We start from the raw sequence: 57,671 nt of genomic DNA on the forward strand, positions 1-57,671 counted from the left end.
CAAGAAACACAGAATCATCACCATCGATTTATTAGGTCACGGCGAAACAGAATGTTTGGGTTATGTTCATTCTATGGAAGATCAAGCTGATATGGTTCACGCCATTTTACACGACTTGAAAATCAGAAAAGCCGTGTTTGTTGGTCATTCTATGGGCGGTTATGTGGCTTTGGCTTTCGCCGAATTATATCCGGATAACGTTAAAGGAATTGTGTTGCTAAACTCAACTTCTCGCGCTGATAGTGATGAACGAAAGAAAAATAGAGACAGAGCGATTAAAGCTGTGAAACAAAACTACACCAACTTTGTACGCTTGTCTATTGCGAATTTGTTTAGCGAAGACAATCGCGAAAAATTGGAAACTGAAATTGAAAAAGTAAAACTAGAAGCGTTGAAAACGCCGTTGCAAGGTATTGTTGCCGCACTCGAAGGTATGAAAATCAGAAAAGATCGTGAAGTGTTGTTGCATTTTGCGCCTTATCCTATTCAGCTGGTTTTGGGTAAAAAAGATGGCGTTTTGATTTATGATGAAAACGTTGACCAGATTGAAAAAACCAAAGTTGAGCTCACCACTTTTCCTGACGGACATATGTCACACATTGAAAACGAAACGGAATTGAAGAAAGTATTGGTGGATTTTTTAAAGAAGGTTAAATAACTTTCTCCTCAAAAGGAATTTCCATATTAAGTATTTCCTGCAGTAGAACAACAATCTGCTCCAAATAGTTTTCCATGATTTCGGTTGAAATTATTTCTACAACATCTTTGTCCTGCTTAAACTGAAATGGTAAAAATCCTGTTTTTAAGTTTTTAAAAGATACTATTCCGGCTTCGATTTCCTGACCGTTTGCTTTAGTTTCATACATAAAAGCATACGCTAAAACCTGAATTATTTTGTCGTTTTTGATATCTTCGGTTAAACCGCTCCAACTTTTTAAAATAACATTGTTCTTATCTACTTTTCCTGTTTTATAATCGATGATTCTAATCTTTCCGTTGCGGAGTTCGATTCGGTCCACATTTCCTTTTATCAGCACAGGAAAAGGCAAGCGGGTATCGGATAATATTCTTTCATAAGTAGTTTCTAAAGCTATGATTTGAATTTCATCGCCTTTATTGATAGCTTCTAATTCTGTTTTTAGAAAGTTCAGCACGTTTCGCTTGGCAACTTCAAAGGCTAACAGATTTCTTCCTTTTTTGATTTCGCCTTCTTTATAAACATTTTTGAATTGGTTTAAAACTTCTTCATCAATTTTTGAAATGCAGCTTTTGATATCTTGACTAGTTAAAAGTCGCCCAATAGTTGGTTTATATAATTCTTCTAAAGTGCCATGAATAATAGTTCCTAGTGTATTAACCGCAATGTTTTCTTCAACCTCATCCGTTTCAGAAATGCGTAAAACCCTTTGAAAATAAAACTGAATTGGGTTGCGAATGTATGTCGTCAACGATGACGGTGAAAATCCCTTATCCGCAATTTCGCGCAAGCGAGTCATGACGCTTTCTGTTTTTGGAACAACAATCGGTTGATGCGCAATAGTAGGCACATCCGGATTATAATATTGAAATGTCAGGTTGTGATTGGGTTGTTTCTCGATTTCTAATTGTGTGATGAAACGGCTCTTTTCGCCAGCATCAAAACCCTGACTATCGGAATTATAAATTAAATAAACGTTTTTGGCCCGTTGCAGTAAATGATAGAAATGATAGGTATAAATAGCATCTTTTTCTTTATACGTTGGCAAACCATATTGCAATTTCACATCATATGGAATGAAAGAATTGATAGATTTTCCTGCTGGAAATTTGCCTTCGTTCACCGATGTAATGATTACGGTTTCGAAATCCAACACACGACTTTCTAAAACACCCATTATCTGTAAACCGCTCAAAGGCTCGCCTTCAAAAGAAACTTCAGCTACATCAATGACTTGTTTGTAAATGGCTTGTAAGGTCTTAAGGTCGTTTATGGATTTATGTACCGAAAAATAGGAAATCATTTTATTGATGACTTTAAAAATCGAATACACAAAAGCATTTGTTATTTTTTCTTCTTCGTTTTCATAACTCAAATTTCCTTTTATTTTCAGCAGAATTTGAGCAATATTTTCTAAAACAGTTACAGAATCTGCATCCCATTTTTGGAACAATAACGAAAACAGTGCATTGTCTTTGGCGTAAAGCTCTTCTAGCTTTTTATGGGTAATAAACGAATAGTTGTTTTTATTAATTATGAAAACCAATTCGTTAGCATTTACATAAGGCTCTATAAGTGGATGCGTTAAAACATCGAGCACGTCTTTGTAGTACATCACATAACTTGACGGATTTCTGGTCAAAGCGTTGGTGTGCAGTTTGAATAATTTGGCAATCAGCAATTGCGCCGGATTGTTTTTGCTCGAAAATCCCATAGTGATATTCAACGCATCAACATTCGATGGCAGCGAATACAACATTGGCAACAACAAACTTTCTTCTCCGAGAACTAATGCAACATGTTGAAGGCTTTCATTTTCTGCTTGTTTTTGGATGATGCTTCCCGCTATTTTAGCTTGTCCGATAGCTTTTGAAGTAGCAATGACATGAATGTTCTTTTCGGTCTTAAAATCGTTTGAAATCCATTCATAAGGATGTGTTTTATAATAAGTCCATTCCGATTTAAACTTTCGTTGAAAATGTCCGGCATCATGAAATGTATCGTGAAGCAAAGTCTCGTCAATATCCCAATAAATTTTGGCGACATCAAGTGCTAAAAGATGCTGAATTATTTTCTCTTCGGCTTGATTGAGTGCATTGAAACCTGCAAAAACAAATTGTTCCCCGTTATTATTTTCAGAAAAGTGATTTAAGTTTTCAACGGCTTCGCGATAAATTAACCCTTGATAGCCAATTCCTTTATTTTCTAAATGCTGATATAGTGAATGATAATATTGTGGTAGTTTTTTCCAGAAAAGCAGGTGCTTTTCTATCAAATCCGTTCTTTTATCTACATCAACAGACCAATGTTCTATTTCCTTGATGTCTTCGATATATTTTAAAATTTTGTCTGCTTCTAAAAGATAGCGGTCGATTTCATTAAAATCCTGAAGCAATGTTTTTGCCCAATTCGCAAAGTTTTCAAAGGATTCCTGTTTCGCTTTTTCTGTTAGTGAAAGGTAAACTTCATAAAATTCAAAAAGCAACTCTACACTATCAACCGAGCGAATACCGGCAATATCCTGAATAAACTCTTCGATGCTGATTATCTCGGGTGCAAAAACATTGTTTGAAACTAACTTTTTTAATTCTTCGAGCAAAAAGACTTTGGCTCTTTTGTTTGGTAAAACAATAGTTAATTCGGATAAGTTAACGGTCCCGAGGTTTCGGGATTTTAAAATTTCTTGGGCAAGTTGTTGAAGAAAAGTTGGTTTAGACATTCTATAAAAATAAAAAAACGCTCCGAATATCGGAGCGTTTTCTTGAAAATATTTTGGAAGAAATTATTTTACTAATTTCACTTCAACTCTTCTATTGTTAGCTTTACCAGCTTTAGTTTTGTTAGTGTCAATTGGTTTAGATTCACCAAAACCAGCTGAAGCTAATCTTGAACTAGCAATACCACTTTCAATTAAGTAATTTTTAACTGCAGCAGCTCTGTCTTCAGATAATTTTTGGTTAGCAGCATCTTTACCATCGCTATCTGTGTGACCTTCTATAGAGAAGTTAGAGTTTGGATACTCTTTCAAGATAGCTGTAATAGCTTGTAATACTGGATAAGTTTGTTGTTTGAATGAAGCTTTACCACTATCGAATAAGATAGTTTTAGCATAGTCGTTTAATCTTTTGATAGCTTCTTCTGTAACTTCTGGACAACCATTGTTAGCTACTGTTCCTGCTACATCCGGACATTTATCATCTTTATCTAAAACTTTATCTCCGTCTCTATCCGGCCAAGGACAACCACCGTTTTCTTTTGGACCTTTAACATCTGGACATTTGTCTGATTTATCAGTGATACCATCACCGTCAGCATCTGGGCAACCACCTAAAGATTTTAAACCGGCAACATCTGGACAAGCATCATCTTTATCAGCAATTCCGTCACCATCAGTATCAGGACATCCATTAAATTCAGCTGGACCAGCAACTTCAGGACAAGCATCAGAAGCATCTGTAATTCCGTCAGCATCTGTATCAGGACATCCGTTAAATTGTTTTAAACCAGCAACTTCAGGACAAGCATCATCTTTATCGTAGATTCCGTCACCGTCAGTATCTTTTCCTCCAAATTTGAAAGTAAGACCAGCGAAGTGCTGCATGTGAGATGGCATATCTTCACGAACATCCTCGAAAGATTGTTTGTATGTCGAACGCCAAGACAAACCTACCATTTCAGTAAACCAATAAGTTAAACCTAAACCTCCGTTTAATGTACCTGCATGTGACTCATCACCAATCCAAGTGTAACCTCCACCAATATGGATAGATGGTTCAATTGTTTTAGATTTTATTAAGTTCATCAAGCTGTAGTTAATTACCGCATCAGCTGCATAATAATTTTTATCTCCTGGGTTAACTACGGTATATGGTCCTTCACCAACTCTTGGTAATACATATCTAGTTAGTCTGTTAATAGATCCTGTAACTCCAAAAGAGAAATTACTTCCTACGTATTTAGTTACGTTTAAATAAGACACCGAATTAATAATGTTCCAGTTATCTTTAGCATTAAAGAATTGGGAAAATTGGTCTTCCAATTTAGAAGCAGCACTTACTCTTGTATCTACTGCATTAGCCCCAAACGAAATCGCCCAAGGGTTGTTACTGTCTTGAGCTTGTGAGCTGATAGAAGCTAACATTACCAGAGCAACGAATAATTTGTTAAGATGTTTCATACTTAATTTGATTAGATTATAAAAATTATAATGAGACAAAAGTAATACGTTATATTATAATATCAAAATCAAAATGTTAAAATGTGTGAATTATATAAGGATTCTACACTAATTATGAAAGTTTTACAGTTTCTTTTCAATCTTTAGCATTTTTCCAACCTCTATAAAGGCTGCAATTGCTTTGTCTAAGTGCTCTTTAGTATGAGCCGCTGATAATTGAACCCGAATCCTAGCCTTATCTCTCGGAACTACAGGAAAAAAGAAACCAATAACATAAATTCCTTTCTTTAAAAGCTCATCTGCCATTATTTGAGATAACTTTGCATCATATAACATTACCGGAACGATTGCAGAATCGCCATCAATGAAATCTATTCCTGCTTTACGCAAACCATCTTTGAAATAGTTGGTATTCCATTCTACTTTATCGCGCAGCGTTGTGTCTTTTTCTAATAGTTCGAAAACTTTGATTGATGCGCCAACAATAGCCGGTGCCAATGAATTGGAAAACAAATAAGGGCGCGACCGTTGACGCAGAATTTCAATCACTTCTCTTTTGGCTGTAGTATAACCGCCCATTGCACCGCCTAATGCTTTTCCTAAAGTTCCTGTGATGATGTCAACTCTTCCCATAACACCTTTGGCTTCGAGCGTTCCTTTTCCTGTTGCTCCTATAAAACCTGCTGCATGACATTCATCAACCATTACTAAAGCATCATATTTATCTGCCAAGTCGCAAATTTTATCTAATGGCGCCACTAATCCGTCCATCGAAAAAACACCATCTGTAACTATAAGTTTAAAACGATGTCCGGCTTCGACCGCTTTCTTTAACTGATTTTCCAAATCTTCCATATTGGAATTTTCATAACGATAGCGCGCCGCTTTACACAAACGAACGCCATCAATAATAGAAGCGTGGTTCAAACTATCCGAAATAATACAATCTTCTTCACCAAGCAAAGGTTCAAAAACGCCTCCATTGGCATCAAAAGCCGCCGCATATAATATAGTGTCTTCTGTACCGTAAAAATCGGCTATCTTTTTTTCCAAAGTTTTGTGAATATCCTGTGTTCCACAAATGAAACGCACCGATGACATCCCGAAACCATGCGTATCCAAAGCGTCTTTGGCTGCCTGAATTACTTCAGGATGCGATGACAATCCCAAATAGTTATTGGCACAAAAGTTTAAAACCGTTTCTCCGTTTACTGTAATTTCTGCGCCTTGTGGCGATGTGATAATGCGTTCTTTTTTGAAAATTCCATTTTGTTCAATGGTGTTTAGTTCGTTTTGTAGGTGTTGTTGAATTTTTCCGTACATGTTGTTTAGTTTGTTGTTTTGAGATTACAAATTTACCACTTCCAAAGTTTCTCCGATATAAACCAGGGCTTTTTTAGTCACTTTATAACCCATTTTTTCAATGGCGTTTTGATAATTTTCTAACTGTAATTGGTATTTGGTTTGGTGTGAACCAGTTTTATAATCCAATAGGTAGATTTCATTATTCTTGTTAAGCACCATTCTGTCTGGCTTTACAAGGTTTCCTTCTTTTTGGATAATGGTTTTTTCGTTTAAGATTTTATGCTCGTTCGAGAAAAATAATTGCAAATCATGATGATTTACAATTTCATGAATGGTTTTTAATACTTCCTCTTTTTGCGAAGAAACAATCAATCCGTTTTCGATGGCTTTGGTTGGTGCCAAATCAATATCTTCTTTTGTTTTGATGAATGACAGAATCTCATGCAGAATGTTTCCGTATTCTATAGCTTTTTGCTGTTTGGTATTCCACATCAAACTTTCACGCTGTGCAATTTTGATGTTTTTCGGATTTAATGTTGCCGAAAGTTGTGGAATCGTTTCGGTTTCATCTTTATTTACTTTAGGTGCTGATAGTTTTTCGGCTGAACCAAATTCGTATTCCAATTTACTTTCATCAAAGCCTTTGTCTTCCAAAAATTTGATAAAAAACGACGCCATATTATTTGGATAACTGCCTTCTTTATTTTGAGTTTGCATCCCTGAAATGACATGCAATTGCTCTTCAGCACGGGTCATTGCTACATATAAAACATTGATATCGTCTAATAATTCTTCCTGCTTTTTCTGATTGTAAATCAGTGCCGATTCTTCACCATAAGTGGAAACATTGTTGTTTTTATCGACTAAAACCTTAGACAACCCAACTTGTTCTTCATCAGCGTTCAGCCAAATTTTTTCTTTTGGACCAGCACTGTAATTTTCTTCGGCAAACGGAAAAATAACTACCGGAAACTCCAATCCTTTGGATGTGTGAATGGTCATTATGCGCACTGCTTCTTTGCCTTCGGGCGATGGAATGCTCAACTTGCCCGAATTAATTTCCCAATACGAAAGAAAATCCGAAATTCCGACCTGCTTTTTTAAATCCTGTTCGAGTACAATGTCCAGAAAGTACTGCACATAAGCATTTCGTTTTTCAATAGGAATAATTTTCGAAATGATACTTTCTGTCGCTTCGTACAATGATTTTTTTCTGGTGTTTTTAAATGAAAAATGAATCTCAAAACCGGCTAACCATTGCTCAAAATCAGCTTCAGTATTTTGTTCCATTCCAAGTGCGATAAAATCGTGAATTGCCATTTCTTGTTGATTGTTTGATGCAATGTAATACAAGAAATTTGCTTTGGATTCGCGGTCATTATTGTTTTTCAAATAATATAAAACAGCAACTATACACTGAACTTCCGAAGAAGAACCAATAAGCAAACTCTCCGAAGACAAAATCGGAATGCCTTGTTGGGTTAAATAATTGGCAATCGCAAATCCGTTGTCTTTTTTTCGGGTTAAAATGACGATGTCTTTATAACTGAAACCTTTGCTTTTTACTTTTTGGATGGTGTTTAAGGTTGCCAATAAATACAATTCCTCTTTTGCCGGATTTTCTTCTTCGCCTAAGTCAAGTTTTTCAGCTTTCGGTACAAAAGAAATATTCACATATCCGCCTTTTTTAGAATTTAATAATTGATGACTGTGATTTTGATACAAATCTTTATAATCTTCGTGTGTAAATTCATTCGCTATGAATCCAAAGAAATTGTTATTAAAATCGATGACTTCTGAATAACTTCGATAATTAGTTTCTAATGATTTTACTTCTTTCGTATGATGCAAAAAAGAATTTTCTTCTTTGCTCAACTCAATAAATTGCTCGGCTTTCCCGCCACGCCAGCGATAAATTGATTGTTTCGGATCGCCAACAATCATCAGCGAACCTCTTTCTCCCAGTAAATCTTCGCTCGAAAGCGAATTGTCAATTAACGGAATCAGGTTTTGCCATTGCATTTCGGATGTGTCCTGAAACTCATCAATAAAAAAGTGTTTGTATTTTTCACCTAATCGCTCATAAATAAAAGGTGCAGGTTGATTTTGGATTTGGTCGTGAATTAATTTGTTGAATTCGGTTATGGATAAAATTCCCTGCTCTTTTTGAATTTCGGTTAGTTTATTACTCAACGTATTTAACAACGAAAGCGGCGTGATGTTTTTTAGAAACGCAGCATAGAAATTTTTCTTTTCGAATTTTTTATAAATCGACCCCAGGATTTCGATCAGTTGTGGAATTATTGCTTCAATAATAGCTTTGTTTTTATCGTCTTTTTTTATTTTAACATCATCAAATTCTCTGAATCTGTGGTTGTTTGCTCTGCTATCTTTTTCTTTGAAGAAATTCAAATGTTTTGGAAAAGTGCCATAGGGAAAAGAATCTGTTTCAATTCCGTTTTTTTCAATCAGTAGTAATGCTTCACTTGCCAAATCAACTGTTTCAGATTCTAATTGCTCGCAAAGTTCTACGAGCTTATTTTTGATAACAATAAAATCCTCTATTTTCTTTTTGTCAAAATGCCCAATTTCCTCGCGATTGTTTTCGTTTAAAATCAGCTTTCCGGTTTCCATAATTTCACGTGAAATGTCCCAGGATTTATCATCATCGGTTTTTTCCATGGTAAAATCGACCAAAAGTTTTGTCAATTCGTCATCGTTTCCGGCTTCGGCAATAATGGCATCAACGGCTTCGGTCAACAAACTTTCGGTATCCAAAGAGACTTCAAAAGTTATTGGCAGATTCAAATCGTGTGCAAAAGCGCGAATGACTTTATGGGTGAATTTATCAATAGTCGAAATATCAAATGCGGCATAATTGTGAATTAAGTTTTTGATAATGTTTTTGGCTTTTTCAGTAATAGCATTCAAACTCAAACCTGTGTCCGAACTGATAACCTGCATTAATTGCAGTGCTTTCTCCGATGGATTTTCTTTGCTGAATTCAGAAAGGTTTTCCAACACGCGGCTTTTCATTTCGTGTACCGCTTTATTTGTAAACGTAATGGCGAGAATATTTCTATAAGCATCCGGCTTTTTAGACAGCAGAATTATTTTCAGATATTCCTTTACCAAAGTATAGGTTTTACCCGAACCTGCCGATGCGTCGTATATGGAAAAAGCTGGTTTTTGCATTAGTTTTTAGTAATCAGATAAACAAAATTCAACTTGCTTGGTTCGCCATAATACTCGACTTCAAATTCGTCTACTTTTACAGCACCTATTTTTGTGATAGCTTTTTGCGAACGAATATTAAATGCTCCTATATGAAAATAGACTTTATCCACAAACTGAAACGCATAATCGAGCATTAGTTTTTTCAAGGCTTTGTTGTAACCATTGCCCCAAAATTTTGTTCCGATAAAAGTATAACCAATCAAAACGGAATTATCTTCTTCATTGAAATCATAATAACGACTACAGCCAACTGTTTCATTGGTGGCGTCATCCAGAATTAAAAAAGCGCCTTTTGATTCTATTGCACCTTTGAAATAATTGGTAAAATCTTCTAATTTGTATCGGTTTGGATTTGGATGTTGTTCCCAAACTTTAGGATTGGAAGCTACTTCAAACAATCGGTCAAAATCAGATTCCTCAAGCGGAACTAATTTTATCAAATCATCATGAAGAAATGTTGGCTGTAAATCGAACGGCATTATAGTTCTATATTAAATATTTATAAAGTCACTTCCTTTTCCGAAGTTAAATGTATAAATTTGAATTCAATTATTTTTAATAACTTTTAAATACAATAGTCATGGCTTTCGATTTACCGCAGTTACCTTATGCTTACGATGCATTAGAACCACATATTGATGCTAGAACGATGGAAATTCACCATTCAAAACATCACAATGCTTATACAACTAATCTAAATGCTGCTGTAACAGGCACCGATTTAGAAGGAAAAACAATAGAAAATATTTTAATCAATTTGGATATGAAAAATGCAGCCGTCAGAAATAACGGTGGCGGATTTTATAATCACAATTTGTTTTGGAGAGTAATGTCGCCAACTGGCGGCGGTAAACCAACAGGAGATTTAGCAGATGCTATTGATGCTGCATTTGGTTCGTTTGATGAATTTAAAGCACAATTTGCAAAAGCCGGAGCGACACGTTTTGGTTCAGGTTGGGCATGGCTTTGTGTTCACAAAGGAGGAAAAGTTGAAGTTTGTTCAACACCTAATCAAGATAATCCTTTAATGCCGGAAACTGGTTGTGGTGGATTTCCAATCTTAGGAATGGACGTTTGGGAACATGCATATTATTTAAATTATCAAAACCGCCGTCCTGATTATATTGAAGCATTCTTTAATGTGATTAACTGGACAGAAGTGGCAAGATTATACGCTACAGAAAAATAAAAAGAAATCATTTTATCCATAAAACCGATTGTGAAAGCAGTCGGTTTTTTTATTTTGAAAACATCAAAAAAATAAACAGGCGGAATTGCTTCCACCTGTTTGCCCCAAATCTACCATAACTTACTTAACCTACTAAATACTATGGTAAAGCAAAGCTAATAACTTGAACTAAATAAATGTACTTTTTGTTAAAATATATTTGGATGATAGGCAAATGAGAGGTTAAATACCTTTTTTTAAATGATTTTCAGACAATTATAAAATAAAAAAGGTGAAAATTTCTTTTCACCCTTTTTGCCCCAAATCTACCATAAACTTAACCTACTAATGCTATGGTAGACCAAATATAAACTGATTATAAATGTTAAAACAAAAAATATAGATGAAATGCACCAATAATCGTTTAACTTCAGAAAATGTTAAAATTTTAGTAGGCACGTGCATTTTTTCCCTCATAAAAATTCATAAATGCCTTATTAGCAACACGGTTACCACCTGGAGTTGGATAGTCCCCTGTAAAGTACCAATCACCTAAATTTTTTGGACAGGCGAGGTGTAAATTTTCTACGGTTTGGAAAATGATTTTTACTTCTGCATTTATGTCTTCCGAGGTTAGTAATTCTGCTATTTTATTCGAGATTTCCTGGTCTGTGAAGGGTTTATATATTTCGGTTACGTAATTGATAACATCGTTATCTTTATAATTAATCTGTGCTTTACATTTATCATAAACCTCATCTACTATGTGATATAAATTACGCTCTTTTAATAACTCCAATGTCGCTTGAAAAGCAACTAATCCTTCCAATTTTGCCATGTCAATACCATAACAATCCGGAAAACGTATTTGTGGCGCTGATGAAACTACAACAATTCGTTTTGGATGCAATCGGTCCATCATTTTGATTATCGACATTTTTAAGGTGGTTCCTCTAACGATACTATCATCAATAATAACCAAATTATCTTTTGGCTGAATTACGCCATAGGTAACATCATAAACGTGTGCAACTAAATCATCCCGGCTACTGTCTTCTGTAATGAATGTTCTTAGTTTGGCGTCTTTGATGGCAATCTTTTCGGTTCTGATTTTTACCGAAAGGATTTCTTCAAGCTTTTCTTTTGTTAATGTCTTTCTGTTATCTAAAATAAATTGATTCTTTCTTTGATTCAGAAAATCGTTCGCCGCCTCTACCATTCCGTAAAAAGACGTTTCTGCCGTGTTTGGAATGTATGAGAAAACTGTGTTGTCGGTATCATTATCAATAGCGTCCAAAACTGCCGGAAGAATTAGTTTTCCTAATTCTTTTCGTTCCTGATAAATTTCTGCATCACTTCCGCGTGAAAAATAAATACGCTCAAAAGAACAAGCTTTCTTTATAGTTGGCTCAATAATTTCTTCTTCGGTTATGAATCCGTTTTTCTTGATGATTACAGCATGTCCCGGTTGCAACTCCTGTACTTTTTCAAACGGAACATTAAAAACCGTTTGAATAACCGGTCTTTCAGAAGCTACAACGGCAATTTCATCATCCTGATAAAAATAAGCGGGGCGAATTCCCGCAGGATCACGGAAAACAAATGCATCGCCATGACCTAATAGTCCGGCCATTGCATAACCGCCATCCCAACCTTTGGAAGCGCGTTTTAAAATTTTGGTGATATCTAATTTCTCAGCAATAACAGGGGAAGCTTCCCTTTTAGAAAGCCCGTTATTTTTACATTCCTGATACAAATCGGTAACAGCATCATCAAGGAAATGACCAATTTTTTCCATAACGGTAACGGTATCTGTCATTTCTTTTGGATGCTGGCCCAATTCTACCAAACTATTAAAAAGTTCAGTAACATTGGTCATGTTAAAGTTTCCTGCCAAAATCAGATTACGATGCATCCAATTATTTTGTCTCAAAAACGGATGAACGCTTTCTATGCTGTTTTTTCCAAAAGTTCCGTAGCGAACATGTCCTAAAAACAATTCACCGATGTATGGGATATTTTCTTTCTGTAACGCCACATTATCCTGATATTCCGGATGCGAAGTTAGTTCGTCATTAATTCTTTCATTGATTTGAGCAAAAACATCCTGAATCGCCTGAGATTTATTAGAGCGAACTCGGCTTATGTATCTTTCGCCAGGTTCAACATCTAATTTTATCGAGGCAAATCCGGCCCCGTCTTGTCCGCGGTTGTGCTGCTTTTCCATCAGCAGATACATTTTTTGTATGCCGTAAAAAGCCGAACCATACTTTTCTTTGTAGAATTCTAATGGTTTTTTTAATCGTAAAAGTGCAATTCCACATTCGTGTTTTATCGCGTCGCTCATTGTAGTTGTTGTGTTGTAGTTAGTTGTATTGTAAAACAAAAATGCCCCGAAAATTCGAGGCATAAATTTATGATAATTCTATTTCAAATTGTGTTAATGCTTTGAATTGTTTTAGTCGCTCGTTAACTTCGTGTTTTGTCAAACTCAACATTCTTTCGGTTCCAAATTTCTCAACGCAGAAAGAAGCCAAATTAGAACCTTGTATGATTGCCGTTTTCATGGTATCAAATGAAATATCTCCTTGTTGCGTAATGAATCCTGCAAAACCACCTGCGAACGTATCACCAGCACCAGTCGGATCGAATACATCAGCTAAAGGCAATGCCGGAGCAAAGAAAATTTCATGATCATGGAAAATCAATGCGCCGTGTTCTCCTTTTTTAATCACTACATATTTTGGCCCCATAGTGTGGATTTTCTTAGCAGCTTTTACCAAAGAATATTCTCCTGATAACTGACGCGCTTCTTCATCATTGATTGTAATTACATCAACGCGTTTGATTACGTCTAATAATTCAGGTAATGCACAATCCATCCAAAAGTTCATTGTATCCAATACAACTAGTTTTGGTTTTTGTGCCATTTGATTCAAAACTCCTGTTTGCACAATTGGATGTAAGTTTCCTAACATCACCACATCAGCATCTTTAAAATTTTCAGGAACAATCGGATTGAAATCAGCCAACACATTTAATTCGGTAGCCAAAGTATCTCTCGAGTTCATATCGTTGTGGTAACGACCACTCCAAAAGAAAGTCTTTCCGCCTTTAACAACTTCTAATCCCGAAATATCAATATTTCTTGACGTTAATAAATCTAAATATTCTTGTGGAAAATCATCTCCAACAACCGAAACAATAGCCGATTGCAAGTTAAAATGCGAAGCCGAAAGTCCAATAAAAGTTCCTGCTCCACCTAAAATTTTGTCTGTTTTCCCAAAAGGAGTTTCGATAGCGTCAAAAGCAACCGTTCCCACTATTAAAAGTTTGTTCATTGTCTGGTTTTCAAATTAAAGGCGCAAAGATAAGCCTAAAGTTTGATAGTTGCAAAGGTTATTGGAAAGCAATTTTTAGAGTAGTTTTTGCTCTTCTTTTTCATAAAAAGCATCGACAGATAAATTGGGCAAACCCGAAGCCATTACGGCCAACTCATCACAGCGTTCATTTTGCGGATGATTATTATGCCCTTTTATCCATTTAAAATCGACTTGGTGCTGACGGTAAATTTTTAGAAAACGCATCCACAAGTCCGGATTCTTTTTGTCTTTGAAGCCTTTTTTCTCCCAACCAAAAACCCATTTTTTTTCGACAGCATCGACTACATATTTCGAATCGGAAATAACTAAGACTTTCATGTTGGGTTTTGTTATTTTTTCCAAACCAACGATTACTGCTAGCAATTCCATTCGGTTATTGGTTGTATGACGAAAACCTTCGTAGAATTCTTTTTTATAATTTGTGCCAACCAATTCCATTACAACGCCATAACCACCGTTTCCGGGATTTCCTTTGGCTGCGCCGTCGGTGTATATGTGGACTTGGTGTGACATTTGGATTATTAGATTGTTGGATTATTGGAATTGTAAATATAGAAGTTCTTCTAAGAAGTCTAATAATCTAACCTTCTAACAATCTCTCAATTACTTCAGGAAAATGCTCGTGTTCTAGTTCGTGAATTTTGCAGGCGATTTCATCTGCGGAAGCGCAATCTTCGATATTTACTTTTTGCTGAAAAATAAATTCGCCTTCGTCATAATGTTCGTTGACATAATGAATGGTGATTCCGGTTTCTTTTTCTCTATTATCCAAAACTGTTTGATGTACTTTCATGCCATACATTCCTTTTCCTCCGTATTTTGGGAGCAGTGCGGGATGTATATTGATGATTTTTTTCGGATAAGCTGCTACAATTTCTTCGGGCATTTTCCAAAGAAAACCTGCCAGAACTATTAAATCGGGTTGGAATTCCACAATTTTATCCAAAACAAAACCTTCTGAGAGCTGTTCTTTGTTGAAGATTAGTGCTGGAACATTATGTATTTTTGCCTTTTCTAAAACTTTGGCATTTGGATTGTTCGTGAAGACACCAACCACGATAATATCATGGCGATTTTTGAAGTATTGAATAATATTTTCCACATTGGAACCAGTGCCTGAAGCAAAAAGCAAAACCTTTTTCATGCGAAGATTATATTTGTTTTTTATTTGAACATGGAATCGCCAAGGCGATTTCATAGAAAATAAATTACAGCACAAAAAAAAGAATAAATACTCGAATTAAAGCCATGATATTACAAGATTCTGAAATATATTTTTTATTTTCGTGGTACATTTACTAACAAAAATGTTGTTTTAAGATAAAGTTTTTTATTTTTGCCAACAAATTAAAATTAAAAATTAGAAATTATGTCAGACATTGCATCAAGAGTTAAAGCGATTATTGTAGACAAATTAGGCGTTGATGAAAACGAAGTTGTAACAGAAGCAAGCTTCACAAATGATTTAGGAGCTGATTCATTAGACACTGTTGAGTTGATTATGGAGTTCGAAAAAGAATTTGATATTCAAATTCCGGACGATCAAGCTGAAAACATTGCTACTGTAGGTCAAGCTATTTCTTACATCGAAGAAGCAAAAAAATAATAAACACTAATCCGTGAGACTTGAACTAGTTTCACGGATTTTTATTATTTTTACTGAAAAGAGTAAAACTGATTGACATCCAATCCCAAAAATATTGAAATACCCTTGTCTCTTTAATGATTATATTTGAAGAAAACATGGGTATTATTTGTTTAAATACAATTGTAAAAAATAAATTATGACATTAAAACGAGTTGTAGTAACCGGTTTGGGCGCAATAACACCAATTGGAAATTCCATCGAAGAATACTGGAAAGCCTTGATAAATGGCGTTAGTGGTGCTGCTCCAATTACTTATTACGATACCGAAAAGCATAAGACAAAGTTTGCCTGCGAAGTCAAAAACTTCAACATTGAAGATTATATGGATCGCAAAGAGGCAAGAAGAATGGACAAATTTGCCCAATATGCTGTTGCAGCAAGTCAGGAAGCCATTGCTGATGCAGGAATTACTGATACCAATGTTGACAAACAAAGAGTTGGTGTAATTTGGGGCGCAGGAATTGGCGGATTAGAAACTTTCCAGGAAGAAGTAATCAGCTATGCACAAGGCGACGGAACACCTCGTTTCAATCCTTTCTTTATTCCAAAAATGATTGCCGATATTGCTCCAGCTCACATCTCGATGCGAAATGGTTTTATGGGTCCAAATTATACTACCGTTTCTGCTTGTGCTTCTTCTGCCAATGCCATGATTGATGCTTTTAATTACATTCGATTAGGAATGTGTGATGTTATTATTTCAGGTGGTTCAGAGGCTGCGGTAACTATTGCAGGAATGGGCGGATTTAATTCGATGCAGGCTCTGTCAACAAGAAATGACAGTCCGGAAACTGCCTCAAGACCTTTTGATGCAACGCGTGACGGATTTGTTCTTGGCGAAGGTGCCGGTGCATTAGTCCTTGAAGAATACGAACATGCAAAAGCCCGTGGTGCTAAAATATATTGTGAAATTGGTGGTGGCGGAATGTCATCTGATGCCTATCACTTAACCGCTCCACATCCTGAAGGAATTGGTGTAATTGCTGTAATGGAAAACACCTTGCGTGATGCCGGTATGAAACCGGAACAAGTTGACCACATCAATACTCACGGAACTTCGACGCCACTTGGTGATGTTGCCGAACTAAAAGCGATAAGTGCTGTTTTTGGTGATCATGCCAAAACAATCAATATCAATTCTACCAAATCGATGACAGGTCATTTACTTGGTGCAGCTGGTGCGATTGAAGCTATTGCAGTGATTTTGGCAATGAAAAACGGCATCGTTCCTCCGACGATTAATCACACTGTTGTGGATGAAAATATTGACCCAAGTTTGAACTTAACATTGAATAAAGCTCAAAAAAGAGAAATCAATGTGGCAATGAGTAACACTTTTGGATTTGGTGGTCACAACGCTTGCGTTTTATTCAAAAAACTTGAAGCTTAATCCCTAGATGAAAATTCTAAAAAATATATTTCAAAAATCCCGTTCAAAAGAGGACGGGTTTTTTTTTAATGAAATTCAAACTATAATAGGTTTCAAACCCCAATCTATTATTTATTACCAAAAAGCATTCACTCACCGCTCTACAAATCAAACGGATTTAAAGGGAAATCCTATGAATTATGAACGTTTGGAATTTTTGGGTGATGCCATGTTAAGTGCCGTAATTGCTGCGCATCTTTACAACAAAGCTCCTGCCGGCGATGAAGGTTATTTGACCAAAATGCGCTCCAAAATTGTGAGTCGGGAACATTTAAATGAATTGGGAAGAGACTTAAATTTAATCCGATTTGTGGAAAGTAAAGTGCCCACACAACACTTTGGCGAAAACATACACGGAAATATTTTTGAAGCATTGGTTGGCGCTATTTTTCTTGATAAAGGTTATGATTATTGTGAAAAATTTATCCAAAAAAGCGTTATCATACCGTATGTTGACATAGCCAAATTGGAAGGAAAAGTTATCAGTTACAAAAGCCTGCTGATTGAATGGTGTCAAAAGGAAAAAAAATCATTCTTTTTTGATGTATTTGATGACAATGGAAATGATGGGCAAAAATATTTTGGCGTTAAACTTAGCATCGATAATAAAGTAATTGCCAAAGCCAGAGCAACATCAAAAAAGAAAGCAGAAGAAAAAGCAGCACAACGCGCTTATTTTGCATTTCAGGAAAAAATTGACAATAAATAATGCGGATTCTCCAAAAACTATAACGTTTGAGTTCATAAAATATCGTTAAGCTAAACTATTGTATGTGGAAATCTGTTACAGATAAACTATATTTACATCTAATTTTGCGAATTTATGGCTGTTCACAAATTGCATCTTGAAGAGTTTGACGAAATAGATTATCAGTTAATTGCGATACATTCGACTTTAGAAGACTATCGATTGGCTTATTATATCAACCAAAATCTACCAGTTAATCTCAAAAAAGGCAATTGTAATATACAGATTAGCAATAAAGAAGGTGAAACACAGTTTACGCGATTTGTTTTTGAAGATTCAAAAGATATTGTGTGGAATTTAGTTCAAAATCAAAATGATGTTTTTGTTCCTTCACCAAGTGGCAATCAAGGGTTATTTGCCGAAAGCAATAATAAATTTTCAACAAAAATTTATTTGATTCCCGAGTTTAAAAAAGTAGATTATTTTTTAAAAATTGAAAATGGGGAAGTCAAAATTGATATGACAAAAATTACAAACAGTATTAAAAAAATAGATAGAGTAAGCACTGTTTACGCTGTAGAAGTAGAAAAAATAAAATCAAAAAATAATTTAATTTTTTAAATATAATGCCAACTAGAAAAAAAACCAAAATCGTTGCCACACTTGGTCCTGCATGTAGTTCGAAGGAAGTAATTAAGAAGATGATCGACGCTGGAGTAAATGTGTTTCGTGTTAATTTTTCCCACGCCGATTACACCGATGTAAAAGAAAGAATTGATATCATTAGAGGTTTGAATGATGAATTTGGATACAGCACCGCAATTTTAGCCGATTTACAAGGTCCAAAACTTCGCGTTGGTGTGATGAAAGAAGATGTGGTTGTGAACCCCGGAGATATCATCACTTTTCAAACTGCCGAAGATGTTCCGGGAACAAAGGAACGTGTTTACATGAATTATATCGAATTTCCAAGAGATGTAAATCCGGGTGAACAAATTCTTTTAGATGACGGAAAGCTAATTTTTGAAGCTATCGAAACAAATGGCACCACCGAAGTAGTCTGTAAAGTAATTCAAGGCGGCCCTTTAAAATCTAAAAAAGGAGTCAATCTCCCTCAAACCAAAGTTTCTTTACCAGCTTTGACAAAAAAAGACATCAAAGATGCAATGTTTGCTATCGAACAACAAGTAGATTGGATTGCGCTTTCCTTTGTTAGAACGCCAAAAGATTTAGAAGAATTGCAGGATTTGATTGCCAAACATTCGTCTTATAAAATTCCGATTGTTGCAAAAATTGAAAAACCCGAAGCTGTAGAAAACATTGATAAAATAGTAGCTTTTTGCGATGGATTAATGGTTGCCCGTGGTGATTTGGGTGTGGAAATTCCGGCGCATGAAGTTCCGTTGATTCAGAAGAAATTAATTCACAGAGCCAAAACAGCCCGTATCCCGGTAATTGTGGCAACACAAATGATGGAAACGATGATTACGAGTTTAACGCCAACTCGTGCCGAAGTAAATGACGTAGCAAATTCTGTTATGGATGGTGCTGACGCAGTAATGCTTTCGGGAGAAACATCGGTTGGAAATTATCCTGTGGAAGTAATCGAAAAAATGACGCAAATCATTGAAGCTGTTGAAGATTCTCCACTGATAATTGTACCACAAAATCCGCCTCACGTTAGAACCAAACGTTTTATTACTAAATCGATTTGTTATCACGCGGCGATTATGGCCAACGAGATTAAGGCAAAAGCCATTTCAACTTTAACCAATAGCGGTTATACAGCTTTTCAGATTTCGGCTTGGAGACCAAAATCGCATATTTTAGTTTACACATCTAACAAAAGAATTTTAACGCAGTTAAGTTTGCTTTGGGGTGTTAATGCCTTCTTTTATGACAAATTCGTAAGCACCGACGATACTGTTGGTGATGTGAATGAAATTGCCAAAGAAAAAGGATACGTAAAAAAAGGCGATATGCTTATCAACCTGGCAGCCATGCCGGTTGCTGATAAAGGAATGGTGAATACTTTACGTGTTTCTGAAATAGAATAATTACATTTACTTTAATAAATAAAATAATTATGAACTCAAATAATCCTTTTTTTAAAACAAAATCGTTTAAAGAAAATAACGATGGTGTTACGCATGATGCTGTTATTATTGATCGTAATGAAACAATGACTGTTTCGGGAACGATTAATAAAAGTTTCCTAATGTTGATTTTATTGGTTGCCAGTGCCGCAATAACCTGGTCAATGACGAATCCAATTGTTTTTGCTATTGGTGGAGCAATTGTTGGTTTTATTTTGGTACTAATTGCCACATTCAAACCGCAACTTTCCGGATATTTAGCACCGGGTTATGCCATTTTTGAAGGCTTATTTATTGGTGGGATTTCAGCAATTTTTGAAGTTGCTTATCCTGGAATTGTAGTTCAGGCTGTAAGTTGCACTTTTGTAACGTTTATGGTTTGTTTCGGATTATATAAATATGAAATTGTAAAAGTTACCGAAACATTTAAATCAGTTGTCGTAGCTTCTACTTTAGCTATCGCTACTTATTATTTGATTTCATGGATTGCAACATTGATTTTCCCAAGTTTCCAACCGGTGCATTACGGAAATTCTATGATGAGTATCGGTATCAGTGTTTTTGTGATTGTAATTGCTGCCTTGAATTTGTTTTTGGATTTTGACCAAATTGAAAAAGGCGTACAACAAAAAATGCCAAAATACATGGAATGGTATGGCGCTATGGGATTAATGATTACGTTAGTTTGGTTATATATCGAATTCTTACGATTGCTTTCTAAACTTAACAGAAAATAATCTCATTTAATAAACGAAAAAGCTGCCAATCGGCAGCTTTTTTTATGCTTAAAACTCAAACCGCAATTGCACCACAACAGTTTTCTTGATTTCGGTATTTAAATTGTTTAATGAAATGCCGAGCAATCGAACGGATTCTTTCATTCGTTCCTGATATAACAGCTCTTTTGCCGTCTCCAGAATCAATCCTTTATCCGAAATAAAGTAAGGCAGTGTTTTGCTTCGCGTTTGTGTCGTAAAATCGCTGTATTTAATTTTTAACGTTACCGTTTTCCCTGAAATGTTGTACTTCTTCAAACGGTTTTCGAGTTCAGATGCTATGCGCTCCAGCTTTTCTATCATAAATATTTCTGACGTCAGGTTTTCGTTAAACGTATGTTCAGCGGCGACCGATTTTGTAATTCGGTTAGGCTTTACCTGACTGTTGTGAATTCCGCGTACGATGTTATAATAATACAAACCACTTTTATTGAAGTGTTCTTCTAAAAACTCAGCCGATTTTGACTTTAAATCTTTACCGGTAAAAATCCCCAAATGATACATTCTGTCAGCTGTTACCTTACCAACGCCATAGAATTTTTTGATGTCTAAGTTTTCCAAAAAAGGTTCTACTTCTTCGGGGTTTACTGTTTTTTGTCCGTTGGGTTTGTTGTAATCGCTGGCTACTTTTGCCACAAATTTGTTGACTGATATTCCGGCAGAAGCTGTTAGTCCAACTTCTTCGAAAATTCTTTTTCTGATTTCCTGTGCGATTAATGTCGCACTTGGATTTCCTTTTTTGTTTTGCGTAACATCCAGATATGCTTCATCTAAAGATAAGGGTTCGACCAAATCGGTGTATTCGTGAAATATCTTTCGGATTTGTTTTGAAATTTCTTTATAACGGTCAAATCTTGGTCGGACGAAAATCAAATCGGGACAATTTCTTTTGGCCTGAACGCCACTCATCGCGCTTCTTACTCCAAACTTTCTGGCTTCATAACTTGCTGCCGAAACTACGCCTCGTGTTTCGCTTCCGCCAACGGCTAACGGTTTCCCTTTTAGTTCCGGATTATCCATTTGCTCAACAGAAGCATAGAATGCATCCATGTCGATATGAATAATTTTTCTGTATGGAATTGGTTCAGCCATATCACAAATTTATAATATATTTACCTCACCAAGTGTTTATTTGTTATAAGTGTTCGGTGAATCTTTCGATTTAAGACACCGAGTATTTATTTGTTATAGGTGTTTGGTGAATGCTTTGTATTTGAAGAAATAGCCCAGATTGCAACGGTATCCTTTTTTGTTTTTTTAAACAAAAAAGATATAGTGGAAAGCTGGAAATAGCTCCTAAAAAATGGTAGAAATAGAACGTAAATTTTTAGTGCTTTCGAATGATTTTATAAATGAGGCTTTCGCCAAAAAAAGAATCGTTCAGGCGTATTTGAACTCTAATCCGGAGCGAACAGTTCGCATCAGAATTAAGGAAGACAAGGGGTTTTTGACCATCAAAGGAAAAGGAAACGAAACAGGCACAACGCGTTTGGAATGGGAAACTGAGATTCCGTTACAGGATGCAGAAAAGCTTTTGACTATTTGCGAAAGTGGCACTATTGATAAGATTCGCCACGAGGTAAAAGTGGGAAATCATATTTATGAAGTTGATGTTTTCGTCGGCGAAAATGAAGGTTTGGTTGTTGCCGAAATCGAACTGCAATCTGAAGACGAAACTTTTGAAAAACCGAATTGGCTTGGTAAAGAAGTCACTAATGACGAACGGTTTTATAATGCTTATTTGAGTGTTAAACCTTTTAAAAATTGGTAATTATTTTGGTTGAATCACTTCTTCTATTGTCACTATTACGACGCCTGAATTTTTGTTAGAAGTTATTTCCATAAATGCTCTTCTGCTTAAATCTATTTCACGTGCTTTTGAAAATGGCCCGCGGTCAGTAACCTCAACTATTACGAATTTTCCATTGGCTTCGTTGGTTACTTTTACCTTTGTACCAAAAGGCAGTTTTTTGTGGGCTGCTGTGTATCCGTTATTGTCAAATTTTTTACCGCTGGCAGTTCGTCTTCCGTGAAATCGGTTATGATAATAAGATGCATGTGCATTTTTCTTGATCAACTTTAACTTTGAATTAGCAAGATAAAAGTCTAAAGAATCGATTTCTAAGATTGTTTTAATTTTAGAAGTGTCAACTTTGAAAGCAGCGGCAACTTTTTCGGGCTCTTTAGCTTCAGTAACTTTGGCTGTTTTCGCTTTGCTTTTAGCTTTTTTGTGATACTTACTTTGGGCTGAAACACCTGTAAATAAAGAGGTAAACAGTACAAAAAACAGTATAAATATCTTATTATTCATAAGTGGTATTTTAATTTGAGGGCTTCATTACAAAAAGTGTACCTTGATAAAAAAAGTCCTTTTCAGGACTTTAAGTTTTGCTTTTTAAAACCACAACTTCCATGGAATTCGGCTTAAAATTAACAGCAATCCCAACCCGTAGAATATAAAAATGCTATTAAATTTTGCTTCACTGGTGGCTGCTTTTTTATGTTTTGACCAACCAATAGTTATTAAAACAATCGCCAAAATATTTATTAGTGGATGTTCCAACCATGTCAATCTTACATCCGATTCTGCCATTTGTCCAATTGAAGCGGAGCCAAGCGGAGAAACAAAATATAGAATCAAACCGACTACTAATTGTATGTGTGTAGCAATAAGTCCAAACAACGCAATTTTTCGGTCTTTGGCAGTGAATTCTTTTTTAGAGGTTTTTCCAAGAAATGAATTTACCACTGCAAAAACTAATAATAATAAAGCTAAATAAGCCCATCCAGAATGGAATTTTTGAACAAAAGTGTACATCGTTTTATTTTTTAGAGTAACAAATATAACGAAAAAGGCATAAAAAAACGGTCTCGTTTTAAATAACGAGACCGTTTTTTTGATAATTATTTGTTTTTCAGGAAATGCTTGAGTAAAAATTCTGTTGAACTATCGTGCTGTTTCACTTTTGAATCGTGTATTTCATCCAAAATAGAATTGGCTAATTGTTTTCCTAATTCAACGCCCCATTGATCATAACTAAAAATATTCCAAATAATTCCCTGAACAAATATTTTATGCTCATACAGCGCGATTAAAGAACCCAAAGTTTTTGGCGTGAGTTTTTCTATTAAAAAAGTATTCGTTGGTTTATTGCCCTTAAAAACCTTGAATGGAAGTAAGAATGCCGCTTTTTCTCCTGATATATTTTGTTTTTCAAATTCAGCTTTAACCTGTGCTTCGGTTTTACCGTTTAATAAGGCTTCGGTTTGTGCAAAAAAGTTAGACATCAACTTGTCGTGATGATCCTGGTTTCCGTAAAGTGGTTTTACAAATCCAATAAAATCAGTTGGAATTAATTTTGTCCCTTGGTGAATTAATTGGAAGAAAGCGTGTTGTGAATTGGTTCCCGGTTCACCCCAAATGATTGTTCCCGTTTGGTAATTTACCGGTTTGCCATCACGTCCAACACTTTTACCATTGCTTTCCATAATGCCTTGTTGCAAATATGGCGCAAGTTTTTGTAAATATTGAGTGTATGGAATTAATGCTTCGCTTTCAGCTCCAAAAAAATTGTTATACCAAATGCTAAGCAGTGCCAAAACAACCGGAATATTTTCTTCGAAATCAGTCGTTTTAAAATGCTCGTCCATTTCGTTTGCGCCTTTAAGCAAGTCATCGAAATTGTCAAATCCGACTGCTAAACTGATAGATAAACCAACAGCGCTCCAAAGTGAAAATCGTCCGCCAACCCAATCCCACATTGGGAAAATATTGTTTGGATTAATTCCGAAATCGGTAACTTTTTGAATATTGGTTGAAACCGCCACAAAGTGTTTGGCAACATCTTCCTGCTTGGCTGATTTTAAAAACCAAGTTCTGATCGTTTCTGAATTGGTTAAGGTTTCCTGCGTTGTAAATGTTTTAGAAACGATTACAAAAAGTGTGGTTTCGGGATTTAATTTTTTGATGATTTCATTCACATGATCACCATCAACATTCGAAACAAAATGAACATTCAGATGGTTTTTATAGAATTGCAACGCTTCAACAACCATTGCCGGGCCAAGATCTGAACCGCCAATTCCAATGTTTACAACATCTGTAAAAGCTTTTCCGGTATATCCTTTTCTTGTCCCTGAAATAACTTCGTTACTGAAGTCTTTTATTTTATTTTTTACCTGATAAACTTCAGGCAATACATTTTCTCCATCAACTAAAACCGTTGCATTTTGTGGAGCACGTAATGCTGTGTGAAGCACGGCTCTGTTTTCGGTTTGATTGATATTTTCTCCTGAAAAATAGCTGTCGATTGCTACTTTTAAGTTTACTTCTTTGGCTAAATCCTGAAGTAAAGTCAGCGTTTCATGATTGATTATATTTTTAGAATAATCAACTAGGAAATCATTCCATTGGATGTGAAATTTTTCCGCTCTTGATTTATCATTTGCAAACATTTCCGTCATGGAAATATGCTTCATTTGAGCGTAATGCTGATTGAGTTTTTCCCAAGCCTTTGTGGTGGTCGGATTTATATTTGGTAAAGCCATTTTATTGATTTTGAATGACAAATTTACAAATATGATTGGTATAAAATTTAGGAATCTTTTACGCTAACGTTGTAGTTGAGAAAATTATTTTTTGGAAGCCTCAGAAATACTATCCAATTCTCTTTTTAGCGGATTCATGTATTCCATATATTTTTGTTTATACTTTGAATCCATTGCTGTAGATGTTGGCAATTTCAATCGTAAAGCGTCAACCTGCACACCATTTTTCCAAAAACGATAGCAAACGTGTGGTCCGGTTGCTAAACCTGTGCTTCCAACTTTACCTATAACCTGACCTTGTGTTACTCTTTGACCGCGTCTGACCAATATTTTTGACATGTGTAAATATTGCGTTGAATAGGTTCTGTCGTGTTTTACCTTGACAAAATTTCCGTTACCAGTAGTATAACCTGCCTGCTCAACAAACCCTGCAGCTGTTGACATAATCGGCGTTCCTGTTGGTGCTGCATAATCTGTTCCGTTGTGCGCTTTCCATCTTTTTTGAACAGGATGAAATCTGTTTTTAGTATATCTTGAAGTGATATTTATGAATTTTAATGGTGCTTTTAGGAAAAAGTTTTTCAATGTTTTTCCTTCTTCATCGAAGTATTGCTGCTTTTTGGTATTGGCATCCGGAGCAAAAGGGAAAGCATATACTTTCTTTCCTTTGTATTCAAAAAAGGATGCTTTTAAACTATCAACGCCGTCATAAATTGTATCATTGATGTATCGTTCGGTAAACTTTAAGGCAAACTTATCTCCTTTTTTTAATTTGAAAAAGTCAATCGACCAGGCATAAATTTTAGCTATTCTTGTGGCCAGTGCGGGATCAACTTTTAGATTTTGAAGTGTTTCAGAAAGCGAACCATTTAATGCTCCTGCAATGGTTCGGGTTTTAAACATTAATGGCTTTGCTTTTTTATGAACGACTATTGAATCTCTGAAATCAATCACATAGAAATTCAATTTGTCCGGTTGGTATATAAAAACCTGAATTTTGTTGGTTCTGTCTTTACTTCTTAAAATAGTAAATGGTTTTCCTTTTCGGATGCTTCTAACGTCGAAAGTGTCTTTTACTTTGGCGACAATATCGTAAACTTCTCTTCCGTTAAGGTTTTGTTTTTCTAATAGACTCCCAAAAGTATCACCTGATTTTATAGTATCGTTAACGATATTAAAATCATGAATATTGAATCCGAACTCGACCAATTTTGGTTTGGCTTTCGGAACAATAACTTCTTCTTCTTTGGCTTGATTACATGAGATTATGACTGTTGAGAGAAGAAAAACGACAACTACTTTTTGGAAAACTTTTAACATATGCTTTTATACTCCTTCGCCCCAGTTTTTTAATTCTTCTTCGCTCCACAATTCAGGGAAAAATATTCTGCGTTGGTATTTTGGATGCATGTATTTTTTCCAATCGCTTCCTCCTGTTGCTTCGCCAGAACCTTTTCCGCTGTCGATATATTTTTTGGCAGCATTCAAATGCCCCATTACCCATGTAACATTAGTTGTGTAGTCATAATGGCGCATCGCTTTTACTAGTTCTGCATTTTTTTGATCCGCTTCGGGCAATTGTTTGAATTTTTGCCAGATGTTAATCGTGTTGTATTCCTCCATGAAGCGAAGAAACTCTTCACGATATTTCCTTTCGAATTCTAAAATTAGATATGATTTTTCTCCAGTTGCATGGTCTTTGCCTGCAGCTTGCCAATACAAATGTTCGAGTGCGTGCGAATAAGGTGTATTGCGGTCTATGTTGGCTCTGAATCGATAGTCAATCAGGTTAATTAAATCGGTTGAAGCGAATTCTATAAATCGGTATTGTGCGCTTTGGAATCCGCTTGCCGGAGTTAGTGTGTTTCTGAATTTCATGTATTGTTCTACTTCCATTCCGTCTCCCATGATGTCGAAAGAAGTCGTCAACATATCAAAATAGCGGCTGATTCGTCTAAGTTTTTCAGTAAAGAAATCGGTTTTTGGTTTATCGGTATGACACAGTTGATTGATTTCCCAAAGTATCATTTTGAACAATAATTCATTGACCTGATGATACATAATAAAAACCATTTCGTCAGGAAGAACGGTTCTTTGTATTTGCAAATTCAGTAACGCATCCGTTTGGATATAATCCCAATAAGTTATTGGTTTTGACCAAAGCAAACCTTCAAGATGGGTTTCGGTTTTTTGATTTATAGCATCAAATTTTTGTTCTAATGCTTCTAATAGTGCTTCTGAATTTGTTTTAGTGTTCATCAATTATTTTAATTTAACCATAAATGGATTTTTTAATCCTTTATAACTGTCCAAATCGGCTTTTATGGATCCAACTGCTAAGCTGGCTTTTATTCTCAACGGAATTTTGTTTTCATCATCTGAAATCCAAACCGTAAGACTTTCTTCCTCTTTGAAGACTCTTCCCGACTGCACAATTGGTCTAAACATCATTGTTGAGGCGGTTCCAAATTTAGTTTTTAAATTTTCCCTGCCTATAAATTTTAACTTAAACTTAAATATTTCATCATCAAAAAACATATCTACTACAATCGATTCTCCAACTTTGAGTTTATCAATGTTTGGATGGTTTCTTAAAAAATAAAAAGTTGAAATTATATCCTGAACATTCTCGGTAACAGAAATCGTTTTTTCTGTTTTGTTTTTATAATCTTTTACTAAGACCTTATTGGCATCTTGATTAAAAAATCCTTCCTGATTTTTAGTGTAACCTCCCTCGTCAATTTTTCTAACAAATTGAAAAGGTTTGTTTGTAACTTTATCAAAATAACTTTCATAGTTATCATCTACCTTAAAGAAAAAACGTGACATTCCGACTGTATATCCTTTGCCTATGGCATGATATATTTTTTTATTCCCTTTGAGAGCTTCTTTTACTTCGAGAGTAGCATAGCCTGCATTTACAAATCCGTAATGGATTCTAAACTTAAACCATTCCCCTGAATCATAGGCGTCGGGTTTTTGAGTATCGAAACTTACAGTTATAAAAACCAATAATAATAGAAAATACTTTTTCATGTTTGGGGTTATTTTTATACTGCAATTGCAATTTCTGTTCCAAATGTATTAAAACAAAAAAACCCAATCAAATTAATGACTGAGTTTTTATGCTATTAACCAACCAAAAAACTATAAATTATGAAAATTTATCCAAAAATTAGAGGAAACCACTCCCCGTTTTTTTGATGGTGCAAATGTAATTAAAACTATTGCATAATTACAAGTGTTTTTTTAACTTTAACAATTAATTAATAAAGAATAGTCTTTTTTGTGGTTATTTTTTAAATAATATTCAAAGAAAATAATCTTTTACAAAGTCCCTCTCAACATTTGTTCTCTTTCGATAGATTCGAATAACGCTTTGAAGTTTCCGGCACCGAAACCTCTGGCTCCCATTCTTTGAATGATTTCGAAAAACAATGTTGGTCTGTCTTCTATAGGTTTGGTAAATATTTGTAACAGATAACCTTCTTCATCGGCGTCAATCATGATTCCCAATTTTTGAAGTTCATTGATGTCTTCTTTGAATTTATCCATATGGTCTTTTAATCTTTCGGGAATGGCATCATAATATGCTTGTGGCGGTGTGCTTAAGAATTCGATACCTCTTGAACGCATATCGGCTACGGTTTTTAAGATATCATCAGTAGCAACAGCAATGTGTTGAACACCTTCATCCTCATAGAAATCTAAATATTCTTCTATTTGAGAACGTTTTTTACCGTTTGCAGGCTCATTGATAGGAAATTTAATTCTTCCATTTCCATTCGACATTACTTTAGACATTAGAGCAGAATACTCTGTCGTGATTTGTTTGTCATCAAAAGAAAGAAAGTTTACGAATCCCATGACATCTTCAAACCATTTTACCGCTTCATTCATTCTGTTCCAACCTGTATTTCCAACCATATGGTCGATAAATTTCAATCCAACAGGCGCCGGATTGTAGTCAGATTTCCATTCGCTGTATCCGGGTAAAAAGATTCCGTTATAATTTTTACGTTCAACAAAAACAAAAACGGTTTCCCCATAAGCACCATAGATACCTGCGCGAACTACTTCTCCATTTTCATCTTTTTCAACAACAGGTTCAAAATAAGGTTTAGCTCCGCGGTTTGTAGTTTCTTCAAAAGATTTGCGCGCGTCTTCTACCCAAAGAGCAATAACTTTAACGCCATCACCATGTTTTTTAACGTGTTCACCTATTGGAGAGTTGCTGTTTAAAGCTGTTGTCAATACCAAACGAATTTTATCTTGTTTTAATACATAAGACGCTCTGTCTTTTATTCCTGTTTCTAATCCGGCATACGCCAATGATTGAAATCCGAAAGCTGTTTTGTAAAAGTGTGCTGCCTGTTTTGCGTTGCCAACGTAAAATTCGACATAATCTGTTCCTAAAAGCGGAAGGAAATCCTGTGCGCCTTCGAATATTTTTTCCAGTCCGTATTCTACGGATTTTATTTCTTTACTCATTGTGTTAATTTGTTAATTCGGTTATTTGGTTATTTGATAATCCGAATGTTGTTGTTAGTTTTAACTTCTAGCCCTGATGGTAGCGGCATCCTTTTTTGTTTTTCAAAAACAAAAAAGATATAGCGGACAGCAGGAAATAGCTCCTTCCTTCGACAAGCTTAGGATGACATTTACTCTACCCAGGATTTATAATATTCTCCATCGTCTAATCCCATAGCTTCTTCGGTTACCATCAATGGACGGAACGTGTCCACCATCACGGCTAATTCTTGTGTTACGGTTTGGCCAATGCTTCTTTCCATTGCGCCTGGTGCCGGACCGTGTGGAATTCCTTTTGGATGCAACGTAATATGTCCTTGTTCGATATTATTTCGTGACATAAAATCACCATCAACGTAGTACAAAACCTCATCGCTGTCAATATTGCTGTGATTGTATGGTGCCGGAATTGCTTTTGGATGGTAATCATAAACCCTTGGACAGAACGAGCAAACCACAAAAGTTGCCGTTTCAAATGTTTGATGAACCGGTGGCGGTTGATGCACACGACCTGTTATTGGCTCAAAATTATGGATACTGAAACCGTATGGGAAATTATATCCGTCCCAACCAATCACATCAAAAGGATGAGTAGCATATACCATTTCGTGTATCATACCTTCTTTTTTGATTTTGATTGTGAAATCTCCTTTTTCATCGTGCGTCTCCAACTCGGTTGGCAGTTTAAAATCTCGTTCGCAAAAAGGGGAATGTTCTAAATGTTGTCCGGATGCGTTTTTATATCTTTTCGGTGTATAAAATGGCGTATATGATTCTACATAAAACAATCGGTTATCGGAACTTTCGAATTCGATTTGATAAATCATTCCGCGTGGAATGATAAGATAATCTCCGTATTCGAATGAAATATTACCCATCATCGTGCGCAATTTTCCTTTTCCTTTGTGAATGAAAATCATTTCATCTGCATCGGCGTTTTTGTAGAAATAAGTTGTGAGTGACTTTCTTGGAGCCGCAAGTCCAATAATGCAATCGCGGTTAACGAGCATGGCTTTCCGGCTATCGAGGAAATCATCTTCGGGTTTTAATTCGAAACCTTTCAGCAGCAATGACTTTATATTTTTGCCTATGGCAATTTTGGGTTCTACTGAATATGATTTGGTTATTTCCTTGACTTGTGTTGGTCTGTGAACGTGATACAGCAGAGAAGCATGACCGTGAAATCCTTCGGTGCCAAAAAGCTGTTCGTAATAGAAACCTCCGTTGGGTTTTTCAAACTGCACGTGTCTTTTTTGTGGGAAATCGCCAAGTTTATGATATAGTGGCATAATAATAATGATTAAATTAAACAATGTGAAAATGTAGCAATTGGTATATTGTTACATTGAATAATTGATCCATTGATTAACTCATTCCGGATTTCTCTTAATCAGAAATTTTAAATGTGCTAGCAAATTATTCCAAGTAGTTTTCATGTACACAAATATCGGAAAAATATAAATGCTGAAAATGATATTTATCAATTTTTAATAAAACAAAAAAGGATTGAAGAGCGAACCCTTTAATCCTTTTGTGATTTATATTTTCAGAAAATTATTCTTTATCATTATTCAGTCTGCTATTTTTCTTGCTGTAGCCAAAATAAACAACAAAACCGATAGCTAACCAACCGATAAGTCTTAACCAGTTTGTCCAGCCTAATCCATAAATCATAGCAAGACAAACAATTATCCCTAAAATTGGTACTAATGGCACCAATGGTGTTTTAAATTCGCGTTTCATATCAGGCTCTGTTTTTCTTAAAACAATAACCGAAATACAAACCAATATAAAGGCAAAAAGTGTTCCTATACTTGTCATATCACCAACAATATCCCCCGGAATAAATGCGGCAAATAATCCAACAATTACCAAAATTACCAAGTTAGCTTTGTATGGTGTTTTGAATTTTGGATGTACATCACTGAATGACTTTGGCAACAAACCATCTTTACCCATTGAGTAAAATACTCTTGACTGACCTAATAGCATTACTAAAATTACAGATGAGAATCCGGCTAATATTGCCACAGTTACGAACTGAGCCAACCATTCAAATCCCGGCATTGCCGAAGTTATCGCATTAGCAACAGATGCTTCTTTTCCGCCTGTTCTAAAAAACTCAACCGATTCAAGACCTGTCAATACATGAGCAAAAAGAATATACAAAACAGTACAAACTGCCAAAGATCCGAGGATTCCAATTGGCATATCGCGTTTTGGGTTTTTGGTTTCCTGAGCTGCTGTGCTCACCGCATCAAATCCGATGAAAGCGAAGAAGACCGTTCCTGCCGCGCCTAGAATTCCCATAATTCCTCCAAAACTATGACCAACACCGTGTTCGTCTGTAAAGATTCCCGGTTCAGGTATATAAGGCGTATGATTTTCAGGTTTTACAAAATGCCATCCAAAAATTATAATCATAACAACAATCGCCACCTTAACTACTACAATAATTCCGTTTACAAAAGCAGATTCTTGTGTTCCTTTGATTAAAAGCAAACTGATGGCAGCTACGATAAACAGTGCAGGCAGGTTAATTATTCCGCTTATACCATCGGCTGAAGTTTGAAAAGGAGAATGACACCACTCATACGGAATTGGGCTCACATGGAGCACATTGACCAGAAGGTTATTGAGGTATTCACTCCATGCGATACCAACAGTAGCTGCTCCAACGGCATATTCTAATATTAAATCCCAACCGATAATCCATGCTAGGAATTCACCCATAGTAGCATAAGTGTAAGTATAAGCACTTCCGGCAATAGGAATAGAAGAGGACAATTCGGCATAACACAAACCTGCCAAAGCACAACCAATGGCTGCAACGATGAAACCAATGGTAACTGATGGCCCGGCATTTTGAGCTGCGGCTGTTGCTGTTCTAACAAAAAGTCCGGCACCGATGATTGCTCCAATTCCAAGAGCGACCAGTGACCAAGCGGTCAGTGTTCTTTTTAATCCTTTTTCAGATTCAGACGCTTCAGCAAGTAACAGCGCCATAGGTTTTCTTTTCCAAATAGACATATTGTGGTTTTTTAGTTAAAAAATAGTATTCAAATATAGTTTTTTATGTGTGAAATATATAAAAATGTTTTTCGGTTTTTTTAAAACCAAAAGCCAATGCTAAAATAAGTAAATCCTTTAGTCAGTTCGGGCGACCAGGAATATTTGATTTCGATTGGTCCAACAACTGATTCTAAAGCATATCCGATAGCATAGCCTGTATATTTTGGTTTTGATAACCAATCCCCGTTCTCGAATAAATCATCTTCGGCATTGGCATAGTTTGCAGCAAAATTTATGTGATTCTTTTTGTAAATCTCATAATCCAAAGTGAAGCATGATTTAATATAACTATCTGCCGATATACTCAAAAAATCGTATCCATAAAAATGTTTGAAATTATTAATTGTATTAAAACCGTAACCTCCTAAAACAAAGTCGAAAAAGTGAACACTATCTTCACCAATAATAAAACCGGCTTCTGACTGTACTTTTAATGTTATCTTGTTATAAAAAGTTTTGACAATTCCGATTTCCCCTTTTGCAATTGAATAGCGATTGAATTCTTTTGTGTAATCGGAAGAAAATAAATAGGATTGAATATCTCCGGAAAACAACCATCCTTTTTTTGGAAATAGTTTATTGTCAAAAGAATCGTATTTCATATAACCAAAAACACTTGCATAAGTACTTTTCTCAAACGTTGGATTAATTTGTCCCAAATTCTCTGATTCTATTTTTAAATATTTATGCTCTATTCCGGCTCCAATTAAAAACTTTTGAATGAAAACAGTTTGCAGGTACGCTTGATTCGTTAAATCTGAAAAATCAATATTGATTGTGCTTAATCCTAATTGCGTTAACAATTCCCCGTTTCTAAAATCGGTACTAACGTTTTTGTTAAAAGTATTGTAGCGTGATTTGAAACCAAAACTCCAATAGAAACCATTGTCTATATAGTAATCAAAATTGTATCGGATGTTATCCCCAAGTCCAATATCGAGTGATGCTACATCATTTTTAAACAGTGATTTTTTTTGGGTAATATTCGCCAAAACTGCACTTTTGTACAAGCCGTCATAATGAAGCCCGAACTTCAAAAAGGTTTTCGTCGTATTCTCAGTCAAACTCAATTTTAATTCATCTTCGTCTTGATTTTTCTCAATGGTGTAGCTAATTCTGCTAAAATTTTGAGTTGCATTTAAGTTGTTAATTCCCGTTTTCAAATCTTCATAACTTATTTTACTCCCGCTTTTAAAATGCAGTTTTCCCAGCATATAAGCTCTGGTATAATTATCCAATTTGTTTATGGAAATACTTTTTATTTGTAAAAAATCCTTTTCAACCTTCATTTTATTAGGTTGATATGTTCCTGTTGTATCACCAAGTTTTTTAATTTGTTCATAAACCCCAAAAGCAGCAGCTTCGCCTTTCTTGATAATTTCTCTTCCTTCATCAAAAGAAATTACACCATAATCAGAAACATCGGGTTTAATATAAATATCGGTTAGTTTAACCTTATCTTTCATCATCTTTATCATGTCCAAATTTGTTATTTGAACCAAAATTCGAGTAGCATCTTTCAGCGAAGTTCTATCTTTCAAATCGTCCTGAACATCTACTCCAATGATGATATCTGCTCCCATTTTCCGGATTTCTTCTACAGGATAATTATTAACAACGCCACCATCAATCAAAAGTTTACCGTCAATTTCTACCGGGGAAAATAACGATGGAAAAGCCGAACTGGCTAACATCGCTTGCGCCAAATAACCATTTTGCAAAACCACTTGCTCGCCTTTTTCGATATCCGTAGCGACACATAAAAACGGAATGGGAAGTTTATTAAAATCGGTAACGTTCCTTACATTATGCGTAAGTTTTGATAACAAATTATAATTATACATTCCTTTAGAAAGCGCTATTGGAATGCCTATTTTGAGTTTATTAAAAGGAAGTGTGATTGCATACATTTCATCGTTGCGCTTTTCATAAAAGTTTTTGGATGAACGTGGAATGTAATCCTGAAGCAACTGATCAAAGTCGGTATTATAAAAAATTGAATCTATTTGAGTCGCATTATAACCCGAAGCGTACAAACCGCCAACAACAGCGCCCATACTTGTACCGCCAATATAATCGATTTTTACGCCTGCCTGTTCTAATACTTTTAAGACGCCAATATGTGCAAATCCTTTGGCACCACCACCACTAAGCACCAAACCAATTTTTGGCCGGTTTTTTTTAATAGTGTCTTGAGCAACAATAGTCTGAAGGAAAAAAATACCAATAAAAACAAGTATTATTTTTTTCATAAAACGGGTTAGGGTTTACTTATGTTGTAAAATTCGGAAATTTTTTTGGCTTTTGATACTCCGACAACATCAGAAATTTCTTTTTCTGTGGCTAATTTCAATCTTTTAACACTTTTGAAATGTTTTAATAACGTGAGCATGGTCTTTTCGCCAATTCCAGGAATCAGTTCTATGGTCGAATTTAATGCCGATTTACTTCGCTTATCGCGATGATGTGTAATTCCGAAACGATGTGCTTCGTTACGCAACTGCTGAATAATTTTTAAGGTTTCCGATTTTTTATCCAGATACAGTGGAACTGAATCACCCGGATAAAACAATTCTTCCAGTCGTTTGGCAATTCCGATGATGGCAATTTTTCCTCGTAAGCCTAAATCATCAATGCTTTTCAATGCCGATGACAATTGCCCTTTCCCACCATCAATAATGATTAATTGCGGCAACGATTGTTTTTCGTCCAAAAGACGTTTGTATCTTCTGTAAACCACTTCTTCCATTGATGCAAAATCATTTGGTCCTTCAACGGTTTTGATATTGAAATGACGATAGTCTTTTTTACTTGGTTTACCATCTTTAAAAACCACACAAGCCGAAACCGGATTCGTCCCCTGAATATTCGAGTTATCAAAACATTCAATATGTCTAGGCTCAACCGAAAGTCGTAAATCCTTCTGCATTTGTGCCATAATTCTATTGGTATGGCGTTCCGGATCTGTAATCTGAATTTGTTTCAGTTGCTCCAATCGTTGGTATTTTGCATTTCTTTCGGAAAGGTCAAGAATTTGTTTTTTGTCTCCGAGTTGTGGCACAGTAACTTTTATTTTATCGCCAAAATCTAAAGCAAACGGCAAAATAATCTCTTTGGATGTCAGGTTAAAGCGTTCCCGAAGTTCAACAACTGCAAGTTCTAATAACTCTTCATCGGTTTCATCTAATTTCTTTTTGAGTTCCAATGTGAATGAGCGAATGATGGCGCCATGCGAAATCTGTAAAAAATTGACGTAAGCCATTGCTTCATCCGAAACAATCGAGAACACATCTATGTTGGAAATCTTTGGATTAAGAACAGTAGAATATGACTGATAATTTTCTAAAACAGCTATCTTTTCTTTGATTTTTTGAGCGGCTTCAAATTTCATTTCTGCTGCAAAATCATTCATCTGCTTTTTGAAATCACGCATGCTGTCTTTGAAGTTTCCTTTCAGAATCTGACGAATCGCTTCAACTTGTTTCTGATAGTTTTCTATAGTTTCCAATCCTTCACATGGGCCTTTGCAATTCCCTATGTGATATTCCAAACACACTTTAAATTTGCCCGATTTGATGTTGCTTTCGCTCAAATCATAGTTACAGGTCCGCAACGGGTACAACTCTTTAATCAAATCTAAAATAGTATTTACCGTTTTAAAATTAGTGTACGGACCAAAATATTCTGAGCCGTCTTTAATCATTCTTCGCGTTGGAAATATTCGGGAAAAAGGTTCTTTTTTGATGCAAATCCACGGATAGGTTTTGTCATCGCGCAGCAAGACATTATAACGTGGCTGTAGTTTTTTTATCAGATTGTTTTCCAACAAAAGTGCATCCTGTTCCGATGAAACTACGATGTGTTTAATGGTAACAATCTTCCTGACCAACACGTTGGTTTTGGCGTTGTCATGAACTTTATTGAAATAGGAAGTAACTCTTTTTTTGAGATTTTTGGCTTTGCCAACATACAGTATTTTGCCTTCTTTATCATAATACTGATACACGCCGGGATTATCCGGAAGGGTTTGTATTTGAAGTTCGATAGAAGGAATTTCCATGAAAGATTTAGGATTTGCGAATCAGGATTTAGGATTTTGAAACAATTTCAAAGTTATAAAAATTAAAGTACTTTTGAAGTATGAATAAAAAAGAACTCCGAGCAAAATACAAAGCCTTGCGTCAGGAATTATCACCTGACAAAATTGAAGACAAGAGTTTGGCGATAGCCAATAAAATGTTGCAGCTAGACATTTGGGAGAAAACTTATTTTCATTTGTTTCTGACCATCGACGAACAAAAAGAAGTAGAAACCGAATTTATTCTTCAAATATTAGCAGGTAAAGACAAAGAAATTGTAGTGGCGAAAAGCAATTTTGAAACGCTTGAAATGACCAATTATTTATTGACCGACAATACTAAATTTCAAAAAAATAAATACAATATCTACGAACCTGCTGACGGAATTGAAGTCCCAAACGCTAAAATTGAAGTAGTTTTTGTTCCGCTTTTAGCTTATGATAAACTTGGAAACAGAGTAGGCTATGGCAAAGGATTTTACGACAACTTTCTCTCGAAATGTCCTGAAGATGTGATAAAAATTGGATTGTCCTTTTTTGGACCCGAAGAAACTATTGATGATGTTTCTCCAACTGATATTCGGTTAGATTATTGCGTAACGCCAACAACTAACTATTCGTTCCGATAGAAGTCTTTTTAGCAAATGCTCTTTTGTTAAACACTATCAGAATTCCAACTCCAGTTGAAATCGCCATATCGGCAATGTTAAAAATAGCATTGAAAAATTTGAATGGATGTCCACCCCAAATTGGCAGCCATTCCGGGAAATTCCCTTCTATAATTGGGAAATATAACATGTCGACTACTTTACCATGAAACCAAGTACCGTAAGGGTTCTCAGCGAATAAAGTTGCTAAGTTATTGTAGCTGTTATCGAAAATAACACCATAAAAAACAGAATCTATAATATTCCCAACTGCACCGGCAAAAATTAAAGAAATGGCAACCATTAAATAATTAGAACTGTGTTTTGTGCTTGCATCATACAGCCAATAACCTATTCCAAAAACGGCTAAAATTCTAAAAACGGTTAGTATTAATTTGCCATTAGCTCCCGGAATTTTTGCTCCCCAAGCCATTCCTTCGTTTTCTATCAGTAATATTTTAAACCAACTGGCAACGTCAATTTGTCCGGCTTCACCATAAACGAAATTGGTTTTGATATAAATTTTGACGAATTGGTCAACCAATAAAATAATGGCAATGATTAAAATGGAATTTCTTAAGGACATTTCTTGGATTTTATTGGCGCAAAAATAACAATATTATTATACAAAAGGCAGAATATTTTTTAGTTATAAATCTCATTCTATACATTTTATGGATGTTAGCAAAAGAATTGTTAACTTCACCATCAAAAGCAACCAAATTAGTTTTTTTTCATCCAAAAGAAACTAACCAATAAAAGACTGATTATGAAAAAAATTTATTTATTCGCGGTTTGTATTTTTTCGATTTTCATTTCTTCATGTGATTCCGATGATTCTCAAAAAGAACAAGCAAAATTTGCGGTTCCGACTTTAAAATCATTAGGTGCAATTAGAGCAAATATCTCTGTAAGCTCCGCAAGACAAACCAATTCTGACGGTAAAATTTATGTTGCCGAAAATTATCTTTTCTACATTGCAAAAGAACAAGGCGTTCATGTTTTTAACAACACTAATCCTGCTGCACCTGTAAATATTGCGTTTATAAATATTGAAGGCGTTCATGATATTTCGGTGAAAGGAAATTATCTTTTTGCTGACAACTTTGTCGATTTATTGGTTTTTGATATAAGCAATATTCAAAATATCACTTTGGTAAGAACGGTAGAAAACACTATTGGTTTTAGCCCTGTTTATCCTGATGATGCTGAATTTTATGATTACACCGTTCATCCAACCGGAGACGAAATAATTACAGGTTTTGCTATTGAAATGAGAGACAGACCCGATGCTCAGGAAGTAATATGGGCAGAAGATGCTTTGGCATCATTTAATAGTGCTGTTGGAAATGCTATTGGAACTGGCGGTTCGTATGCCCGTTTTCAGATAAGAAACAATGCGCTCTATACAATTGACTCTTATAAATTGAATGTTTTCAATATCACCAACCCGCTTACCACCTTTTTTGACAAAGAAGTATATATGACGCAATGGTTTGGTGGCGGAGAATTTGAAACCTTATTTATCCAGAAAAATATATTATTTGTAGGTTCAACTACCGGAATGTATACGGTTGATGCCAGTGACGAGTTCAACCCTTATTTTGTTTCCGGATTTTCTCATGCAACAGCCTGCGATCCTGTAGTTGTTAATGAACATACTGCCTATATTACTGTTCGAGGCGGTTCATTCTGCGGTGCCATCGAAGATCAGATTAATGTTATCGATGTTACCGATATTGCTAATCCGACCTTACTATCAACGTATCTTATTGCTGAGCCTTATGGATTAGGAATTAAAAATGGTACGCTGTATGTTGGTTGCGGGAATAACGGATTGAAAGTATTTAATGCTGCTAATAGCGCTGGTCTTACTTTAGAAAATACTTATGAAGGAAATGTAAAAGACATCATTCCTTTAGACAACCATTTAATTGTTATTGGTGATAATAAAATAACGCAATACAGTTATGGTCCTAATTTTACTCTGACACAGTTAAGTCAAATCAATTTATAAATAAAAAAGCTCCGAAATTCGGAGCTTTTTTATGTTTAGTAAAATTGTTATCGTTGCAAATTTTTAGCTTCAATACTCATCGTAGCGTGAGGAACAACGCGCAATCTTTCTTTCGAAATTAGCTTTCCTGTAACTTTACAAACGCCGTATGTCTTATTTTCTACACGGAAAAGGGCATTTTTCAAATCGCGGATAAACTTCTCCTGACGGATTGCTAACTGCGAATTAGCTTCTTTAGACATTGTTTCGCTTCCTTCTTCGAATGCTTTAAACGTTGGCGATGTATCATCGGTTCCGTTATTTAAATCATTCATATAGGCGCTTTTTATCAACTCTAAATCAATTTTTGCCTTTTCTATTTTTTGTAAAATAATTTCTTTGAACTCTGCTAAATCTGCATCCGAGTATCTCATTTTTTCTTCTACCATCTTTTTGCTATTTTGAGATTAATATTTTTGTTTTTATGTCGTCAAACTCAATTTCTGTACCGTTGTTCAAATCATCTACAAAAACTAAGGTTTCTGTTAGTGTTTCCGATTTGATGTAATTTTCATTGGCTGTAACTGCTTTTTCTAAACCGTTGTTTGTTTGCAAATGAACCTTGATTTTATCTGTTACTTCAAATCCTGAATCTTTTCTAAGGTTTTGAATTCTGTTTACTAATTCTCTGGCAATTCCTTCTTTTACCAATTCTTCTGTTAAGGTAATGTCTAATGCTACTGTAATTCCGTTTGCATTTGCCACTAACCAACCCGGAATGTCCTGAGAGGAAATCTCAACATCATCGGATGTTAAAATTATACTATTTCCTGAAATAACAAGCGATAACTCTCCTTTGCTGTCTAATTCGTTAATTTGTTCGGCCGATAAATTTTGTATCTCTTTGGCAATCAATCCCATGTCCTTACCAAAACGTGGTCCAAGTGCTTTGAAATTTGGCTTAATCTGCTTCACCAAAACGCCCGATGCATCGTCTAAAAGTTCGATTTCTTTAACGTTTACTTCGGCTTTTATCAGGTCGGAAACCGCCTCAATTTCAACACGCTGATTATCGTCAAGTACAGGAATCATAACCTTTTGCAACGGTTGACGCACTTTTATCATTTCCTTTTTTCGAAGTGATAAAACCAGTGACGAAACCGTTTGTGCTTTCATCATTTTGCTCTCGAGTGATTTATCAACAAAGTTTTCAACCGAAACAGGAAATTTCGCCAAGTGAATACTGGTAAATTCCTCACTATTAGTGGCATTAACTAAATCACGGTACAATTTGTCCATAAAGAACGGAGCGATAGGTGCCGATAATTTTGCTACGTTTATCAAACAAGTGTACAAAGTTTGATAAGCCGCAATTTTATCTTTTTCGTATTCTCCTTTCCAGAATCTTCTACGGCACAAACGAACATACCAGTTACTCAAATTCTCCTGAACGAAGTCAGAAATCGCTCGAGCTGCTTTTGTTGGTTCGTAATCGGCGTAAGCTTCATCAACCACTTTTATCAAAGTATGCAATTCTGATAAAATCCATCGGTCAATTTCCGGTCTTTCTTCTAATGGGATTTCCACTTCAGCGTATTTAAAACCATCTATATTAGCATATAACGAGAAAAACGAATAGGTATTATATAAAGTTCCGAAGAATTTACGACGCACTTCAGCAACACCTTCGATATCAAATTTCAAGTTGTCCCACGGATTGGCATTTGAAATCATGTACCAACGCGTGGCATCCGGACCATACTCCGCCAATGTTGTAAACGGATCAACAGCATTTCCTAAACGTTTGGACATTTTTTGTCCGTTTTTGTCCAGAACCAAACCGTTTGACACTACATTTTTATAAGCAATTTTATCAAAAACCAACGTTCCGATAGCATGTAATGTATAGAACCAACCTCGTGTTTGGTCAACGCCTTCGGCTATAAAATCGGCCGGGAAATCTTTGTTCTGGTCAATTTTATCTTTGTTTTCAAATGGATAATGCCATTGTGCATAAGGCATTGCGCCCGAATCAAACCAAACGTCAATCAAATCAGCTTCGCGTTTCATAGGTTTTCCCGATGGAGAAACTAACGTAATGGCATCAACAACATTTTTGTGTAAATCAACCAGATCATAATTGGCTTCGCTCATGTTTCCGATTTCAAAACCTTTAAACGGATTCTCTTTTTGAAAACCAGCAGCAATTGATTTCTCGATAGCATTATAAAGTTCTTCAACCGAACCGATTATCACTTCTTCTGTTCCGTCTTCCGTTCTCCAGATTGGCAATGGAATTCCCCAATAACGTGAACGCGATAAGTTCCAGTCGTTGGCATTCTTTAACCAGTTTCCGAAACGCCCTTCACCGGTTGCTTTTGGTTTCCAGTTGATGGTTTCGTTTAGGTCGAACATTCTGTCTTTGATTTCGGTTACTTTGATAAACCAGGAATCTAACGGATAATATAATAATGGTTCGTCTGTTCTCCAGCTGTGTGGATAACTGTGAACGTATTTTTCAACTTTGAACGCTTTATTTTCTTCTTTTAATTGGATGGCGATTTCAACATCGGCGGAACGTTCCGGTGCAGTTCCTGCATCGTAATATTCGTTCTTCACATACTTACCTGACAAATCACCTAAGCCTTCAATAAACTTCCCTTGTAAATCTACCAAAGGCACCAGATTTCCATTGGCATCCAAAACCAACATTGGCGGTACTTCGGGTTTTGCTTCTTTGGCTACTTTGGCGTCATCGGCACCAAAAGTCGGCGCAGTATGTACAATTCCGGTTCCGTCCTCAGTAGTAACAAAGTCTCCCGAAATAACCCTGAAGGCATTTTCCGGAGTTTGGTATGGCAATGCCAATGGCATTAATTGCTCGTATCTAATTCCGACTAAATCTTTCCCTTTAAATTCAGTTAAAACTTTGAACGGAATGTTCTTATCGCCAGCTTTGAAATTTTCAAAATCTGACGCTTCTTCACTTGCAAAAAATCCTTTTCCGAATTGTTTCCCGACTAAGTTTTTAGCCAAAACCACATTGACAGCTTCGAATGTATATTGATTGAAAGTTTTTACTAAAACATAATCTATTTTTGGCCCAACGGTCAATGCAGTGTTACTTGGCAATGTCCAAGGTGTGGTTGTCCAGGCTAAAATATGAACCGTTCCAAAACCTTGTAAAAAGCCTGGTAAGGTTTCTGCTAGAGTCTTGAATTGCGCTACAACCGTTGTATCCGTAACATCTCTATAACTTCCAGGTTGGTTTACTTCGTGTGAAGATAATCCAGTTCCGGCTTTTGGAGAATACGGCTGAATTGTGTAGCCTTTGTATAATAAATCTTTATCGTAAATCTGTTTTAGCAACCACCAAACGCTTTCCATGTATTTGGATTTATAGGTTACGTATGGATCTTCCATATCTACCCAATAGCCCATTTTTTCGGTAAGGTCATTCCACACATCGGTATAACGCATTACGGTTCTTTTGCACGCTTCGTTGTATTCTTCTATGGAAATGGTTTTCCCGATGTCTTCTTTGGTGATGCCTAATTCTTTTTCGGTGCCTAATTCAACCGGTAAACCGTGAGTGTCCCAGCCTGCTTTACGCTTAACCTGGAAACCTTTTTGCGTTTTATAACGACAGAAAATATCTTTAATCGCACGCGCCATTACGTGGTGAATTCCGGGCAAACCATTTGCAGATGGCGGTCCTTCAAAAAACACATAAGGTGTAGCGCCTTCGCGAGACGTTACGCTTTGTTCGAAGATGTTGTTTTCTTTCCAAAAATCAAGAACTTCTGAGGCCACTTTTGGCAAATCAAGTCCTTTATATTCAGTAAACTTAGTACTCATTTTTGTCGTTTTCTTTAATCAAGTCTGCGAAAGTAGTGATTATTAGTAAATAGGCAAAAGGCAAGAGGCAAAAGTTATCGTTTTGCTGTAAAAACAAGAATAATTTAATATTGTAAAGTGAATTGCGTTAGCGATTGGAGAGGAAATCCTTTTTTTAAATTGCCATGGGTTTTAACCCGTGGTAATTTAAAAAAAGATTGGAACGGAAAGCACGGCCCGAAGGGAAACGCCCTAATTAAATCAGGCAAAAACCTCTTTTAAAACCTCGAGTGATTTTGGTTTTTTGAAGCCATCGAGGTGAATGGCGTAATAGTCGAGGAGGATTTTTAACAGGATTTGACGCTCGACACCGGCGAAAACTTTTTGGTCGGAGTCAAATTTTAAATCGATAAGTTTTTTGAACAGAAACGTTTCGTGTTCGGATAGGCAATTAGTTCTCTGAAAGGTTGTAAAATTTCCTTCTTTGCAGTCAAAAAACTTGAAGACAGCTTCAGAATTGTCCGGATAAAAGCCAAAAAACTTGGTCATTTCCAACATCAGAATCAGATGAAAATTAGCCATTTCGTTGTGCGCATCGAGCCAAAGCAAAGCCGATTCGAGAAAATCGAACAGGTTTTCGTTTTGCTCTTCCTCGTGTATACTGTGATGGATGATTTCGGAAAGAAAGATGGCGATCGTGCTTTTGACAATATCAGTTGAAATCGTTTGGTAAGCGTGAGCCAATTTGATTTCTTTGAAATGCTCCAAAGTGCCTTTGTTCTTGTGATTGGCTTCTATTTCCAGTAACGACAATGGTTGGAAATAGGCAATTTTTTGATTGGATTTCTTTGCCGAAAAAGCATTGGGAACAAAATAGCTTTTTAAACCATCAGACTGTGTAAAACATTTTACTATCAGGCTTTTTTCCTGATATTTTAGCGAAGAAATGACGATGGCTTTGGTTTTGACAAGCAAAAGAAGGTACGATTTACGAAGTTAGAAGTACGAAGTTACCGAATTATCATCACTTTTTTAACAGCAGTTTCGGAAGCATCTTCGGCGGCGATGAAAATCATATAAACTCCGGAAGCCACGTTGTATTTACCAAAGGCTGTGGTGTCCCATTCTACTGTTCCTCCCTCGGAAGTGGTTTCGTAGACTAAATTTCCTTCGATGTCGGTGATTTTGATGTTGGCTTTGGAGATTAATCCGGCGATTTTTACTGTTCCTACAAATTCGGGGCGAACCGGATTTGGATACACATAAACCGATTCTAAATTATCGGCTGGTTTTGTTGCTATGCCTTGAAAAGAAACCATTCCTCTATCGGTAGCAAAGAAAATTTCACCGGTAACCGAATTAATATCGATGTCATTTATCACATTGCTAGGCAAGGGTGAATTGTCTTTTGTAAAATGATAAATGGTTTCCTGACCATTAGATGAAAATAGAAAAACCCCCGAATCGGCAGTGCCAATCCATTTTTGGTTGGAACCATTTACGGCAATGTCGGTAATAAACTGTTCGTATAAAAGTTCCTGCGCCAAGCCGTCTTCTAAAATAATTATGGCATTGGCTTTCATTTGTTCTTCGCTGGTGTAGCTTCCTGCGCTTGGCAATACGCGTAATCCTTTGGTTGTTCCAATCCAAACCTGATTTCGGTTATCTACCGCAATTGCTCTAACATCCTGCGATGGCAGATTTCCTGAATCGACTCCTTCGGTTAATTTTTTAAAAATGTTATTGGTTTCGTTAAAGGCAATCACTCCATTTGTATAGGAGGCTATCCATTTTGTACCGTTTCTATCGATGGCAATTTTGCTGTAATCATTACTTGCATAACCTGTTAAAATCGTTTCCATATCAAAAGTCTGCCATTGTCCGCCTGACTTTAAAACGCTTAAGCCGTTTTTTACACGGCTGTTGGTTACCCATAAATTTCCGGATTTATCAAAAACCGAAGGTCCAATTCTTATGCCTATTGTTGATGGCGAACTCAATGATTTCAACGTACTGTTGCTTTCGTTAAAAAGTGTCGTTGGCACATCTGAGTCTACTTGCAGTAATCCTCTATTATAAGAGCTGAAAAACGTCTGATTTTCATCATTTGGATTTACTGTAATTCTGGTCAACGCCTCTGTGCTTGGGAGTGCGCTATAAGGAATATAAGACCATGTTTTTGTTGCGTCATATTTACTTATCCCAAATGTTGAAAGTGAAAAACCTATATATGCGTAGGGGTTGTACAAAATGTCATATCCACCATAAACTGCCCATAAATTGGAAGACGAACTATTGATTGAAAAGATATTATTTCGAAATGGTCCGTTGGGCATAATGAATTCGAAATTAGTTGGTGAACTTATTGGTGAAGAAACAATGCCGTTTTCATTTGTTCCGATGTAAATCGTTTCGTTGGCAACAGTCGCACAGGTAAAGGTTACCGGAATTGCAGTTATTTGTGTGTTTTGAATATGAATTATTTGACTTAATGAGGTGTTGTATATAAAAACATGACCCGAAGAAGTTACTACTAAATAATTTGAGGTAGCGCGAATATCAAGTCCGGGCTGTCCGATTGTGCCAAATTCCTCGAAGTAAAACCCATTGTGTCTGTAGACTTTATTATTGGTGTTCATGGCAATCAACTGATTGTTGAAGGTCACGATTCCGTTCCAATAGCCACCGTCAAAAACCTGCCATTGGGCAAAATCAATAAGGTTTGGATTTGTTATTGCGGCTTTTCTAATTCCGTAAAATTGTGTTACTGCATAGATATCACCATTGAAAATTGTGGTTTGATAGACTTTTATTTCCTGTCCGGCCGGACCGATAAAATAAGTGTCGCCAAATTCTAAGGTTGCCAATTTATATTGTACAATTCCAAAATCGCAGGAAACATATACGATGCCGTCATGTTCCATGAAATGGTTTACCCTTTTGATATTGGCCGGAATGTTTTTATTGATGATGTCTACAACATTAAGCATACTTCCGTCGGCATCATTTATGACAATCATCAATCCGTCTTCATAGCCTACAATTGTTTTATTGAAAGTATTGCTGTGATAAATCGCAGAAATGGTTTGCCCCGAAAGCCCATCAACGGTATTTATAGTTTTTATATCGTTGGAAGCAAGGTTTTTGGTAAACAGCGCATTTTCGGCTGCTGCATAAATTTTAGTGGTTGATTCCGAGATATCTTTAATTTGATTGTATGAAAAATAACCCTTCCAATTTTGAAATGGTTGTGATAACCCTATTTGAAAAAAAAGAAATAAAACTGCGAAAATGCACTTTTTCATCTGAAAATAATTAGCATACAAATATAGTATAAACGCAAAAAATATCTAATTGTTGTATTTGAAACAAAAAATGCCATCAGGAATGATGGCATTTCAAGGGTTTAAATTGGTTGGTTTATTAATTATACTATCCCTTGTGCTAACATGGCATCGGCTACTTTTACGAAACCAGCAATGTTTGCTCCTTTTACATAGTCTGTATATCCTGATGCATCTGTACCGTATTTTACACAAGCTTCGTGGATGTTTGCCATGATATTTTTCAATCGTTGGTCAACTTCTTCCGATGTCCAACTTAAACGCAGAGAGTTTTGCGACATTTCAAGACCTGAAGTAGCTACTCCACCGGCATTTGAAGCTTTACCCGGAGCGAAAAGAATTTTTGCATTTAAGAATTCAGTAACTGCTTCCGGAGTTGATGGCATGTTAGCACCTTCGGCAACACATATACATCCATTGGCGATTAGTGTTTTTGCTTCGTCACCGTTTAATTCGTTTTGCGTTGCACATGGCAATGCGATATCACATTTCACTTCCCATGGACGTTTTCCGGCTACGAATTTTGCAGAAGGATATTTAGCCACATAATCAGAAATTCTTCCGTAGTTTACGTTTTTGATTTCCATGATGTAAGCTAATTTCTCAGCATTGATTCCGTCAGCATCGTAAATATATCCTGAAGAGTCAGAAGCTGTAACTACTTTTCCCCCAAGTTCAGTTGCTTTTTGGATAGCGTATTGTGCTACGTTTCCAGAACCGGAAACCACAACAGTTTTCCCGTCAAAGCTTTGTCCTTTGGTTGCTAACATGTTTTGGGCGAAATAAACATCACCGTAACCTGTAGCTTCGGGACGGATTAATGAGCCCCCGAAAGTGATTCCTTTTCCGGTTAAAACTCCGGTAAATTCGTTTCTTAACCTTTTATATTGACCGAACATATAACCAACTTCTCTTCCTCCAACACCAATATCTCCGGCAGGAACGTCAGTATCAGCACCGATATGTTTAGCTAATTCCGTCATGAATGCCTGGCAGAATTTCATGATTTCGATATCTGATTTTCCTTTAGGGTCAAAATCAGAACCACCTTTTCCGCCACCCATTGGTAATGTTGTCAAACTGTTTTTGAATGTTTGTTCGAAAGCAAGGAATTTTAAGATACTTAGATTTACTGAAGGGTGAAAACGAATTCCGCCTTTGTATGGTCCGATTGCTGAGTTCATTTGGATTCTGTAACCGCGGTTTACTTGAGTGTTTCCGGCATCGTCAATCCAGGTTACGCGGAACATGATTACTCTTTCCGGCTCCACCATTCTTTCCAAAAGCATTTTGTTTTGGTATTTTTTATTTTGTTCGATAAACGGAATTACTGTTTCAGCAACTTCCATAACTGCCTGCATAAATTCTGGTTCATGACCATTTCTTTTTGCAACCAATTCCATAAATGCGTTAATACTTTGTGACATAAATTATACTGTTATATTTTTTAAGAAATCGATTTCGTAAAATCGGACAAATATACATTTTATTCAAATAATGCTGTTATTTTTTTTAAATTCTCATTGTTTTTATACTTATGTCAAGAAAACTTGAATAAACCTATTAAAGTAATGGCATTTAAAACTTTTTACTTATTTTTTCGTATATAAATCAAGTATTTTTTATTTTTTTTTATAACTGATTGATGTTTTTATATATTTGTCGAGATTTGAACTAATTAGTATGCAAAAGCCCAAAAATTTTATCATAACCTTACTACTGTTATTTGGTTTGTCAAATAGCGTAAATGCTCAATTTGGATTTTCCCACGAAATTGGTGCCATACTTGGTCCAGTTGCTTTTCAGTCGGATTATGGTGAGCGTCATGATTTTGCTACCAATGCCGGGAATACCGGTTATGGTATTGGGATAATTCATTATTTGAATTTTTCTTATAAAGCTGAGTGTAATTGTTATACTCCGGAAACTTATTTTAATGATCACTTTAAATTAAGAAGTGAGTTGTCATACAACAAAACCGAATTGCAACATTTTGGAAGATGGGTTGATGATAGCAGAACCAGTTTAATGGCCAATCAATTAAGAGCAATGAGAGGTAGTACTGCTGTTACTAATGTTGGTATGCAATTGGAGTTTTTCCCGTTGAGTATTCGAGAATTTACGGCTACTTTAGGTTCGTTTGCCCCTTTTATTAGTTTGGGTGGACAATTTAGTTTTTACGATCCAAGAGCTTGGTCAGAACTTGGCCCTTTGAATACGCCTATTTCAACACCAATTAAATATTATGATGCCACAACAAATGACGGCGGAACTGTTTGGTCTATAGTTTCCAGTATTGGTTGTAGATATAAATTAAGTGAACTGTCTGATTTGATGGTTGATTTAAGATGGCAATATTATTTCTCTAATTGGGTTGACGGTTTGAATCCGGATCCAACAATTTATACTGAGAACAGAGCCAACGATTGGAATGTTTGGTTTAATGTTGGGTATATTTATTATCTTCAATAGAAATTTACGCTACTCTTTTTCGACAGCATCTTTATAATCCGGATATAAAAATTTGTTATAAGGAAACCTTGTTATGTGAATTTTTCTCACAGCTTCGTATACTTTTTCTCTGAATTCTTCAAAATTCTCTTTATTAGTGGCCGAAATAAATAAGGTGTTTTTTTCTCCAACATTACTCATCCAAGTCGTTTTCCATTCTTCTAAAGTGTAATGCTTTGATGTTTTTTCGGTAATTAAATCATCGGCTTCAATTTCTTGATTTTTAAATGCATCGATTTTATTAAACACCATTATCGTTGGTTTATCATTGCTCTTTATATCCTGCAAAATCTGATTCACGGAGCTTATATGTTCTTCAAAATCAGGGTGCGAAATATCAACAACGTGTAATAATAAATCTGCTTCGCGGACTTCATCTAACGTACTTTTGAAAGAATCTACCAATTGAGTTGGCAGTTTTCTAATAAACCCAACGGTATCTGAAAGCAGAAAAGGCAGATTTCGAATAACAACTTTACGAACAGTAGTGTCTAAAGTAGCGAATAATTTATTTTCGACAAAAACTTCACTTTTGCTAATTACATTCATTAAAGTCGATTTCCCAACATTGGTATAACCAACCAAAGCAACTCTGACCATTGCACCACGATTACTTCTTTGGACAGACATTTGTTTGTCTATGGTTTTTATTTTTTCCTTTAACAAAGCTATTCTGTCGCGAACAATCCTTCTATCAGTTTCTATTTCTGTTTCGCCCGGACCACGAAGACCGATTCCTCCTTTTTGACGTTCTAAATGCGTCCACATTCCGGAAAGTCTTGGTAATAAATATTGGCATTGTGCTAATTCTACTTGGGTTCTTGCATAAGAAGTTTCTGCTCTTTGTGCAAAAATATCCAGAATCAAATTGGTTCTGTCCAGCACTTTACAATCAAGGATTTTAGAAATATTCTTTTGTTGAGATGGAGACAATTCATCATCAAAAATCACTGTCGAAATATTTTTTTCTTTAATGAATAAACTAATTTCGTCCATCTTTCCGGTTCCTAAAAAGGTCTTAGGATTTGGTCTCTCTAATTTTTGCGAAAATCTTTTAATGACTTCACCACCAGCAGTATAAGTTAAAAACTCTAACTCATCCAAATACTCTGTTAATTTTTCTTCATTTTGATTTTGTGTAACTATTCCAACTATTACAGTCCTTTCAAAATTAATAACTTCTTTTTCTAACATTTGCTTTTTTGTTCTTCGACAAAATTAAACATTTGAAAATTAAAAAAACATATAAATAGTCTTTCTTTCTTAGTGACAAAGGCCGTCGTTTTAGTTAAAACTGGATTTTTCGGAAACAATTCACAAATAATTCATAAAATTTACTAAATTTGGGCTTCAAAATCCTAAAAAAAATTAATCAAAACAACTCAAAATTTTCATTTCATGAAAAAAATTACTTTACTACTACTGTTCTTATTCTTCTCTATAAGCGGCTATTCTCAGTTGGCTTTGGAAGGATTTGAAAACACTACAGGTCCTGATGTTCCTCCTTCCACTAACTGGACTTTAGGAACAGGAAATTGGGCCGTATTTGATACTAGCGGGTCTAGTGTGAACTGGGAAATTAATAGCGCATCAACCTCTCCTCCTACTGTATACAATGGAGTTAACGCTGCTTATGTTAACAGGGAAAACATTGGTGCCGGAAATACTTCCGAAGAATATTTGGCAACGCCACCTGTGCAAATTCCAACCAATGGAGTATTACATTTTTACACAAGAATGTTTACCAGTGGAAACCAAGGAACTATTTACCAGATAAAAGTAGCCTCTGTAGCTACCGGATCGCAAACTAACCCTAATGACTATGTATTAGTGCAACAATGGTCAGAGGATGAATTAATTACTCCAACCTCCAACTTTAATATCTATACAGAAAAAACCGTTGATTTAGGAACCGCTTTTGCTGGTCAATTCGTTTATGTAGCCTTTGTAAAAGTATTTACCCAACCTGACGGTAATATTGGTGGTGATAGATGGTTAATAGATGATGTTAGTATTGATGCACAATGTTTAACCCCAACAGGATTGGCTTCTTCTGTAATAACTGCAAATGGAGCTACCTTAAACTGGACAAATCCTAATGGACCGGTAAACGGGTGGGAAATAGAAGTTGTACTAGCATCCGGAACTCCAACCGGAGTTGCAACGCATACAACAACTACCTTCCCTTATGTAGTAACCGGATTGCTTCCAAATACTGCTTATAAATTTTATGTAAGAGCAATATGTACCACTGGATTTTCGAGTCCTTGGTCCGTAGCTTCCCCAAATTTTACAACATTAGTAGCTCCGCCTGTTTGTGGGGGTAACTTTGTAGATTCTGGTGGTATTGGAGGTAATTATTCTAATAATGAAAATCTGACTACCACAATTTGCCCTGTCAATACAGGAGATCTAGTGACTGTTACTTTCACTGCATTCAATGTTCAAAACAATACAGACTTTTTGAGAGTTTATGATGGTCCTGATGCAACTGCCCCATTGTTAGCGAGTTTAACCGGAACAGCATTACCTCCTGCAATTACTGCATCTTCGGCTTCAGGGTGTTTAACATTTGTGTTTACCTCAAATGGAACTACAACTGCTTCGGGTTGGGCAAGTAATGTAACTTGTAATCCTCCTCCTGCTTGTAGAATTCCTACTGCCTTAACTAGTAATACTATTACAACCAATTCTGTTATTTTGGGATGGACACAACCTGCAAATCCTGATACAAGTGTGGCAACTGCATGGCAAGTTTTAGCTTTACCATGTGGTTCGCTTCCACCAACAGCTGGTTCAACAGGTTATGTTGATGCGACTTCAAATCCGTTCACACTAACAGGACTAACTCCTGCAACATGTTATAATATATATGTAAGAGCGGTATGTAGCGGGCCAACGACTAGTGGATGGACAGCAGTGCCGGCAACAATTACGACACAATTAGCACCGCCAGTTTGTGGAGGTAATTTTGTTGACACTGGTGGGTTAACTGCAAATTATCCTAATAATGCTAATCAAACTACAACCATCTGTCCTACTAACCCAGGAGATGTTGTTACAGTAACTTTTACTGCGTTTAATACACAGCTTAATACCGACTTTTTAAAAATATATGATGGTGATGATGCCACTGCTACTTTATTAGCAAACTTATCAGGTACTACTTTACCTCCTTCATTCACATCTTCTGCAGCTTCAGGATGTTTAACATTTGTATTTACCTCAAATGGAACTACTAATGCTGCCGGTTGGGTTGCAAACATAACTTGTGCTGCACCGCCAACATGCAGACCACCAACAGCTCTTGCATCCTCTGCTGTTCTTTCAACTTCAGTTACATTGAACTGGGTACAACCTGCAAATCCTGATGCTTCAGTTGCTACTTCTTGGGAAGTTTTAGCATTACCTTGTGGCTCTCCAGCGCCAGATGCGGCTTCAACAGGTTTTGTGACTGCAACAACAAATCCATTTACACTAACCGGATTAACTCCTAATACATGTTATGCAATATATGTTAGAGCTGTATGTTCTCCTTTACCAAGTACTTGGTCTGGTCCAGTGACAATAACAACTCAAATTGCACCACCTGCTTGTGGTGGTAATTTTTATGATCCTGCGGGACCAACGGCGAATTACACAAATAATTTAGACTCAACTGTAACCATTTGCCCGACTACTCCGGGTGAAGTTGTAACGGTTACTTTTTCTGCGTTCAATACCGAAGCTACATGGGATGGATTATACGTTTTTAATGGTAATTCCATCACATCTCCACAAATTGCCAGTGCGAATGGTGCCGGAAATGTACCTGGAGGATTAGCGGGGTCTTATTGGGGAACAGTAATTCCTGGCCCTTTTACTTCTTCAAGTGTTGACGGTTGTTTAACTTTTAGATTCAGAACTGATGGAAGTGGTACATTTGCCGGATGGGCTGCTAGTGTAACTTGTGCACCGCCACCAACTTGTATAGCTCCTACAGCAATAACAAATAATACTGTTACTTCCAACTCAGTTACATTAAACTGGACACAGCCTGTAAACCCGGATAGTAGTGTAGCATCGGCTTGGCAAGTTTTAGCATTGCCTTGTGGTTCGCCAGCACCAGATGCTTCTGCAACTGGGTATGTTGATGTTACTACAAATCCATTTACGTTGACTGGATTGACTCCGGCAACATGTTATAATGTATATATACGTGCCGTTTGCTCAAGTACTGACAGAAGTACCTGGGGTGGACCTACAACTTTTACAACTCAAGTTGCTCCACCTGTTTGTGGTGGGAATTTTGTTGATGCGGGTGGACCTACAGCAAATTATCCAAATAATTCAGATTCAACTGTAACCATCTGTCCGACGACTCCTGGTGATGTTGTAACAGTTACTTTTTCTGCGTTTAATACTGAAGCGAACTGGGATGGTCTTTATGTTTTCGATGGTAATTCAATTGCTGCACCTCAGATTGCAAGTGCGAATCCTGCAGCTAATGTACCTGGTGGTTTAGCCGGATCATATTGGGGAACTGTTATTCCTGGTCCATTTACCTCTACGAGTGCTGATGGTTGTTTAACATTTAGATTTAGAAGTGATGGATCGATTAATAATCCTGGATGGGTTTCTACTATAACTTGTGCCCCTCCGGCAACTTGTAGAACTCCAACAGCAATTACATCTGCCAACATTACACATAATTCAGTTGTATTAAACTGGACACAACCTGTAAACCCGGATACTAGTGTAGCATCAGCTTGGCAAGTTTTAGCATTACCTTGCGGTTCTCCATTACCAGATGCAGCTTCAACAGGGTTTGTTGATGTTACTTCAAATCCGTTCACACTTACCGGATTAACTCCATCAACATGCTATGATATATATATAAGAGCTGTATGTAGTGTAACCGACATTAGTACTTGGGGAGGTCCAAGAACAATAACAACTTTAGTAGCTCCACCTGTTTGTGGAGGTACCTTTGTAGATGCAGGAGGCCCTTCGGGGAATTATGCAAACAATTCAAATATTACTACCATTATTTGTCCAACAAATCCTGGTGAAATAGTAACCGTAACATTTACTGCATTTAATACTGAGGCAAACTGGGATGGTCTTTATGTTTATGATGGTAATACCGTTAATCCGGCTACCCAAATTGCAAGTGCGAATCCTGCTAACAATGTTCCTGGAGGTATTCCTGGGTCATATTGGGGAACTGCAATTCCGGGACCATTTACATCAACAAGTCCTGAAGGCTGTTTAACGTTTGTTTTCAGAAGTGATGGTTCCGTTAATAATCCTGGGTGGGTTGCAAATGTAACTTGTTCTCCAGCACCTACTTGCGCTAGACCAACTTCACTAACAGCAACTAGTGTAACTCAGACTTCTGCTGTTTTGAGTTGGACTCAGCTCCCTAATCCTGATGGATCGACAGCAACAGCTTGGGAAATATTAATATTGCCAGCTGGCTCACCTGTTCCAACTGGTCCTGGTATTCCGGCAACAAGTCCATACATTGCAAATGGATTAACTGCAGGAACAGCTTATGTGTTTTATGTTAGAGCAATTTGCTCTCCAACAGACGCAAGTGAATGGTCAGCATTTAATTTTGCAGCACTGCCTGTTAATGATGAGTGTGCTAATGCGACATTTGCAATCGTTAATCAAAATTTAAATTGCGTTCAAACCACTAGTGGTACATTATCCGGTGCAACAGCATCTCTTCCTGCCACGACTTGTGGAGGTGCAGGCGCTGCTAATGACGATGTTTGGTTTACCTTTACGGCGACTTCTATTACTCATATAATTTCATTCAATAACGTTACTCCTGCTACTGCTTTAAGTTACGCTATTTATCAAGGTGATTGTAATGGTTTAACTCAAGTTGGCTGTAATTCAGGTGCTGGCTTAATTGCTGGAGCAACATATTATATTAGAGTCTTTTCAACAGGTACTGTTCCGGTATTTACAAACTTTGATTTGTGTATAGGAACTCTTCCTTGTACAGAAGCTCCAGCATTTTGTACCGGACAAACAGTAACATATGCCAATTCAACAGACGTTCCTAGTTTAGGTCAGATAGGTTGTTTATTTACTTCGCCTAATCCTGCATTTTTCTTTCTACAGGTAAATCAAGCTGGGCCGTTAAGTTATTTAATTTCTCAGGTTGATAACGGCGGAACTCCAAGAGATGTGGATTATGTGGCTTGGGGTCCATTTACAGATTTGAATACGGCTTGTACTGGTGTTCCAGCTAATCCATTAGCGCAAACTGTGCCAATTCCAACTCCTACTACTGGATGTCCGGGGACACTTCATGCGTGTAGTTACTCTACTGCACCACAAGAAATTATGTGTATCCCTAACGCTCAGTTGTGTGAGGTTTATGTTATTATGATAACAAACTTTTCAAATCAAGCCGGAACGGTAACATTTACTCAAACTAATTCTGGTGGTGGAACAACTGCTTGTTTCCCTATAAACACATTTAATTATCCTTCTACCTATTATTGTCAAAACGCTGCTAATCCAACACCTGTCTTAGCTCCGGGTGCGGTTGCTGGTGTATATTCATCAACAGCTGGACTAGTAATTGATCCGGTAACCGGGACTATTGATTTGTTAGCCAGTACACCGGGCGCATATGTAGTTACGAGTACTTCTGCAACAACAATAGGAGGTGTTTGTAGTACAATACCATTTATTACCACTACAAGAACTGTTATAATTACAGCTCCTGCAAGTGCAACTATTTCATACCCTGCAACAACCTATTGCAATAGCATAACCTCTCCGCAATCTGTTTTACGAAACGGTACGGCTGGAGGAACGTATTCTTCAACACCTGCCGGTTTATTATTAAATGTGATCAACGGGGATATTATACCTATTGCTAGTACACCTGGATTATATACAGTAACTTATACTATTCCGGGGACTGGTGGTTGTCCTCCTTTTTCTACACAAACACAAGTTGAAATATTGGCTTCACCTATAGTTTTACAGGCTAATGTCACTGCATGTGATACATTCACTTTACCAACGTTAGGTGTTGGCAATTATTACGCTGCAGCTGGTGGAGTAGGTACTCCTTTAGATGTGAGTGTTCCTCTTACGAGTTCACAACCGGTATATATATATGCTGTAGGTACAAATGGCTGTATTACTGAAAGATCATTTAATGTGACCATTAATACTGTTCCGGCACCAACATATACAGTTACACAATCTACCTGTACAACACCATCAGGTTCAATTACGGTTACATCACCTGTATCTGCCGGTAATCCGCCTCCTGCCGATTTGTTCATCTCTGAAGTTACAGATGCCGATACCGGATCTTTATCTTATGTTGAGATATATAATGGAACGGGAGCTAGTGTAAATTTAAACAATTACAAACTGAAGTTTTATACTTGGGGAACACCGCCTACTGCAGAAAACTTCTCATGTGATCTACAATTGGCCGGTACTTTACCAAATAATAGTGTGCATATTGTTGCCGTTGGAAGTAATACTAATCAAGGTGGTGTGGTTCCGGATCAAGTTTTCGCGGCAAGTTGTGGTGGTGTTAATATTAATGATAATATTAGATTAACAACAACTGCAGGTGTTGAAATTGATTTATGGGGTGCAACAGATGGTTCTACTTTTACTCCAAGTAATCAAACTGGTTACACTTATAGAAGATTAAACACTTCAACTGTTCCTAGTTTGTCATGGAATCCTGCAGATTGGACTGAGTTAGATCCGGAAGATTATACCAATGTAGGAAGCTATTCTTATACAGTTTCTAATTATCAGTATAGTGTTGATAATGGGCCATTCCAAACCGGAACACTGTTTAGTAATTTAGCTATAGGGGATCATACTCTTGTAGTTAAAGATTTGTCTACTGGTTGTTTTTCAGCTCCAGTAACTGTAACTGTCAATCCTCTTAATCCTATCACCGCAGTTACAGGATTTAGCTATACAACTCCTGTTTGTCAAAATGCAACTCCTAATCCTACACCAGGCGGTTTTGCTACAGGATTTACAACTGGTGGAGTATATTCAGAAGATCCTTCAACTAGTGGGTTAGTATTTGTAAACACATCAACTGGGGAAATAGATTTAGTGAATTCCACAACGGGATTACATACAGTAAATTATACTGTAGCAAATAATCCTGGTTTATGTTTAACTGGTGGGCAAAGTTCTGCAACTATTGAAATTAAACCAACCATAATTCCAGTTATCGGATTTACTTATACAACCCCTATATGTAAAAATGCTCAAGCCACTTTATCTCCAAATCTAGCTGCTGGTTTTAGTAGTTTTGCTACGTTTTCTGTTACGCCATCAACCGGTTTAGCTATTAATTCAACTACTGGAATCATTGATTTGGCAAATTCTACACCTGGAATTTATTCGATAATTGTTGATGTTCCTGCTGATCCTGCTTCTTGTAGAGTAAGTGCGACAACATTGACACCTTTTTTACTTGAAATAAAACCAGTGGTTACATTAGTAAC

Annotated in this window: 41 protein-coding genes (2 of these 41 only partly in view); 13 read left to right on the plus strand and 28 right to left on the minus strand. The window is 36.3% G+C overall.

Features of this window, described 5'->3' with window-relative positions; translation table 11 throughout:
• Positions 1-658, plus strand: the 3' portion of a protein-coding gene (locus L1S35_RS02840) for an alpha/beta fold hydrolase (RefSeq protein ID WP_236396386.1). 128 nt of this gene lie to the left of the window's left edge; the window shows 658 of its 786 coding nt (coding positions 129-786); its start codon lies off the left edge, out of view; the stop codon is at positions 656-658.
• On the opposite strand, the gene L1S35_RS02845 is transcribed toward L1S35_RS02840, so the two are convergent.
• From L1S35_RS02845 to L1S35_RS02865, 5 genes are all read right to left on the minus strand, one after another.
• Positions 651-3,416 carry a PD-(D/E)XK nuclease family protein gene (locus L1S35_RS02845; RefSeq protein ID WP_236396388.1) on the minus strand — a complete coding sequence of 922 codons (2,766 nt, stop codon included), beginning with the start codon at positions 3,414-3,416 and terminating at the stop codon, positions 651-653. The genes L1S35_RS02840 and L1S35_RS02845 overlap by 8 nt on opposite strands.
• 63 nt (positions 3,417-3,479) lie before the next feature.
• Complete coding sequence (locus L1S35_RS02850) at positions 3,480-4,874, minus strand: OmpA family protein (protein WP_236396389.1); 1,395 nt, start codon at positions 4,872-4,874, stop codon at positions 3,480-3,482.
• Positions 4,875-4,997: 123 nt separating this feature from the next.
• Entirely contained in the window at positions 4,998-6,197 is a 1,200-nt protein-coding gene (gene kbl, locus L1S35_RS02855; protein WP_236396391.1) for a glycine C-acetyltransferase, read from the minus strand.
• A gap of 24 nt (positions 6,198-6,221) precedes the next feature.
• Positions 6,222-9,374 carry a UvrD-helicase domain-containing protein gene (locus tag L1S35_RS02860; protein ID WP_236396393.1) on the minus strand — a complete coding sequence of 1,051 codons (3,153 nt, stop codon included), beginning with the start codon at positions 9,372-9,374 and terminating at the stop codon, positions 6,222-6,224.
• Complete coding sequence (locus tag L1S35_RS02865) at positions 9,374-9,895, minus strand: GNAT family N-acetyltransferase (RefSeq protein ID WP_236396394.1); 522 nt, start codon at positions 9,893-9,895, stop codon at positions 9,374-9,376. The genes L1S35_RS02860 and L1S35_RS02865 overlap by 1 nt, the downstream gene beginning before the upstream one ends.
• 101 nt (positions 9,896-9,996) lie before the next feature.
• Between L1S35_RS02865 and L1S35_RS02870 the strand changes: the two genes are divergently transcribed.
• The gene (locus L1S35_RS02870) at positions 9,997-10,605 is read left to right on the plus strand and encodes a superoxide dismutase (RefSeq protein ID WP_236396397.1); all 609 of its coding nucleotides are present in this window, start codon (positions 9,997-9,999) and stop codon (positions 10,603-10,605) included.
• Positions 10,606-11,032: 427 nt separating this feature from the next.
• Here L1S35_RS02870 and L1S35_RS02875 read toward each other — a convergent pair whose 3' ends face one another.
• From L1S35_RS02875 to purN, 4 genes are all read right to left on the minus strand, one after another.
• Positions 11,033-12,931, minus strand: coding sequence for an amidophosphoribosyltransferase (locus L1S35_RS02875; protein WP_236396487.1), 1,899 nt, complete (start codon positions 12,929-12,931; stop codon positions 11,033-11,035).
• Positions 12,932-12,998: 67 nt separating this feature from the next.
• Positions 12,999-13,925 (minus strand): PfkB family carbohydrate kinase, encoded by a 927-nt coding sequence (locus L1S35_RS02880; protein WP_236396399.1) that lies wholly within the window; start codon positions 13,923-13,925, stop codon positions 12,999-13,001.
• Positions 13,926-14,000: 75 nt separating this feature from the next.
• On the minus strand, positions 14,001-14,480 hold the full coding sequence (gene rnhA, locus L1S35_RS02885; RefSeq protein WP_236396401.1) for a ribonuclease HI: 480 nt from the start codon (positions 14,478-14,480) through the stop codon (positions 14,001-14,003).
• 67 nt (positions 14,481-14,547) lie between these two features.
• A complete protein-coding gene (gene purN, locus L1S35_RS02890; protein WP_236396403.1) occupies positions 14,548-15,111 on the minus strand; it encodes a phosphoribosylglycinamide formyltransferase in 564 nt (187 codons plus the stop codon).
• Positions 15,112-15,336: 225 nt separating this feature from the next.
• Between purN and L1S35_RS02895 the strand changes: the two genes are divergently transcribed.
• The 6 genes from L1S35_RS02895 to L1S35_RS02920 all read left to right on the plus strand — a co-directional run bounded on the left by L1S35_RS02895 (position 15,337) and on the right by L1S35_RS02920 (position 20,565).
• Positions 15,337-15,573 carry an acyl carrier protein gene (locus tag L1S35_RS02895; RefSeq protein ID WP_007137004.1) on the plus strand — a complete coding sequence of 79 codons (237 nt, stop codon included), beginning with the start codon at positions 15,337-15,339 and terminating at the stop codon, positions 15,571-15,573.
• 178 nt (positions 15,574-15,751) lie between these two features.
• Positions 15,752-17,005 carry a beta-ketoacyl-ACP synthase II gene (fabF, locus tag L1S35_RS02900; protein WP_236396405.1) on the plus strand — a complete coding sequence of 418 codons (1,254 nt, stop codon included), beginning with the start codon at positions 15,752-15,754 and terminating at the stop codon, positions 17,003-17,005.
• A gap of 7 nt (positions 17,006-17,012) precedes the next feature.
• Positions 17,013-17,753 (plus strand): ribonuclease III, encoded by a 741-nt coding sequence (rnc, locus tag L1S35_RS02905; protein WP_236396407.1) that lies wholly within the window; start codon positions 17,013-17,015, stop codon positions 17,751-17,753.
• A 114-nt stretch (positions 17,754-17,867) separates the two neighbouring features.
• Positions 17,868-18,353, plus strand: coding sequence for an IPExxxVDY family protein (locus L1S35_RS02910; RefSeq protein WP_236396409.1), 486 nt, complete (start codon positions 17,868-17,870; stop codon positions 18,351-18,353).
• A 5-nt stretch (positions 18,354-18,358) separates the two neighbouring features.
• Positions 18,359-19,789, plus strand: a complete 1,431-nt coding sequence (pyk, locus tag L1S35_RS02915) for a pyruvate kinase (protein WP_236396410.1) — start codon at positions 18,359-18,361, stop codon at positions 19,787-19,789.
• Positions 19,790-19,812: 23 nt separating this feature from the next.
• Positions 19,813-20,565 carry a Bax inhibitor-1/YccA family protein gene (locus tag L1S35_RS02920; protein ID WP_370641042.1) on the plus strand — a complete coding sequence of 251 codons (753 nt, stop codon included), beginning with the start codon at positions 19,813-19,815 and terminating at the stop codon, positions 20,563-20,565.
• 48 nt (positions 20,566-20,613) lie between these two features.
• Here the strand turns inward: L1S35_RS02920 and dinB are convergent, their stop codons facing one another.
• Positions 20,614-21,696 (minus strand): DNA polymerase IV, encoded by a 1,083-nt coding sequence (gene dinB, locus L1S35_RS02925; RefSeq protein ID WP_236396414.1) that lies wholly within the window; start codon positions 21,694-21,696, stop codon positions 20,614-20,616.
• Between the two features lie 211 nt (positions 21,697-21,907).
• Here dinB and L1S35_RS02930 point away from each other — a divergent pair, with 211 nt between their 5' ends.
• On the plus strand, positions 21,908-22,375 hold the full coding sequence (locus tag L1S35_RS02930) for a CYTH domain-containing protein (protein ID WP_236396416.1): 468 nt from the start codon (positions 21,908-21,910) through the stop codon (positions 22,373-22,375).
• Here L1S35_RS02930 and L1S35_RS02935 read toward each other — a convergent pair whose 3' ends face one another.
• The 11 genes from L1S35_RS02935 to uvrC all read right to left on the minus strand — a co-directional run bounded on the left by L1S35_RS02935 (position 22,376) and on the right by uvrC (position 36,814).
• Complete coding sequence (locus L1S35_RS02935; RefSeq protein ID WP_255700818.1) at positions 22,376-22,915, minus strand: septal ring lytic transglycosylase RlpA family protein; 540 nt, start codon at positions 22,913-22,915, stop codon at positions 22,376-22,378. It lies immediately after the preceding gene.
• Positions 22,916-22,999: 84 nt separating this feature from the next.
• Positions 23,000-23,422, minus strand: a complete 423-nt coding sequence (locus L1S35_RS02940; protein ID WP_236396418.1) for a hypothetical protein — start codon at positions 23,420-23,422, stop codon at positions 23,000-23,002.
• An 86-nt stretch (positions 23,423-23,508) separates the two neighbouring features.
• Complete coding sequence (gene pgi / locus L1S35_RS02945; protein WP_236396420.1) at positions 23,509-25,152, minus strand: glucose-6-phosphate isomerase; 1,644 nt, start codon at positions 25,150-25,152, stop codon at positions 23,509-23,511.
• An 84-nt stretch (positions 25,153-25,236) separates the two neighbouring features.
• Positions 25,237-26,472 carry a M23 family metallopeptidase gene (locus L1S35_RS02950; protein WP_236396423.1) on the minus strand — a complete coding sequence of 412 codons (1,236 nt, stop codon included), beginning with the start codon at positions 26,470-26,472 and terminating at the stop codon, positions 25,237-25,239.
• A gap of 6 nt (positions 26,473-26,478) precedes the next feature.
• Positions 26,479-27,411 carry a tryptophan 2,3-dioxygenase family protein gene (locus L1S35_RS02955; RefSeq protein ID WP_236396425.1) on the minus strand — a complete coding sequence of 311 codons (933 nt, stop codon included), beginning with the start codon at positions 27,409-27,411 and terminating at the stop codon, positions 26,479-26,481.
• A gap of 3 nt (positions 27,412-27,414) precedes the next feature.
• Positions 27,415-28,188 (minus strand): DUF3108 domain-containing protein, encoded by a 774-nt coding sequence (locus L1S35_RS02960; protein ID WP_236396427.1) that lies wholly within the window; start codon positions 28,186-28,188, stop codon positions 27,415-27,417.
• Positions 28,189-28,479: 291 nt separating this feature from the next.
• A complete protein-coding gene (gene hppD / locus L1S35_RS02965; RefSeq protein WP_236396429.1) occupies positions 28,480-29,643 on the minus strand; it encodes a 4-hydroxyphenylpyruvate dioxygenase in 1,164 nt (387 codons plus the stop codon).
• Between the two features lie 170 nt (positions 29,644-29,813).
• The gene (locus L1S35_RS02970) at positions 29,814-30,971 is read right to left on the minus strand and encodes a homogentisate 1,2-dioxygenase (protein WP_236396431.1); all 1,158 of its coding nucleotides are present in this window, start codon (positions 30,969-30,971) and stop codon (positions 29,814-29,816) included.
• Positions 30,972-31,236: 265 nt separating this feature from the next.
• A complete protein-coding gene (locus L1S35_RS02975; RefSeq protein ID WP_236396433.1) occupies positions 31,237-32,712 on the minus strand; it encodes an amino acid permease in 1,476 nt (491 codons plus the stop codon).
• An 80-nt stretch (positions 32,713-32,792) separates the two neighbouring features.
• A complete protein-coding gene (locus L1S35_RS02980; protein ID WP_236396435.1) occupies positions 32,793-35,006 on the minus strand; it encodes a patatin-like phospholipase family protein in 2,214 nt (737 codons plus the stop codon).
• 8 nt (positions 35,007-35,014) lie between these two features.
• Positions 35,015-36,814: an excinuclease ABC subunit UvrC gene (gene uvrC, locus L1S35_RS02985; RefSeq protein ID WP_236396437.1), complete on the minus strand. Its 1,800-nt coding sequence runs from the start codon at positions 36,812-36,814 to the stop codon at positions 35,015-35,017.
• A gap of 80 nt (positions 36,815-36,894) precedes the next feature.
• On the opposite strand from uvrC, the gene L1S35_RS02990 reads away from it, so the two are divergent.
• The gene (locus L1S35_RS02990) at positions 36,895-37,461 is read left to right on the plus strand and encodes a 5-formyltetrahydrofolate cyclo-ligase (RefSeq protein ID WP_236396439.1); all 567 of its coding nucleotides are present in this window, start codon (positions 36,895-36,897) and stop codon (positions 37,459-37,461) included.
• On the opposite strand, the gene L1S35_RS02995 is transcribed toward L1S35_RS02990, so the two are convergent.
• Positions 37,442-38,065: a lipoprotein signal peptidase gene (locus tag L1S35_RS02995; protein ID WP_236396441.1), complete on the minus strand. Its 624-nt coding sequence runs from the start codon at positions 38,063-38,065 to the stop codon at positions 37,442-37,444. The two genes, L1S35_RS02990 and L1S35_RS02995, sit on opposite strands and share 20 nt — an antisense overlap.
• 183 nt (positions 38,066-38,248) lie before the next feature.
• On the opposite strand from L1S35_RS02995, the gene L1S35_RS03000 reads away from it, so the two are divergent.
• Positions 38,249-39,496 carry an LVIVD repeat-containing protein gene (locus L1S35_RS03000; protein ID WP_236396443.1) on the plus strand — a complete coding sequence of 416 codons (1,248 nt, stop codon included), beginning with the start codon at positions 38,249-38,251 and terminating at the stop codon, positions 39,494-39,496.
• Positions 39,497-39,543: 47 nt separating this feature from the next.
• Here the strand turns inward: L1S35_RS03000 and L1S35_RS03005 are convergent, their stop codons facing one another.
• The 5 genes from L1S35_RS03005 to gdhA form a co-directional block, all read right to left on the minus strand.
• Entirely contained in the window at positions 39,544-39,924 is a 381-nt protein-coding gene (locus L1S35_RS03005; protein ID WP_236396446.1) for a TraR/DksA family transcriptional regulator, read from the minus strand.
• Between the two features lie 7 nt (positions 39,925-39,931).
• On the minus strand, positions 39,932-43,333 hold the full coding sequence (gene ileS, locus L1S35_RS03010) for an isoleucine--tRNA ligase (protein WP_236396448.1): 3,402 nt from the start codon (positions 43,331-43,333) through the stop codon (positions 39,932-39,934).
• A 240-nt stretch (positions 43,334-43,573) separates the two neighbouring features.
• Positions 43,574-44,287 carry a DNA repair protein RecO gene (recO, locus tag L1S35_RS03015; RefSeq protein ID WP_236396450.1) on the minus strand — a complete coding sequence of 238 codons (714 nt, stop codon included), beginning with the start codon at positions 44,285-44,287 and terminating at the stop codon, positions 43,574-43,576.
• A 35-nt stretch (positions 44,288-44,322) separates the two neighbouring features.
• Complete coding sequence (gene porZ / locus L1S35_RS03020) at positions 44,323-46,617, minus strand: type IX secretion system anionic LPS delivery protein PorZ (protein WP_236396452.1); 2,295 nt, start codon at positions 46,615-46,617, stop codon at positions 44,323-44,325.
• A gap of 122 nt (positions 46,618-46,739) precedes the next feature.
• Complete coding sequence (gdhA, locus tag L1S35_RS03025) at positions 46,740-48,083, minus strand: NADP-specific glutamate dehydrogenase (protein WP_236396454.1); 1,344 nt, start codon at positions 48,081-48,083, stop codon at positions 46,740-46,742.
• A 256-nt stretch (positions 48,084-48,339) separates the two neighbouring features.
• On the opposite strand from gdhA, the gene L1S35_RS03030 reads away from it, so the two are divergent.
• Complete coding sequence (locus L1S35_RS03030; protein ID WP_236396456.1) at positions 48,340-49,128, plus strand: THC0290_0291 family protein; 789 nt, start codon at positions 48,340-48,342, stop codon at positions 49,126-49,128.
• Between the two features lie 9 nt (positions 49,129-49,137).
• Here the strand turns inward: L1S35_RS03030 and hflX are convergent, their stop codons facing one another.
• On the minus strand, positions 49,138-50,361 hold the full coding sequence (gene hflX / locus L1S35_RS03035; protein WP_236396458.1) for a GTPase HflX: 1,224 nt from the start codon (positions 50,359-50,361) through the stop codon (positions 49,138-49,140).
• Between the two features lie 204 nt (positions 50,362-50,565).
• Here hflX and L1S35_RS03040 point away from each other — a divergent pair, with 204 nt between their 5' ends.
• Positions 50,566-57,671: the 5' portion of a fibronectin type III domain-containing protein gene (locus L1S35_RS03040; protein WP_236396460.1), read on the plus strand. It continues 727 nt past the right edge of the window; only the first 7,106 of its 7,833 coding nucleotides appear in the window; it begins with the start codon at positions 50,566-50,568; its stop codon lies beyond the right edge, outside the window.

The organism is Flavobacterium anseongense, assembly GCF_021608185.1.
In the GTDB taxonomy this organism is placed as follows: Bacteria; Bacteroidota; Bacteroidia; order Flavobacteriales; family Flavobacteriaceae; genus Flavobacterium; species Flavobacterium anseongense.

Bases quoted from the DNA above. Each gene is read 5' to 3' on its own strand.
- porZ (WP_236396452.1), bottom strand. From the start codon at position 46,617: ATGAAAAAGTGCATTTTCGCAGTTTTATTTCTTTTTTTTCAAATAGGG.
- L1S35_RS02870 (WP_236396397.1), top strand. From the start codon at position 9,997: ATGGCTTTCGATTTACCGCAGTTACCTTATGCTTACGATGCATTAGAA.
- L1S35_RS02990 (WP_236396439.1), top strand. From the start codon at position 36,895: ATGAATAAAAAAGAACTCCGAGCAAAATACAAAGCCTTGCGTCAGGAA.
- L1S35_RS03030 (WP_236396456.1), top strand. From the start codon at position 48,340: ATGCAAAAGCCCAAAAATTTTATCATAACCTTACTACTGTTATTTGGT.
- pyk (WP_236396410.1), top strand. From the start codon at position 18,359: ATGCCAACTAGAAAAAAAACCAAAATCGTTGCCACACTTGGTCCTGCA.
- kbl (WP_236396391.1), bottom strand. From the start codon at position 6,197: ATGTACGGAAAAATTCAACAACACCTACAAAACGAACTAAACACCATT.
- L1S35_RS02910 (WP_236396409.1), top strand. From the start codon at position 17,868: ATGGCTGTTCACAAATTGCATCTTGAAGAGTTTGACGAAATAGATTAT.
- pgi (WP_236396420.1), bottom strand. From the start codon at position 25,152: ATGGCTTTACCAAATATAAATCCGACCACCACAAAGGCTTGGGAAAAA.
- L1S35_RS02865 (WP_236396394.1), bottom strand. From the start codon at position 9,895: ATGCCGTTCGATTTACAGCCAACATTTCTTCATGATGATTTGATAAAA.
- L1S35_RS02895 (WP_007137004.1), top strand. From the start codon at position 15,337: ATGTCAGACATTGCATCAAGAGTTAAAGCGATTATTGTAGACAAATTA.
- L1S35_RS02975 (WP_236396433.1), bottom strand. From the start codon at position 32,712: ATGTCTATTTGGAAAAGAAAACCTATGGCGCTGTTACTTGCTGAAGCG.
- L1S35_RS02960 (WP_236396427.1), bottom strand. From the start codon at position 28,188: ATGAAAAAGTATTTTCTATTATTATTGGTTTTTATAACTGTAAGTTTC.
- L1S35_RS02845 (WP_236396388.1), bottom strand. From the start codon at position 3,416: ATGTCTAAACCAACTTTTCTTCAACAACTTGCCCAAGAAATTTTAAAA.
- L1S35_RS02970 (WP_236396431.1), bottom strand. From the start codon at position 30,971: ATGCCACTATATCATAAACTTGGCGATTTCCCACAAAAAAGACACGTG.
- L1S35_RS03005 (WP_236396446.1), bottom strand. From the start codon at position 39,924: ATGGTAGAAGAAAAAATGAGATACTCGGATGCAGATTTAGCAGAGTTC.
- L1S35_RS02930 (WP_236396416.1), top strand. From the start codon at position 21,908: ATGGTAGAAATAGAACGTAAATTTTTAGTGCTTTCGAATGATTTTATA.
- ileS (WP_236396448.1), bottom strand. From the start codon at position 43,333: ATGAGTACTAAGTTTACTGAATATAAAGGACTTGATTTGCCAAAAGTG.
- L1S35_RS02860 (WP_236396393.1), bottom strand. From the start codon at position 9,374: ATGCAAAAACCAGCTTTTTCCATATACGACGCATCGGCAGGTTCGGGT.
- dinB (WP_236396414.1), bottom strand. From the start codon at position 21,696: ATGGCTGAACCAATTCCATACAGAAAAATTATTCATATCGACATGGAT.
- L1S35_RS02950 (WP_236396423.1), bottom strand. From the start codon at position 26,472: ATGTTAAAAGTTTTCCAAAAAGTAGTTGTCGTTTTTCTTCTCTCAACA.
- hflX (WP_236396458.1), bottom strand. From the start codon at position 50,361: ATGTTAGAAAAAGAAGTTATTAATTTTGAAAGGACTGTAATAGTTGGA.
- L1S35_RS02880 (WP_236396399.1), bottom strand. From the start codon at position 13,925: ATGAACAAACTTTTAATAGTGGGAACGGTTGCTTTTGACGCTATCGAA.
- L1S35_RS02940 (WP_236396418.1), bottom strand. From the start codon at position 23,422: ATGTACACTTTTGTTCAAAAATTCCATTCTGGATGGGCTTATTTAGCT.
- rnc (WP_236396407.1), top strand. From the start codon at position 17,013: ATGAAAATTCTAAAAAATATATTTCAAAAATCCCGTTCAAAAGAGGAC.
- L1S35_RS02980 (WP_236396435.1), bottom strand. From the start codon at position 35,006: ATGAAAAAAATAATACTTGTTTTTATTGGTATTTTTTTCCTTCAGACT.
- uvrC (WP_236396437.1), bottom strand. From the start codon at position 36,814: ATGGAAATTCCTTCTATCGAACTTCAAATACAAACCCTTCCGGATAAT.
- L1S35_RS02935 (WP_255700818.1), bottom strand. From the start codon at position 22,915: ATGAATAATAAGATATTTATACTGTTTTTTGTACTGTTTACCTCTTTA.
- L1S35_RS02955 (WP_236396425.1), bottom strand. From the start codon at position 27,411: ATGAACACTAAAACAAATTCAGAAGCACTATTAGAAGCATTAGAACAA.
- L1S35_RS02875 (WP_236396487.1), bottom strand. From the start codon at position 12,931: ATGAGCGACGCGATAAAACACGAATGTGGAATTGCACTTTTACGATTA.
- fabF (WP_236396405.1), top strand. From the start codon at position 15,752: ATGACATTAAAACGAGTTGTAGTAACCGGTTTGGGCGCAATAACACCA.
- rnhA (WP_236396401.1), bottom strand. From the start codon at position 14,480: ATGTCACACCAAGTCCACATATACACCGACGGCGCAGCCAAAGGAAAT.
- L1S35_RS02850 (WP_236396389.1), bottom strand. From the start codon at position 4,874: ATGAAACATCTTAACAAATTATTCGTTGCTCTGGTAATGTTAGCTTCT.
- purN (WP_236396403.1), bottom strand. From the start codon at position 15,111: ATGAAAAAGGTTTTGCTTTTTGCTTCAGGCACTGGTTCCAATGTGGAA.
- L1S35_RS03000 (WP_236396443.1), top strand. From the start codon at position 38,249: ATGAAAAAAATTTATTTATTCGCGGTTTGTATTTTTTCGATTTTCATT.
- L1S35_RS02995 (WP_236396441.1), bottom strand. From the start codon at position 38,065: ATGTCCTTAAGAAATTCCATTTTAATCATTGCCATTATTTTATTGGTT.
- gdhA (WP_236396454.1), bottom strand. From the start codon at position 48,083: ATGTCACAAAGTATTAACGCATTTATGGAATTGGTTGCAAAAAGAAAT.
- hppD (WP_236396429.1), bottom strand. From the start codon at position 29,643: ATGAGTAAAGAAATAAAATCCGTAGAATACGGACTGGAAAAAATATTC.